Origin of the sequence: Kitasatospora sp. NPDC127111, from assembly GCF_042677465.1 — a bacterium.
Classification (GTDB): Bacteria; Actinomycetota; Actinomycetes; order Streptomycetales; family Streptomycetaceae; genus Kitasatospora.
Genome location: NZ_JBHXTG010000013.1, coordinates 1 through 57,301, shown reverse-complemented (window position 1 = coordinate 57,301; position 57,301 = coordinate 1). Strand labels below are relative to the sequence as shown.

The 57,301-nt window shown below is 73.9% G+C and carries 50 protein-coding genes and 1 riboswitch (1 of these 51 cut by a window edge); of the genes, 17 read left to right on the top strand and 33 right to left on the bottom strand.

Going from position 1 to position 57,301, the window contains the following annotated elements; all coding sequences use genetic code 11:
- Positions 1-200, bottom strand: the 5' portion of a protein-coding gene (gene lspA, locus ACFVHB_RS11415; protein WP_380318760.1) for a signal peptidase II. The gene continues 388 nt to the left of window position 1, outside the view; 200 of the gene's 588 nt are visible here — the first part of the coding sequence; it begins with the start codon at positions 198-200; its stop codon lies off the left edge, out of view.
- Between the two features lie 185 nt (positions 201-385).
- Positions 386-892 (bottom strand): TraR/DksA family transcriptional regulator, encoded by a 507-nt coding sequence (locus tag ACFVHB_RS11410; RefSeq protein ID WP_380318757.1) that lies wholly within the window; start codon positions 890-892, stop codon positions 386-388.
- 610 nt (positions 893-1,502) lie between these two features.
- Here ACFVHB_RS11410 and ileS point away from each other — a divergent pair.
- Entirely contained in the window at positions 1,503-4,631 is a 3,129-nt protein-coding gene (ileS, locus tag ACFVHB_RS11405) for an isoleucine--tRNA ligase (RefSeq protein ID WP_380318754.1), read from the top strand.
- 150 nt (positions 4,632-4,781) lie between these two features.
- On the opposite strand, the gene ACFVHB_RS11400 is transcribed toward ileS, so the two are convergent.
- The 16 genes from ACFVHB_RS11400 to rsmH all read right to left on the bottom strand — a co-directional run bounded on the left by ACFVHB_RS11400 (position 4,782) and on the right by rsmH (position 23,288).
- Positions 4,782-6,110, bottom strand: a complete 1,329-nt coding sequence (locus ACFVHB_RS11400; RefSeq protein ID WP_380318751.1) for a DivIVA domain-containing protein — start codon at positions 6,108-6,110, stop codon at positions 4,782-4,784.
- A 59-nt stretch (positions 6,111-6,169) separates the two neighbouring features.
- The gene (locus ACFVHB_RS11395; RefSeq protein WP_360185738.1) at positions 6,170-6,451 is read right to left on the bottom strand and encodes a YggT family protein; all 282 of its coding nucleotides are present in this window, start codon (positions 6,449-6,451) and stop codon (positions 6,170-6,172) included.
- 93 nt (positions 6,452-6,544) lie between these two features.
- Positions 6,545-7,147 carry a cell division protein SepF gene (locus ACFVHB_RS11390; RefSeq protein ID WP_350544118.1) on the bottom strand — a complete coding sequence of 201 codons (603 nt, stop codon included), beginning with the start codon at positions 7,145-7,147 and terminating at the stop codon, positions 6,545-6,547.
- Between the two features lie 229 nt (positions 7,148-7,376).
- On the bottom strand, positions 7,377-8,165 hold the full coding sequence (locus tag ACFVHB_RS11385; RefSeq protein ID WP_380318747.1) for a YggS family pyridoxal phosphate-dependent enzyme: 789 nt from the start codon (positions 8,163-8,165) through the stop codon (positions 7,377-7,379).
- Positions 8,162-8,896, bottom strand: a complete 735-nt coding sequence (gene pgeF / locus ACFVHB_RS11380) for a peptidoglycan editing factor PgeF (protein WP_380318744.1) — start codon at positions 8,894-8,896, stop codon at positions 8,162-8,164. The genes ACFVHB_RS11385 and pgeF overlap by 4 nt, the downstream gene beginning before the upstream one ends.
- Positions 8,893-10,122, bottom strand: coding sequence for a cell division protein FtsZ (gene ftsZ / locus ACFVHB_RS11375; protein ID WP_380318741.1), 1,230 nt, complete (start codon positions 10,120-10,122; stop codon positions 8,893-8,895). The genes pgeF and ftsZ overlap by 4 nt, the downstream gene beginning before the upstream one ends.
- Positions 10,123-10,486: 364 nt before the next feature.
- On the bottom strand, positions 10,487-11,293 hold the full coding sequence (locus ACFVHB_RS11370; RefSeq protein ID WP_380318738.1) for a cell division protein FtsQ/DivIB: 807 nt from the start codon (positions 11,291-11,293) through the stop codon (positions 10,487-10,489).
- On the bottom strand, positions 11,286-12,392 hold the full coding sequence (gene murG / locus ACFVHB_RS11365) for an undecaprenyldiphospho-muramoylpentapeptide beta-N-acetylglucosaminyltransferase (RefSeq protein ID WP_380318735.1): 1,107 nt from the start codon (positions 12,390-12,392) through the stop codon (positions 11,286-11,288). The genes ACFVHB_RS11370 and murG overlap by 8 nt, the downstream gene beginning before the upstream one ends.
- Before the next feature lie 6 nt (positions 12,393-12,398).
- A complete protein-coding gene (ftsW, locus tag ACFVHB_RS11360; RefSeq protein ID WP_380318732.1) occupies positions 12,399-13,772 on the bottom strand; it encodes a putative lipid II flippase FtsW in 1,374 nt (457 codons plus the stop codon).
- Between the two features lie 68 nt (positions 13,773-13,840).
- Positions 13,841-15,274 (bottom strand): UDP-N-acetylmuramoyl-L-alanine--D-glutamate ligase, encoded by a 1,434-nt coding sequence (murD, locus tag ACFVHB_RS11355; RefSeq protein WP_380318980.1) that lies wholly within the window; start codon positions 15,272-15,274, stop codon positions 13,841-13,843.
- Positions 15,271-16,332, bottom strand: coding sequence for a phospho-N-acetylmuramoyl-pentapeptide-transferase (gene mraY, locus ACFVHB_RS11350; RefSeq protein WP_380318725.1), 1,062 nt, complete (start codon positions 16,330-16,332; stop codon positions 15,271-15,273). The genes murD and mraY overlap by 4 nt, the downstream gene beginning before the upstream one ends.
- Entirely contained in the window at positions 16,332-17,735 is a 1,404-nt protein-coding gene (murF, locus tag ACFVHB_RS11345; RefSeq protein WP_380318722.1) for a UDP-N-acetylmuramoyl-tripeptide--D-alanyl-D-alanine ligase, read from the bottom strand. Before murF ends, mraY begins: the two co-directional genes overlap by 1 nt.
- Positions 17,732-19,297: a UDP-N-acetylmuramoyl-L-alanyl-D-glutamate--2,6-diaminopimelate ligase gene (locus ACFVHB_RS11340; protein ID WP_380318719.1), complete on the bottom strand. Its 1,566-nt coding sequence runs from the start codon at positions 19,295-19,297 to the stop codon at positions 17,732-17,734. Before ACFVHB_RS11340 ends, murF begins: the two co-directional genes overlap by 4 nt.
- Before the next feature lie 93 nt (positions 19,298-19,390).
- Positions 19,391-21,727: a penicillin-binding transpeptidase domain-containing protein gene (locus ACFVHB_RS11335; RefSeq protein ID WP_380318716.1), complete on the bottom strand. Its 2,337-nt coding sequence runs from the start codon at positions 21,725-21,727 to the stop codon at positions 19,391-19,393.
- On the bottom strand, positions 21,724-22,278 hold the full coding sequence (locus tag ACFVHB_RS11330; RefSeq protein WP_380318713.1) for a cell division protein FtsL: 555 nt from the start codon (positions 22,276-22,278) through the stop codon (positions 21,724-21,726). The genes ACFVHB_RS11335 and ACFVHB_RS11330 overlap by 4 nt, the downstream gene beginning before the upstream one ends.
- A 35-nt stretch (positions 22,279-22,313) precedes the next feature.
- Positions 22,314-23,288, bottom strand: a complete 975-nt coding sequence (gene rsmH / locus ACFVHB_RS11325) for a 16S rRNA (cytosine(1402)-N(4))-methyltransferase RsmH (RefSeq protein WP_380318710.1) — start codon at positions 23,286-23,288, stop codon at positions 22,314-22,316.
- Positions 23,289-23,857: 569 nt separating this feature from the next.
- On the opposite strand from rsmH, the gene ACFVHB_RS11320 reads away from it, so the two are divergent.
- The 4 genes from ACFVHB_RS11320 to ACFVHB_RS11305 all read left to right on the top strand — a co-directional run bounded on the left by ACFVHB_RS11320 (position 23,858) and on the right by ACFVHB_RS11305 (position 29,552).
- Positions 23,858-24,400, top strand: coding sequence for a beta-class carbonic anhydrase (locus ACFVHB_RS11320; protein ID WP_380318707.1), 543 nt, complete (start codon positions 23,858-23,860; stop codon positions 24,398-24,400).
- A 415-nt stretch (positions 24,401-24,815) separates the two neighbouring features.
- Positions 24,816-25,781 (top strand): AAA family ATPase, encoded by a 966-nt coding sequence (locus ACFVHB_RS11315; RefSeq protein ID WP_380318977.1) that lies wholly within the window; start codon positions 24,816-24,818, stop codon positions 25,779-25,781.
- Between the two features lies 1 nt (position 25,782).
- Entirely contained in the window at positions 25,783-27,105 is a 1,323-nt protein-coding gene (locus ACFVHB_RS11310; RefSeq protein WP_380318704.1) for a DUF58 domain-containing protein, read from the top strand.
- A complete protein-coding gene (locus tag ACFVHB_RS11305; RefSeq protein ID WP_380318702.1) occupies positions 27,102-29,552 on the top strand; it encodes a transglutaminaseTgpA domain-containing protein in 2,451 nt (816 codons plus the stop codon). Before ACFVHB_RS11310 ends, ACFVHB_RS11305 begins: the two co-directional genes overlap by 4 nt.
- Before the next feature lie 87 nt (positions 29,553-29,639).
- Here ACFVHB_RS11305 and ACFVHB_RS11300 read toward each other — a convergent pair whose 3' ends face one another.
- The 3 genes from ACFVHB_RS11300 to ACFVHB_RS11290 form a co-directional block, all read right to left on the bottom strand.
- Positions 29,640-30,029, bottom strand: coding sequence for a DUF3040 domain-containing protein (locus tag ACFVHB_RS11300; protein WP_380318700.1), 390 nt, complete (start codon positions 30,027-30,029; stop codon positions 29,640-29,642).
- A gap of 363 nt (positions 30,030-30,392) precedes the next feature.
- On the bottom strand, positions 30,393-31,145 hold the full coding sequence (locus ACFVHB_RS11295; protein WP_380318697.1) for a methyltransferase domain-containing protein: 753 nt from the start codon (positions 31,143-31,145) through the stop codon (positions 30,393-30,395).
- Positions 31,146-31,233: 88 nt separating this feature from the next.
- Complete coding sequence (locus ACFVHB_RS11290; protein WP_380318694.1) at positions 31,234-31,824, bottom strand: SAV_6107 family HEPN domain-containing protein; 591 nt, start codon at positions 31,822-31,824, stop codon at positions 31,234-31,236.
- Between the two features lie 568 nt (positions 31,825-32,392).
- On the opposite strand from ACFVHB_RS11290, the gene ACFVHB_RS11285 reads away from it, so the two are divergent.
- Positions 32,393-33,025, top strand: coding sequence for a DUF4126 domain-containing protein (locus ACFVHB_RS11285; RefSeq protein ID WP_380318691.1), 633 nt, complete (start codon positions 32,393-32,395; stop codon positions 33,023-33,025).
- A gap of 9 nt (positions 33,026-33,034) precedes the next feature.
- The gene (locus ACFVHB_RS11280) at positions 33,035-34,537 is read left to right on the top strand and encodes a phytoene desaturase family protein (RefSeq protein ID WP_380318689.1); all 1,503 of its coding nucleotides are present in this window, start codon (positions 33,035-33,037) and stop codon (positions 34,535-34,537) included.
- A 54-nt stretch (positions 34,538-34,591) separates the two neighbouring features.
- On the opposite strand, the gene ACFVHB_RS11275 is transcribed toward ACFVHB_RS11280, so the two are convergent.
- Positions 34,592-35,485, bottom strand: a complete 894-nt coding sequence (locus tag ACFVHB_RS11275; RefSeq protein WP_380318686.1) for a hypothetical protein — start codon at positions 35,483-35,485, stop codon at positions 34,592-34,594.
- 141 nt (positions 35,486-35,626) lie between these two features.
- Positions 35,627-36,541: a methylenetetrahydrofolate reductase [NAD(P)H] gene (metF, locus tag ACFVHB_RS11270; RefSeq protein ID WP_380318683.1), complete on the bottom strand. Its 915-nt coding sequence runs from the start codon at positions 36,539-36,541 to the stop codon at positions 35,627-35,629.
- A 221-nt stretch (positions 36,542-36,762) separates the two neighbouring features.
- On the opposite strand from metF, the gene ACFVHB_RS11265 reads away from it, so the two are divergent.
- Positions 36,763-37,869: a polyprenyl synthetase family protein gene (locus ACFVHB_RS11265; protein ID WP_380318680.1), complete on the top strand. Its 1,107-nt coding sequence runs from the start codon at positions 36,763-36,765 to the stop codon at positions 37,867-37,869.
- Between the two features lie 31 nt (positions 37,870-37,900).
- Here ACFVHB_RS11265 and thiE read toward each other — a convergent pair whose 3' ends face one another.
- The 3 genes from thiE to ACFVHB_RS11250 form a co-directional block, all read right to left on the bottom strand.
- Entirely contained in the window at positions 37,901-38,569 is a 669-nt protein-coding gene (gene thiE, locus ACFVHB_RS11260; RefSeq protein ID WP_380318678.1) for a thiamine phosphate synthase, read from the bottom strand.
- A gap of 20 nt (positions 38,570-38,589) precedes the next feature.
- On the bottom strand, positions 38,590-38,955 hold the full coding sequence (locus ACFVHB_RS11255) for an Rv2175c family DNA-binding protein (protein WP_380318674.1): 366 nt from the start codon (positions 38,953-38,955) through the stop codon (positions 38,590-38,592).
- A 61-nt stretch (positions 38,956-39,016) separates the two neighbouring features.
- Positions 39,017-40,213 (bottom strand): NAD(P)/FAD-dependent oxidoreductase, encoded by a 1,197-nt coding sequence (locus tag ACFVHB_RS11250; protein WP_380318671.1) that lies wholly within the window; start codon positions 40,211-40,213, stop codon positions 39,017-39,019.
- 273 nt (positions 40,214-40,486) lie between these two features.
- Positions 40,487-40,599, top strand: a riboswitch (TPP riboswitch).
- Between ACFVHB_RS11250 and thiO the strand changes: the two genes are divergently transcribed.
- The 5 genes from thiO to ACFVHB_RS11225 all read left to right on the top strand — a co-directional run bounded on the left by thiO (position 40,592) and on the right by ACFVHB_RS11225 (position 46,313).
- Positions 40,592-41,761 (top strand): glycine oxidase ThiO, encoded by a 1,170-nt coding sequence (gene thiO / locus ACFVHB_RS11245; RefSeq protein ID WP_380318668.1) that lies wholly within the window; start codon positions 40,592-40,594, stop codon positions 41,759-41,761. (Overlaps the previous riboswitch by 8 nt.)
- Complete coding sequence (thiS, locus tag ACFVHB_RS11240) at positions 41,758-41,967, top strand: sulfur carrier protein ThiS (protein WP_380318665.1); 210 nt, start codon at positions 41,758-41,760, stop codon at positions 41,965-41,967. Before thiO ends, thiS begins: the two co-directional genes overlap by 4 nt.
- Positions 41,968-41,969: 2 nt before the next feature.
- A complete protein-coding gene (locus tag ACFVHB_RS11235) occupies positions 41,970-42,767 on the top strand; it encodes a thiazole synthase (RefSeq protein ID WP_380318662.1) in 798 nt (265 codons plus the stop codon).
- A gap of 180 nt (positions 42,768-42,947) precedes the next feature.
- Entirely contained in the window at positions 42,948-44,753 is a 1,806-nt protein-coding gene (pknB, locus tag ACFVHB_RS11230) for a Stk1 family PASTA domain-containing Ser/Thr kinase (protein ID WP_380318974.1), read from the top strand.
- Between the two features lie 189 nt (positions 44,754-44,942).
- Positions 44,943-46,313 (top strand): FAD-binding oxidoreductase, encoded by a 1,371-nt coding sequence (locus tag ACFVHB_RS11225; RefSeq protein ID WP_380318660.1) that lies wholly within the window; start codon positions 44,943-44,945, stop codon positions 46,311-46,313.
- Between the two features lie 15 nt (positions 46,314-46,328).
- Here ACFVHB_RS11225 and ACFVHB_RS11220 read toward each other — a convergent pair whose 3' ends face one another.
- Positions 46,329-46,958: a sulfite oxidase-like oxidoreductase gene (locus ACFVHB_RS11220; protein ID WP_380318657.1), complete on the bottom strand. Its 630-nt coding sequence runs from the start codon at positions 46,956-46,958 to the stop codon at positions 46,329-46,331.
- Positions 46,959-47,210: 252 nt separating this feature from the next.
- On the opposite strand from ACFVHB_RS11220, the gene bfr reads away from it, so the two are divergent.
- Positions 47,211-47,690 (top strand): bacterioferritin, encoded by a 480-nt coding sequence (bfr, locus tag ACFVHB_RS11215; RefSeq protein WP_380318654.1) that lies wholly within the window; start codon positions 47,211-47,213, stop codon positions 47,688-47,690.
- 43 nt (positions 47,691-47,733) lie between these two features.
- Here the strand turns inward: bfr and ACFVHB_RS11210 are convergent, their stop codons facing one another.
- Positions 47,734-47,997 (bottom strand): bacterioferritin-associated ferredoxin, encoded by a 264-nt coding sequence (locus ACFVHB_RS11210; RefSeq protein WP_380318651.1) that lies wholly within the window; start codon positions 47,995-47,997, stop codon positions 47,734-47,736.
- 165 nt (positions 47,998-48,162) lie between these two features.
- Complete coding sequence (locus tag ACFVHB_RS11205) at positions 48,163-49,500, bottom strand: class II 3-deoxy-7-phosphoheptulonate synthase (RefSeq protein ID WP_380318648.1); 1,338 nt, start codon at positions 49,498-49,500, stop codon at positions 48,163-48,165.
- Between the two features lie 301 nt (positions 49,501-49,801).
- Between ACFVHB_RS11205 and ACFVHB_RS11200 the strand changes: the two genes are divergently transcribed.
- On the top strand, positions 49,802-51,736 hold the full coding sequence (locus ACFVHB_RS11200) for an anthranilate synthase family protein (RefSeq protein WP_380318645.1): 1,935 nt from the start codon (positions 49,802-49,804) through the stop codon (positions 51,734-51,736).
- A gap of 45 nt (positions 51,737-51,781) precedes the next feature.
- On the opposite strand, the gene ACFVHB_RS11195 is transcribed toward ACFVHB_RS11200, so the two are convergent.
- The 3 genes from ACFVHB_RS11195 to ACFVHB_RS11185 are packed head-to-tail and all read right to left on the bottom strand — an operon-like array spanning position 51,782 to position 54,535.
- Positions 51,782-52,492, bottom strand: coding sequence for a response regulator (locus ACFVHB_RS11195; RefSeq protein ID WP_380318642.1), 711 nt, complete (start codon positions 52,490-52,492; stop codon positions 51,782-51,784).
- Complete coding sequence (gene macS, locus ACFVHB_RS11190; protein WP_380318639.1) at positions 52,489-53,676, bottom strand: MacS family sensor histidine kinase; 1,188 nt, start codon at positions 53,674-53,676, stop codon at positions 52,489-52,491. The genes ACFVHB_RS11195 and macS overlap by 4 nt, the downstream gene beginning before the upstream one ends.
- Positions 53,677-53,719: 43 nt before the next feature.
- Positions 53,720-54,535 (bottom strand): lysophospholipid acyltransferase family protein, encoded by an 816-nt coding sequence (locus ACFVHB_RS11185; protein WP_380318971.1) that lies wholly within the window; start codon positions 54,533-54,535, stop codon positions 53,720-53,722.
- A 233-nt stretch (positions 54,536-54,768) separates the two neighbouring features.
- Here ACFVHB_RS11185 and ACFVHB_RS11180 point away from each other — a divergent pair, with 233 nt between their 5' ends.
- Both ACFVHB_RS11180 and ACFVHB_RS11175 read left to right on the top strand, forming a co-directional pair.
- Positions 54,769-55,563: an alpha/beta hydrolase gene (locus tag ACFVHB_RS11180; protein ID WP_380318636.1), complete on the top strand. Its 795-nt coding sequence runs from the start codon at positions 54,769-54,771 to the stop codon at positions 55,561-55,563.
- Positions 55,564-55,573: 10 nt separating this feature from the next.
- Complete coding sequence (locus ACFVHB_RS11175) at positions 55,574-56,290, top strand: hypothetical protein (RefSeq protein ID WP_380318633.1); 717 nt, start codon at positions 55,574-55,576, stop codon at positions 56,288-56,290.
- Positions 56,291-56,381: 91 nt separating this feature from the next.
- On the opposite strand, the gene ACFVHB_RS11170 is transcribed toward ACFVHB_RS11175, so the two are convergent.
- Positions 56,382-57,140: an endonuclease/exonuclease/phosphatase family protein gene (locus tag ACFVHB_RS11170; RefSeq protein WP_380318630.1), complete on the bottom strand. Its 759-nt coding sequence runs from the start codon at positions 57,138-57,140 to the stop codon at positions 56,382-56,384.
- Positions 57,141-57,301: the final 161 nt, after the last annotated feature.

Genomic DNA, 57,301 nt, shown 5'->3' with positions numbered 1-57,301 from the left:
CGGATCACCTGGAAGGTCACCACGTCGCCGATCACCTTGATCGCCGCGTGGTTCTCCAGCCGCGCCACGACCAGCAGCTTGGTGCCCAGGTCGATCATGAAGGCGACGAGCGCGACGGCCATCAGCACGCCGATCCGCCGCCGGCCCTTCGGCGCCTCCTGCGCCACCGGGGCGGCGGTCACCTCACCGGGCTCGGCCACGACCTCCTCCACGGCTTCGGCGGGGGTGGGGACGACGTCGTCCCGCGTCTGGGGGGAACCTTGCGTACTGATGATCCGCTCCGCTGCCGTGACGTGGGTGGGCCGGTGGACTGCCCGATCGAGACGGATCAGGCGACGTTACGGGGTCGAGCGTACGGCAAGCCCGACCCCCGCGTCCGTCCCGGTCAGCGGCGTTCCTGCTTGGCCTTGCACTGGACGCAGAGCGTCGCCCGCGGGAACGCCTGCATCCGGGCCTTGCCGATGGCCTGGCCGCAGGACTCGCAGGTGCCGAAGCCGACGCCCTCCAGCCGGGCCAGCGCGTGCTCGGTCTGGGCGAGGCTGTCCCGGGCGTTGTTGGCCAGCGCCAGCTCGCTCTCCCGCGAGATGTTCTTCGTGCCGGCGTCCACCTGGTCGTCGCCGGCTCCGTCGTTGGAGTCCCGCATCAGCCCGGTGATGGCCGCCTCGGCCGCGTCGATCTCGTTCTGCAGCCGGTCCAGGTCGCTGATCAGCTCGGCGTGCAGTTCGTGCACCTCCTCCGAGGTCCACGGGTCCTCACCCGGACGGACGGGCAGCTCGGCCGGGTCCACCGATTCGGCGCCGCCGCGGGCCGCGGCGGCGGCCGGGGTGCGGGTGCGGCCGGGGGCCACGATCGTGGTGTCGTTGCTGGTCTTGTGCCGTGCGGTAGTGGTCACGGTCCCCTCCCCTGGTTCGCCTGCCACGGCCTTGCGTGCCCGCTTGGTGGCGGTACCCGCGCCGGTTGCCTTCTCAGCCATGGCTTCGACCCCATCTACGAACGAATCGAGCCGCCGGTTCCCGGCGGCTTCCAGTGCCGGAACGATAATCCCCATCAAAACCGGTCACAACATGACATACCGACGCCTCACAATGATCCCACCCGGGCAGCCGTCACAGCCGCCCCGCCCGCGCGCTGACCAGAGTTGTGCCCAGATCACCCCCTCCTAACCGCCCCCCGCGTGCCGCACCGGTGACGGACAAAACCGACTTGCGGCGGCCGATACACTGGGCCTGCAAGGCGCAGATGGGACGAGTACCGACGTACGCAGCCACCAGCGACCCGGGGACGGTGCGAGCCCGGGGGTGTGCACGGCGGGAAGATCACCCCGGAGCCGCCGGAAGAACGGCCGCCAGGCATCGCGCGGCGGCCCACTAGAACCGGCAGCAAGCCCAAACAAGAGGGCCGCAGGCAGCACCGCGGCCAAGGAGGGTGGTACCGCGGGGCGGCATGCCGTCTCGTCCCTCCGTCGGATCCAGTCCACGTCCGCCGGAGGTTTGACAGCCGCGATGAGTACCTACAACTCCGTCCCCGCGCAGGTGGATCTGCCTGCCCTGGAGCACCAGATCCTCTCCTTCTGGCAGGACAACAAGGTCTTCCAGCGCAGCCTGGAGCAGTCCGAGGGCCGCCCCGAGTGGGTGTTCTACGAGGGCCCGCCGACCGCCAACGGGATGCCCGGCGCCCACCACATCGAGGCCCGCGTCTTCAAGGACGTCTTCCCCCGCTACCGGACGATGAAGGGCTACCACGTCGCCCGCAAGGCCGGCTGGGACTGTCACGGCCTCCCGGTCGAGCTGGCCGTCGAGAAGGAGCTCGGCTTCTCCGGCAAGCAGGACATCGAGGCGTACGGCATCGCCGAGTTCAACGCCAAGTGCCGCGAGTCGGTGACCCGCCACACTGACGCCTTCGCCGAGCTGACCACCCGCATGGGGTACTGGGTCGACCTCGACGAGGCCTACCGGACGATGGACCCGTCCTACGTCCAGTCCGTCTGGTGGTCGCTCCAGCAGATCTTCGACAAGGGCCTGCTGGTGCAGGACCACCGCGTCGCCCCCTGGTGCCCGCGCTGCGGCACCGGCCTGTCCGACCACGAGCTGGCCCAGGGCTACGAGACCGTGGTCGACCCCTCGGTGTTCGTGCGCTTCCCGCTGACCTCCGGCCCGCTGGCCGGCGAGGCCGCGCTGCTGGTCTGGACGACCACGCCGTGGACGCTGGTCTCCAACACCGCCGCCGCCGTCCACCCCGAGGTCACCTACGTGGAGGCCACCGACGGCAAGGAGCGGCTCGTCGTCGCCGAGCCGCTGGTCGCCAAGGCGCTCGGCGAGGGCTGGGAGACCACCGGCCGGTCCTTCACCGGTGCCGAGATGGAGCGCTGGGCCTACCGCCGCCCGTTCGACCTGGTCGAGATCGAGGACGCGCACTTCGTCCTCAACGCCGACTACGTCACCACCGAGGACGGCACCGGCATCGTCCACCAGGCCCCGGCCTTCGGCGCCGACGACCTGGCGACCTGCCGCAAGTACGGCCTGCCGGTGGTCAACCCGGTCCTCGCGGACGGCACCTTCGCCCCCGACGTCCCGCTGGTCGGCGGCCAGTTCTTCAAGAAGGCGGACGAGGCCCTGGTCAAGGACCTCCAGGCCCGCGACCTGCTCTTCCGCCACGTGCCCTACGAGCACAGCTACCCGCACTGCTGGCGCTGCCACACCGCGCTGCTCTACTACGCGCAGCCGTCCTGGTACATCCGGACCACCGCCGTCAAGGACGCGCTGATCCGCGAGAACGAGGCCACCAACTGGTACCCGGAGACGGTCAAGCACGGCCGCTTCGGCGACTGGCTGAACAACAACATCGACTGGGCGCTCAGCCGCAACCGCTACTGGGGCACCCCGCTGCCGATCTGGCGTTGCGAGGAGGGTCACCTCACCTGCGTCGGCTCCCTGGCCGAGCTCTCCGAGCTGACCGGCACCGACCAGAGCGACCTCGACCCGCACCGCCCGTTCATCGACGAGGTCGTCTTCGCCTGCCGCGAGTGCGGCGGCACCTCGACCCGGGTGCCCGAGGTGATCGACGCCTGGTACGACTCGGGCTCGATGCCCTTCGCCCAGTACGGCTACCCGTACAAGAACAAGGAGCTGTTCGAGAAGCGCTACCCGGCGCAGTTCATCTCCGAGGCGATCGACCAGACCCGCGGCTGGTTCTACACGCTGATGGCCGTCGGCACCCTGGTGTTCGACAAGAACAGCTACGAGAACGTCGTGTGCCTGGGCCACATCCTGGCCGAGGACGGCCGCAAGATGTCCAAGCACCTGGGCAACATCCTGCAGCCGATCCCGCTGATGGACCAGCACGGCGCCGACGCGGTCCGCTGGTTCATGGCGGCCGGCGGCTCGCCCTGGTCGGCCCGCCGGGTCGGCCACGGCACGATCCAGGAGGTGGTCCGCAAGACCCTCCTCACCTACTGGAACACCGTCGCCTTCCAGGCCCTCTACGCCCGCACCTCCGGCTGGGCCCCTTCCGCGGGCGACCCGGCCCCGGCCGACCGCCCGCAGCTGGACCGCTGGGTGCTCTCCGAGCTGAACTCCCTGGTCCGCGACGTCGACGCGGCCTTCGAGGCGTACGACACCCAGCGCGCCGGCAAGCTGCTCTCCGGCTTCGTCGACGACCTCTCCAACTGGTACGTCCGCCGCGGCCGCCGCCGCTTCTGGCAGGGCGACGCCGCCGCGCTCGCCACCCTGCACGAGGCGCTGGAGACGGTGACCCGCCTGATGGCCCCGCTCACCCCGTTCATCACCGAGCGGGTCTGGCAGGACCTGGTCGTCCCGGTCGTCCCGGACGCCCCGGCCTCGGTCCACCTGGCCGCCTGGCCGGAGGCCGACGAGACGCTGATCGACGCCGACCTCTCCCGGCACATGGCGCTGGTCCGCCGCCTGGTCGAGCTGGGCCGGGCCACCCGGGCCGAGTCCGGCGTGAAGACCCGCCAGCCGCTGTCCCGGGCGCTGATCGCCGCCCAGGGCTGGGAAGAGCTGCCCGCCGACCTGCGCGCGCAGATCGCCGAGGAGCTCAACGTCTCCACCCTGGAGTCCCTGGCGGAGGTCGGCGGCTCGCTGGTCGACACCACCGCCAAGGCCAACTTCCGCGCGCTGGGCAAGCGTTTCGGCAAGGGCGTGCAGGACGTCGCCAAGGCGGTCGCCGCCGCCGACGCCGCCGCGCTCGCCGCCGAGCTGCGGGCCGGCGGCACCACCGGCGTCGAGCTGAACGGCGAGCGGATCGAGCTGAGCCCGGACGAGGTGGTCATCACCGAGACCCCGCGCGAGGGCTGGGCCGTCGCCAACGAGTCCGGCGCCACCGTCGCCCTCGACCTGGCGATCACCCCGGAGCTCAAGCGCCTGGGCATCGCCCGCGACGCGATCCGCCAGATCCAGGAGGCCCGCAAGAACTCCGGCCTGGACGTCGCCGACCGGATCGTCCTGCGCTGGCGCGCCACCGCCGAGGAGACCGCCGAGGCCATCGCCGAGCACGGCCCGCTGGTCGCCGAGGAGGTCCTGGCCACCGACTTCGCCGCCGGTGCCGCCGACTGGGAGTCCGAGACCTTCTCCGACGAGAACCTCGGCCTCGCCTTCCAGCTCCGCAAGGCCTGACCCGCCCCGAAGCCGCCGACGGTCACCGACCGTCGGCGGCTTCGTCGTTCCCCGGCCTCCCCCAAGACAGGCCCTGGGCGGGTGCGACAACGGAAGCGCCCCCTCCCCGACCCCGGAGGGTCGAGAAGGGGGCGCTCCGGCGAACCGCGCTTAGTTGTCGCCGTCCTCGTCGATCAGGAACCCGCGCATCGGCGCCGGCGCCTGCTGCATCGGCTGCGGAGGCTGCGGCCGGACGGCCGCCATCGGCTGCGTCATCCCGGCCGGCTGCATCTGCGGCGCACCGGAGTTGCCGCCCGAGGACTGCCCGCCGAAGCTCGGCGCACCCGAGTTCCCGCCGAAGGAGCTCTGCCCGCCGAAGGACGGCTGGTTCCCGCCGAAGGACGGCTGGTTGCCACCGAAGCTCGGCGCACCGCTGCTCATCGTGGACGCACCGGCCGGAGCCATCGACGACGCGGCCGGCGGCAGCGAAGCGGTGGCCGGGATGCGCGGCGGGGCGAGCGAGTCGTCCGCCTGCGACTCCAGCTGGCGCAGCTGGGTCTCCAGGTAGGACTTCAGGCGCGTGCGGTACTCGCGCTCGAACGCCCGCAGGTCCTCGACCTTGCGCTCCAGCGTGGCGCGCGCGGACTCCAGCGAGCCCATCGCGACGCGGTGCTTCTCCTGCGCGTCCCGCTCCAGGGCGTCGGCCTTGGCACGGGCGTCGCGCTCCAGGCCCTCGGCGCGGCTGCGGGCCTCGCCGACGATCTTGTTGGCCTCGGAGCGGGCCTCGGAGATCGCCTGGTCGGCGGTCTGCTGGGCGAGCGCCAGCACGCGGGCCGCGCTGTCGCCGCCGGGGCCCTGCTGCTGCATCGGGCCGCCGAGCGGACCGCCCATCTGCTGCTGCGGGCCGCCCATCGGGCCACCCATCTGCTGCATCTGCTGCTGGCCCATGCCCTGGCCCATCGGGTTGCCCATGCCCTGCGGGCCGCCGGGGCCGCCCATCGGCTGGAGCATCTGACCACCCATCGGCTGGACCAGCTGCTGCTGGCCGCCCATGGTCTGGTTCATCTGCTGCTGCGGGCCGCCCATCGGGCCGCCCTGGCCGGCGGGGAGCTGCGGGGCACCGGACGGCAGGCCGAGCGGCTGGTTGCCCATCTGCTGCTGCGGGCCGCCCATCTGCTGCGGGCCACCGGGGCCGCCCATCTGCTGCGGACCGGGGCCCTGCTGCTGGCCGGGGACCGGCGGGCCGGATATGGCGGCCGGCACGGGGGCGCCGGGACGCGCGTCCTGCGGCGGCTCCTTGCGCATGTTGGCCTGGTTCTGCGCGGCGGCACGGGTCGCGGCGGCCAGCTTGGCACGCAGGTCCTCGTTCTCGCGGAGAAGGCGGGTCAGCTCCGCCTCGACCTCGTCGAGGAAGGCATCGACCTCGTCCTCGTCATAGCCTTCGCGCAGGCGGACGGTCGTGAACTGCTTGTTCCGAACGTCCTCGGGGGTCAATGGCATCTCTTCACCTCAACGTGATCGTCGGCACACCGGCATCCTGTCGCATCGCTCACCTACGACTAGGGCCGCACAAGCGAGATCAGGACATACACAATGATCATCAGTACGAAGAAGGACAGGTCGAGCGCCACGCCCCCGAGACGCAACGGCGGAATGAACCGCCGAAGAAGCTTGAGCGGCGGATCCGTGACAGTGTACGTGGCCTCCAGGACCAGGACCATGGCCTTGCCGGGCCGCCACGAACGCGCGAACTGGAACACCCAGTCCATCACCAGCCGCGCAAGCAGGAACACCAGGAAGACGGTCAGCGCGTAATAGAGCACCGCCCACACGATCTCCATCGCGCTTCCCTCTCCCCGGTCCGCGGCCCTCGGGCCGTGCCGCCTGTCGCTAACTCGCTGTCGATCAGATCCACACGTAAAGTCGTGGCCGGGTCAGCTCTGGTTGAAGAACCCACCCTCGGCGATCCGAGCCTTGTCCTCCGCCGTGACATCGACGTTAGCAGGCGACAGCAGGAACACCTTCTGCGTCACGCGCTCGATACTGCCGTGCAGACCGAAGACGAGTCCAGCGGCGAAGTCTACGAGGCGCTTGGCATCGGTGTCGTCCATCTCGGTCAGATTCATGATCACCGGCGTCCCGCCGCGGAACTGTTCCCCGATGGTACGGGCCTCGTTGTAGGTCCGGGGGTGCAGAGTGGTGATGCGGTAGGGCTCTCGTTCGTTCACTACCTTGGGCATGATCACCGGGGCGCTCTTCTCCAGGTTGTGGCGGCGTTCGGGTGTGATGGACGACACTGGGGCCATCCTCGGGGTCTCCTGCCGGATCGGCACCGCGGCCGGCACCGGCTGCGGGGTGATCGAGGAGACCGGGGCGGGCGCCGGCGCGGCCGGCCGGGGGATGTCCTCGGTCCGCCCGGTACGGATCGGCTCCGGGTCCGCGTCGTAGTCGTCGTCGGGGTCGTACCCCTGGCCGTCGTACGTCTCGTCCTCCACGAGGCCGAGGTAGACCGCCATCTTGCGCATCGCGCCGGCCATGCTCCTGTCTCCTCCGCTAGTGGTGGACCGGCTCCTTCACCGGCGGCCGGGCCGCTGGGGCCCCGCCTGCGGATTCCGCGGTCCGCCCATGACGATCCGCCAGGCCGACGGCCGGTCAGAAGTTCGGGTGGGGACCCGCGGAGCTGCGATCCACGGTTGGCTAGCGCCCGGTACAGCTGCTAGCTTCTGTCCTATTTTGTCCTGCAGTCTGATCTACTACCCGGTGACGTTACCCGAGGGGTGACCGCACTCCGAGTACCGCCGTTCCGACGCGCACATGTGTCGCCCCGGCGGCAACGGCCTGTTCGAGGTCACCACTCATCCCTGCGGAAACCATGGTGGCAGCAGGATGGGCCGCCCGTACGGCGGTTGCGATTTCCGCCAGCCGCCCGAACGCACGGGCCGGGTCGCCGGCGAGCGGTCCGGCCAGCGGGGCGACGGTCATCACGCCGTCCAGCCGGAGGCCGGGCGCACCGGCGATCGCGTCGGCCAGCGCCTCGACGTCGTCCGGGGCGACCCCGGCCCGTCCCTCGCCCTCGCCGTGCGCCTTGTCCAGCGCGACCTGCACCAGGCAGCCCAGCTCGGGGCGCCCGGCCTTCAGCACGGCCGCGGAGAGCGACTCGACCAGCCGCAGCCGGTCCACCGAGTGCACGTGGTTCGCGTACCGGACGACCGAGCGGACCTTGTTGGTCTGCAGCTGGCCGACGAAGTGCCAGTCCAGCGGAAGGTTTCTGCACTGCTCCGCCTTGGGGGCGGCGTCCTGGTCCCGGTTCTCCGCGACGTCGGTGACGCCGAGTCCGGCCAGCAGCGCGGTGTCCTCGGCCGGGTAGGTCTTGGTGACGACGACCAGCTTCACCTCTTCGCGCGCCCGCCCGGCGGCCGCACAGGCGTCGGCGATCCGCCGCTCGACGACCTCGAGGTTGGTCCCGAGTTCCTCGTACCGGGCCCGCTGGCCCTCCGTCAGGGCGGCGAGGAATTCCCGCCCGCCCGGGAACGGTCCGTAGATGTCGTTCGTCATGACAGTTCAGAGCCCAACCAGACGTAGCTCGCGAGCCGGCCCGTGCGCTGCTCGCGGCGGTAGGAGTAGTGATCGGAAGATTCGAGGGTGCAGACCGATGATCGCACCAACTCGGTGACTCCCGCAGCGGCCAGTTGCGCCGCCACTCCCTCCGGCAGGTCCAGCGCCGGGGTCCCCCAGGAGGTCTCGGCGCGGGTGGCCGGCACCAGCCCGGCGACCTCGTCGCGCAGTCCGGCCGGCACCTCGTAGCAGCGGCCGCAGACGGCCGGCCCGATCGCGGCGGTGATCCGCCCGGGCTCGGCGCCCAGCTCCACCATCGCCCGGACCACCGCCGGCACCACGCCGGCCGCGAGCCCGGGCCGGCCCGCGTGGGCCGCCCCGGCCACGCCCGCCACCGGGTCGGCCAGCAGGACCGGGGTGCAGTCGGCGGTCAGCACCGCCAGCGCCAGCGGCCGGTCGGTGACCAGCGCGTCGACCGTCGGGGCCTCCCCCGCCGGCTGGCGCTCCGTCACCACCGCGACGTCGGCCCCGTGCACCTGGTTCATCCAGACCACGTCCGCCGGGTCCAGCCCGAGCTCACGGGCGGCGAGCGCCCGGTTCTCCCGGACGGCGGCCGGATCGTCCCCCACCGCGCCGCCGAGGTTCAGCTCCCCGTACGGCGAAGTGCTCACCCCGCCCCACCGGGTGGTGAAGGCGAAGTGAGCACCGTTGCGTTCGACGCGATCGATCACTTAAGGAAGTCCGGGACGTCGAGCTCCTCGGCGGGGCTCTCCACGAACGGCTGGCGGGCCGGCTGCACCTGCGGCGGCACCGGGGCGGCGGTCGCGGTGGCCGGGGTCTCGGCCGGACGCGCCGGGGCCGGGGTCTCGGCCTCCGGGCGGGCGGTCACCGAGCCGATGCTCCCGTAGGACGGCCGGGTCGCCGGGCGCTCGGGGGCCGCGGCCGGGGTGCCGGCCGCCGGGGTCTGCTGCGAGGCCTTGACCACCGGGTCGCGGACGATGGCGGGCGGCTGGCCGCCGTCGAAGCCGGCCGCGATCACGGTGACCCGGACCTCGTCGCCGAGCGCGTCGTCGATGACCGCACCGAAGATGATGTTGGCCTCGGGGTGCGCGGCCTCGCTGACCAGCTGGGCCGACTCGTTGATCTCGAACAGGCCGAGGTCGGAGCCGCCGGAGATGGAGAGCAGGACGCCGCGGGCGCCGTCGATCGAGGCCTCCAGCAGCGGCGAGGAGATCGCCATCACGGCGGCCGCCTTCGCGCGGTCCTCGCCGCGGGCGGAGCCGATGCCCATGAGCGCCGAGCCGGCGTCCGACATGACCGACTTGACGTCGGCGAAGTCGAGGTTGATCAGACCCGGGGTGGTGATCAGGTCGGTGATGCCCTGGACACCGGAGAGCAGCACCTGGTCGGCGGAGCGGAACGCGTCCAGCACACTGACCTGGCGGTCCGAGATGGACAGCAGCCGGTCGTTCGGGATGACGATGAGGGTGTCGACCTCTTCGCGCAGGCCGGCGATGCCGTCCTCGGCCTGGTTGGCCCGGCGACGGCCCTCGAAGGTGAAGGGCCGGGTGACCACGCCGATGGTCAGCGCGCCGAGCGAGCGGGCGATGTTGGCCACCACGGGCGCGCCGCCCGTGCCCGTGCCACCACCCTCGCCCGCGGTCACGAAGACCATGTCGGCCCCCTTGAGGACCTCCTCGATCTCCTCGCGGTGGTCCTCGGCGGCCTTCCGGCCGACCTCGGGGTTGGCGCCGGCGCCGAGGCCCCGGGTGAGTTCACGGCCCACATCGAGCTTGACGTCGGCGTCGCTCATCAGGAGGGCCTGCGCATCGGTGTTGATCGCGATGAACTCGACGCCCTTGAGACCGACCTCGATCATCCGGTTGATGGCGTTGACACCACCGCCGCCGATACCGACGACCTTGATGACTGCGAGGTAGTTCTGCGGTGCTGCCACGTCGAAGGCCTCTCGCCTCGAATTTCCGGGTCGGCCGGCTCCCGGTGAGGTGCCGTACCGACGGATGTCGATGGGTAGGGAGCCTGGTTTCTGACTGAATGTCCGAAATGCCGACCGCCGACCCCAACCCTAAACTTGACCTTTAGGGTTAGTCCTGTGCCCCCGTCACATCACCAGGGGACACAGTCTGGTGACACAGGACACTAGGTGGCCCCGGGCACGTGTTTCAACGAACACGCCGAGCTTCCCTTTTTCTTTTGAGCCTATGTGATCATCAACCGGCCGGTGAAACCGGGGTGACCACCAAGGTTCGGGCCGCCGCCGATAGGCGTCAACCCCTTCCCCACACAAAGAACCTACCGGATCATCCGGACACCGCCGGCGCCTCCGGCGCACTCACGTCGAAGTTCGTACCCTTCTGATGCAGCAGCGCCACCAGGACCCGGGCCTTTCGATCGATCTGCTCCGGACTCCCCCAGCGGACCGTCGCACCCCCGCCGAGCTGCAGCTGGATGTCGTCGTAGGAGTGCACCAGCACCGCCCCGGCCCGCTGCCGGACTTCCGCGGGCAGCCCGGCGGCCACCGCCACCGCCCCCTGCACCAACTGCGCCCGGGTGATCACCGAGTCCGCGTCCCGGGCCGGCTGGCCGAGCCGCAGCTCCACCACCGGCACCCCCTCGGGGGCGGCCGCCTCGGTGGCGAAGCTCACGCCGCCCGCGTCGACCTGGGTGAACCGGCCGTCCTCCCCCTTGACCGCGGCCACCGCCTGCCGCTGGGTGATCTTCACCTGCAGCGTGTGCGGCCAGCCGCGCCAGACCTCGGCCCCGGCCACCCGCGGGATCGCCTCGACCCGGCGGGTGACGTCGGCCAGGTCCACCCGCGCCAGCGGGCCGTCACCGAGCTCGCCGATCGCCGTGCGGACCTGGTCGGCCGTCACCTTGTCGTCCGCGACCCCCTGCACCGCGACGCTGCGCACGTCCAGCACGGAGGAGTAGAAAACCAGCCAGGCCAGCGCGCCGAGCACCGTGGCGCCGAGCGCGCCCAGCACCACGATGCCCCGCCGGGAGAGCCGGAGCCGGGGAGCGTGCTCCTCGTCCCCGAACTCCAGCTCTTCCCGCGGGTACCCCCGGCCGGAGGCCGGGGGAGGGTCGGCGAGCCGGCCGTCAGCCACGGCGGCGACCACCCCGGGCGGCCTCGATCGCCTCGTACACCATGCCGACCAGCAGTTCGTCGGCGTCCCGGCGGCCGAACTCGGCGGCCGCGCGGCTCATGTCCCAGAGCCTCTGCGGGTCGGTGAGCACCGGCAGCACGTTCTGCAGCACCCAGTCCGGGGTCAGCTCGGCGTCGTCGACCAGCAGGCCGCCGCCGGCCTTGACCATCGGCTGGGCGTTCAGCCGCTGCTCGCCGTTGCCGATCGGCAGCGGGACGAAGGCGGCGGGCAGGCCGACGGCGGCCAGCTCGGCCACCGTCATGGCACCGGCCCGGCAGAGCATCAGGTCCGCGGCGGCGTACGCGAGGTCCATCCGGTCCACGTACGGCACCGGGCGGTACGGCGGCATCCCGGGGACGTCGTCCACCTGCGGCAGCTCGTTCTTCGGGCCGACCGCGTGCAGGATCTGCACGCCGTACTGCTGCAGCCGCGGCGCGATCGCGGTGATGGTCTCGTTGAGGCGGCGGGCGCCCTGCGAGCCGCCGGAGACCAGCAGGGTGGGCAGCCGCTGGTCGAGGCCGAAGTACTGCCGGGCCTCCGGGCGGGCCGCGTTGCGGTCCAGGGTGGCGATGGTCCGGCGCAGCGGGATGCCGATGTACCGGGAGTCGCGCAGCTTGCTGTCCGGCGTGGAGACGGCGACGAAGTCGCTGTACCGGGCGCCGATCTTGTTGGCCAGGCCGGGGCGCGCGTTGGCCTCGTGCACCACGATCGGCACGCCGGCCCGCTTGGCGGCCAGGTAGGCCGGCATCGCGACGTAGCCGCCGAAGCCGACCACGACGTCGGCGTTGACCCGCTCGATGATCTCCTGGGCGGCCCGGACGGTGCCGCGCAGCCGGCCCGGGACGGTGATCAGCTCGGGCGTGGGCTTGCGGGGCAGCGGGACGGCCGGGATCAGCTCCAGCTGGTAGCCGCGCTCGGGTACCAGCCGGGTCTCCAGGCCGCGCTCGGTGCCCAGGGCGGTGATCCCGATGGACGGGTCGTGCCTGCGGAGGGCGTCCGCGAGGGCGAGGGCCGGCTCGATGTGACCGGCGGTCCCCCCGCCGGCGAGTACGACATGCACCGAAATTCACCGCTCCCTGCGCGTCGGCACCGGGGCCGGGCGCGCTGTGGTTCGTCGTCGTGGCAGCACCCGGGCCAGTCGTCTCCTGATCCGGGAGTTCTTGCTCCGGGCGGCCAGGGCCGCCTTCGCGCCGGAGGAGCTGCGTGCCAGGCAGAGCAGCACCCCGATCGCGGACATGGCCGACAGCATGGCGGAACCGCCGTAGGAGAACAGCGGGAGCGGGACGCCCGCGATGGGCAGCAGTCCCAGCGCCGACCCCAGGTTGATCACGGCCTGCGCCATGATCCAGGTGGTGGCGGCTCCCGCGGCGTACCTGACGAAGGGATCCTTCGTACCGATGGCCACACGGATACCCGCGTAGCCTAGTGCCGCGAAGAGACCGATCACCGACAGCGTCCCCACCAGGCCCAGTTCCTCGCCGGTCGCGGCGAAGATGAAGTCGGTGTGCGCCTCCGGGAGCTGGCCCCATTTCTCGACGCCCGCGCCGAGGCCGGAACCGAACAGACCGCCGAGTCCGAACGAGTAGACGCCGTGCAGGGCCTGGAAGCAGGCGCCGGCCGGGTCGAGCTTGGTGACGCCGATGCAGGAGAGCCGTTCGGCCCGGTGCGGGACGGTCACCACCAGCGCGGTGCAGACCACGACGGCGACGCCGACGGTGGCCACGAACAGCCGCAGCGGCGCGCCGACCATCCAGAGCAGGCCGAACAGCATGGCCACCAGGATCATCGAGGTGCCCATGTCACCGCCGAGCATGATCATCGCCAGCAGCAGCAGCGCCCCGGGCACCAGCGGGACCAGCAGGTGTTTCCACTGGTCCAGGGTGCCGTTCCGCTGTTTCCGGGCGAGCAGGTCGGCGCCCCAGAGCACCAGGGCGAGCTTGGCGAACTCCGACGGCTGGAACTGGAAGAAGCCCAGATCCAGCCAATTCCGGTTGCCGTTGACCTCCACCCCGACGCCCGGGATCGCGACCAGCGCGAGCGCGCCGATCACCCCGAACATCACCGGGTAGACGATCACCCGCAGCACCGCGACCGGGACGGCCGCGAAGCAGATCAGCAGGACGAGGCCGAGCATCGCCGCGACCAGCTGTTTGAGGAAGTAGAACTGCGCCGAGCGGTGCTGGCCCAGGGCGAGGATCTGCGAGGCGGAGAAGACCATCAGCAGGCCGAGCACCACCAGCAGCAGCGTCGCGCCGATGATCAGCAGGTAGGGCGTGAGCGGCCGGTCCAGGGTGTACCGCAGGCGGGCCCGGAAGGCCTGTACGCGGGCCACCGGGCCGGCCGACTTGTAGGCGGTCGTGGTGGCCGAGATCACCCGCCACGGATCGGCGGGCGCCTTCTCCGGCGCACCGGAACCGCCCGCCCTGCCCTGCCCCGCCACCCTCTGTTCTCCCTCGTTTGCCAGGGCCCGCTCGCCCGGGTCGGGGCTCGCTCGCCGTCAGCGGGCCGTCAGCGGTCTGCCAGCTCCCGGACCGCCGCCGCGAAGAGGTCGCCGCGCTCGCCGTAGTTGGTGAACATGTCCATCGAGGCGCAGGCCGGGGCCAGCAGCACGGTGTCACCCGATTGGGCGAGTGACGCGGCCGTGCGGACCACCTCGGTCATCGCCACCGCGCCAGTCTGGCCCTCGGCCGCCTCGATCACCGGGACATCCGGCGCGTGTCGCGCCAGCGCCTCCCGGATCAGCCCGCGGTCCTCGCCGATCAGCACCGCGGCGCGCAGCCGCTCGGCCGCGCCCTGGACCAGGTCGTCGAAGGTGGCGCCCTTGGCCAGGCCGCCGGCGATCCAGACGATCGGCCGGTAGGCGGCCAGCGAGGCCGCCGCGGCGTGGGTGTTGGTGGCCTTCGAGTCGTCGATGTACGTGACGCCGTCGACCACCCCGACCTCGGCGATCCGGTGGGCGTCCGGACGGAAGGCCCGCAGGCCCTCGCGGACGGCCTTGGCGTCGACCCCGTAGGCCCGGGCGAGGGCGGCGGCGGCGAGCGCGTTGGCGATGTTGTGCGGCGCCGGCGGGTTCACGTCCTCCACCGAGCCCAGCTCGGCGGCGTTCTCGGTCCGGTCCGGGACGAAGGCGCGGTCCACCAGCAGGCCGTCGACCACGCCGAAGTTCGACGGGCCGGGCGAGCCGAGGCCGAAACCGATCGCCCGGCAGCCCTCCTCGACGTCGGCCTCGCGGACCAGCGCCTCGGTGGCCGGGTCGGCCAGGTTGTACACGCAGGCGACGACGTTGCCCTCGTAGATCCGGCCCTTGTCGGCGGCGTACGCCTCCATCGAGCCGTGCCAGTCCAGGTGGTCCGGCGCCAGGTTGAGCACGGCCGCCGAGTACGGGCGCAGCGAGGGCGCCCAGTGCAGCTGGTAGCTGGAGAGCTCGACGGCGAGCACGTCGTACGGCTCCTCGGCGAGCACGGCGTCCAGCACCGAGACCCCGACGTTGCCGACGGCGGCGGTGCGCTTGCCGGCGGCGGTGAGGATCGAGGCGAGCATCTGGACGGTGGTGGTCTTGCCGTTGGTGCCGGTGACGGCCAGCCAGGGGGCGGGCTCGCCGGTGGCGGGGTGCGGCCGGCGCAGGCGCCAGGCGAGTTCGACGTCGCCCCAGACCTCGACGCCGGCCGCGTCGGCGGCGGCGAACAGCGGGCTGCTGGGCGGCCAGCCGGGCGAGGTGACGATCAGCCGGGTGCCCTCGGGCAGGCTGTCGCCGTCGCCGAGGCGGACGGTGACGCCCTGGGCCTCCAGCTCGGCGGCGCGGGCCTTCAGTCCCTCGCCGGCGCCGCCGTCCACGACGGTGACGCGGGCGCCGAGGCCGTGCAGGACGCGGGCGGCGCTGATGCCGGAGACGCCGAGGCCGGCGACGACGACGGGCAGGTCCGCGAAGTCGGGGGCGGTCATCCGGTCACCCATCCCGCGTAGAAGAGGCCGAGGCCGACGGCGACGCAGAGGCCCTGGATGATCCAGAACCGGACCACGATCAGGACCTCGGTCCAGCCCTTGAGTTCGAAGTGGTGCTGCAGCGGGGCCATCTTGAAGACGCGCTTGCCGGTCATCCGGAAGGAGCCGACCTGGATGATCACCGAGAGGGTGATGATCACGAAGAGGCCGCCGAGCACCGCGACCAGCAGCTCGGTGCGGGAGCAGATCGCCAGGCCGGCCAGGGCGCCGCCGAGGGCGAGCGAGCCGGTGTCCCCCATGAAGATCTTGGCGGGCGAGGTGTTCCACCACAGGAAGCCGAAGCAGGAGCCCATCAGGGCCGAGGCGACCACGGCGAGGTCCAGCGGGTCGCGGACGTCGTAGCACTGGGCGGTGGCGGTGATGGCGTACGCGCAGCTCTGGGTGTACTCCCAGAGGCCGATGAAGGTGTAGGCGCCGAAGACCATCACCGAGGCACCGGTGGCGAGGCCGTCCAGGCCGTCGGTCAGGTTCACGCCGTTCGACATCGCGGCGATCATGAAGTACGCGAAGATGACGAACAGGACCGGGCCGATGGACCAGCCGAAGTCCCGGACGAAGGAGAGGTGCTGGGAGGCCGGGGTGAGTCCGCGGTCGTCGCTGAACTGCATCGCCAGGGCCGCGAAGGCGAGGGCGACGAAGGACTGGCCGAGCAGCTTCGCCTTGGCCCGCAGGCCGAGCGAGCGGCGCTTGACGACCTTGATGTAGTCGTCCAGGAAGCCGACCAGGCCCAGACCGGCCGTCAGGAAGAGCACGAGCAGCCCCGAGACGGTCGGGGACTCGCCCGTTATCGCCTTGGTGGCGAAGTAGGCGATCAGCGTCGCCAGGATGAAGGCGATGCCGCCCATGGTGGGCGTGCCCTTCTTGCTGTGGTGCGCCTTCGGGCCGTCGTCGCGGATGTACTGGCCGTAGCCGTGCCGTGCGAGCAGCTTGATCAGGGCCGGCGTGCCGAGCAGCGACAGGACCAGACCGATCATGCCGGAGAAGAGGATCTGCTTCATCAGGCGGCCGCACCGTCCGCGAGCAGCGCCTCGGCAACCTTCTCCAGCCCCACCGAGCGGGAGGCCTTCACCAGGACCACATCCCCCGGCCGAAGCTGACTGCGCAGCAGTTCGACCGCCGCGTCCGCGTCGGACACCAGCACCGACTCCTCACCCCACGAACCTTCGTTCCTCGCGCCCAGTTCCATGCAGGCCGCCTCGCGTCCGCCGACCGCCACCAGCTTGGTGACGTCCAGCCGGACGGCGAGCCGCCCGATGGCGTCGTGCTCGGCCAGGCTGTCCTCGCCGAGCTCCCGCATCTCGCCGAGCACCGCCCAGGTCCGGCGGCGCTCCGGGCCGCGGCCCCCCATCGAGACCAGCGCCCGCAGCGCGGCCCGCATCGAATCGGGGTTCGCGTTGTAGGCGTCGTTGACGACGGTGACACCATCGGCCCGGTCGACGACCTCCATGCGCCAGCGGGACAGCGCACCCGCCTCGCTGAGTGCTTCGGCGGTGTCGTCGACGGACATCCCGAGCTCCACCGCCACCGCGGCGGCGGCGAGGGCGTTCGAGACGTGGTGCTCACCGTACAGGCGCAGGTGCACGGGTGCGGAACCGGCTGGGGTGGTCAGCGTGAACGATGGCCGTCCGGTGGAGTCGAGGCGAACATCCCGTGCCCGGACGTGGGCGTCCGGGGACTCCCCGAACAGGACGACCTTCGCCCTGGTCCGGGCGGCCATGGCGCGCACCAGCCGGTCGTCGGCGTTGAGGATCGCGGCGCCGTCCGCGGGCAGCGCCTCGACCAGCTCGCCCTTGGCCTCGGCGATCGCCTCCTGGGAGCCGAACTCGCCGACGTGCGCGGTGCCGACGTTCAGCACCAGGCCGATCCGGGGCGGGGTGATCGAGGTGAGGTACTCGATGTCGCCCTTGTGCCGGGCGCCCATCTCCATCACCAGGTGCCGGGTGCCGGCCTCGACCCGCAGCGCGGTCATCGGGTGGCCGATCTCGTTGTTGAGCGAGCCGGGCGGGTAGACCGTCTCGCCGCGGCGCTGGAGCAGCTGGGCGATCAGGTCCTTGGTGCTGGTCTTGCCGGCCGAGCCGGTCAGCGCGACCACGGTGGTGGCCTCGGCGCGGGCGACCACGGCGCGGGCCAGCTTGCCGAGCGCGTCCACCACGCTGTCGACCAGGACGGCGGGCACGCCGACCGGGCGGGAGGCCAGCACCGCGACGGCGCCGGCCGCGACCGCCTGACCGGCGTAGTCGTGGCCGTCCACGTGCTCGCCGACGAAGGCCGCGAAGAGGCAGCCGGGGCGCACCTTGCGGGAGTCGACCTCGACCGGGCCGGTCACCCTGGTCCCGGGGTCGGCGCCGTCCAGGGTGCCTCCGACTGCTGCGGCCACCTCGGCGAGGGTCAGTGCGATCACGGCTGCTCCACTACTCCGGTGCCCCGGGCGGCCGTGGTCCGCGCGATGGCTTCGCGCAGGACCTCCCGGTCGTCGAAGGGGCGGATCTCGTCTCGTACGTACTGGCCAAGTTCGTGGCCCTTGCCGGCCACCAGCACGGTGTCCCCGGCCTGGGCGCGGGCCACCGCGAGGTGGATCGCCTCCGCCCGGTCGGGGACGACCAGGACGGCGCCGCGCTCGGCCTCGGGCACCGAGGCGGCGCCGGTCAGCATGGTGGCGAGGATCGCCAGCGGGTCCTCGCTGCGCGGGTTGTCGCTGGTCAGCAGGGCGGTGTCGGCGAGCCGGGCGGCGATGGCGCCCATCGGGCCGCGCTTGTGCGGGTCGCGGTCGCCGCCGCAGCCGACCACCACGTGCAGCCGGCCCTTGGTGACCTCGCGCAGCGAGCCGAGCACGGCCTCCAGCGCGTCCGGCTTGTGCGCGTAGTCGACCACCGCGACGTACGGCTGGCCGGCGTCCACCCGCTCCAGGCGGCCGGGCACGCCGGGCACCGCGGCGACCCCGGCGACGGCCCGCTCCAGCGGCAGACCGGCGGTGACCAGCACGGTGATCGCGGCCAGCGCGTTGGCCACGTTGAAGGGGCCGGGCAGCGGGACGGCCGCGTCGGCCTCGGCGCCGTCGGGGCCGAGGACGCGGAAGGTCGAGCCCACCGGGCCGAGCTGGACGTCGACGGCCCGCCAGTCCGCCCCGGGCGCGCCGGTGGCGGAGAAGGAGGTGACCGGGATCTTCGCCTCGGCGACCAGCCGGCGGCCGTAGGCGTCGTCCAGGTTGGCCACGCCCGCGCGCGACTTGCCGGGCTGGAAGAGCCGGGCCTTGGCCTGGAAGTAGTCCTCCATGTCCGGGTGGAAGTCGAGGTGCTCGGGGGTGAGGTTGTTGAACAGCGCGACGTCGTAGACCACGCCGTCGGTGCGGCCGTAGACCAGCGCGTGGCTGGAGACCTCCATGGTCACCGCGTCCGCGCCGTGCTCGGCCATCACGGCCAGGATCGCGTGCAGGTCGGTGGCCTCGGGGGTGGTGCGCTCGCTCTTGATCCGCTCCTCGCCGACCCGCATCTCGACGGTGCCGATCACGCCGGGGCTGCGCCCGGCGCCGCGCAGGCCGCCCTCGACCAGGTAGGAGGTGGTGGTCTTGCCGTTGGTGCCGGTCAGCCCGAGCATCAGCAGCCGCTCGGAGGGCGCGCCGTAGACCGCGGCGGCCAGCTCGCCCATCCGGGCCCGGGGGCGGTCGACCACCAGCACCGGCAGGCCGGTGCCGGCCGCGAGCTCGGCTCCGGCCCGGTCGGTGAGCAGGGCCACCGCGCCCGCCGCCGCGGCCTGGCCGGCGAAGGACGCGCCGTGGTGGTTGGCGCCCGGGAACGCCACGTACAGGTCGCCGGGGCGGACCTCGCGGGCGTTGTGGGTGACGCCGGTGACCTGGGGCCCCTCGACGGGGTCGAGGCCCAGCAGGCGGGCGATCTCGGCGAGCGGCCGGGCACCCGTCCGGGCGGGGCGGGGCGGACTCACGGTGGTTTGATCGGGTTTCGGCACGGCGGAGAGGCTATCCGCCGAAGGGCGTCCAGAGCCAAACCGGCCCGTTCCGGTTCCGGCGGCCGCACCCGCCCGGTCGTTGCTCATGCTCGATCACGGCTTCCACTCGACGGGCAGATTGGGCGCCTCGCTGCCGCTCGGCGGGACCTGGAGGGTCTTGAGGGTGAACTCCATCACCTGCTTGAACACCGGACCGCACAGCTGGCCGCCGAAGTGGCCGTTGACCGGGTCCTGGATCACGCAGGAGACGGTGACCCGGGGCTGGTCGGCGGGGGCGAAGCCGATGAACGACGCGGTGTACCCGCGGTAGCCGCCGGTCCTCGGGTCCACCCGGTTGGCGGTGCCGGTCTTGCCGGCCACCCGGTAGCCCGGGATGGCCGCCTTGCCGCCGGTGCCCTGCTCGTCGGTGACCACCGACTCCAGCATCTCGGTGAGCGTCTTCGCGGTCTGCTCGCTGACCACGCGGGACGCCGCGCCGGGCGCGGCCGGGGTGTACCGGCCGTCGGGCGCGGTGGTGCCCTGGACGACGCTGGGCGCCACCCGCACCCCGCCGTTGGCGATGGTGGAGAACACCGAGGTGGCCTGCAGCGCGTTCACCGACAGGCCCTGGCCGAACGGGATGGTGTACTGCTTGGACGCCTTCCAGTCCTCCGGCTTGTCCAGCAGGCCCGCGGTCTCGCCGGGGAAGCCCAGGCCGGTCTGCTGGCCGATGCCGAACTTCCGCAGGTAGTCGTAGAGCACCTGGTTGGCCTCGGGCTGGGTCGCGCCGAGCGTCTGGGCGGCCTCGATGGTGCCGATGTTCGAGGACTTGGCGAGCACCCCGGCCAGCGTCAGGTACCAGGTCGGGTGCTCGACGTCGTCCTTGAACGCGGTGTCGCCGCGGACCAGCGGGTAGGGGACGGTGACCTTGGTGTCCCAGGACGCCTTGCCGGTGTCCAGCACCGCGGCCATGGTCATCAGCTTGGCGGTGGAGCCGGGCTCGTAGGCGTCCTGGACGGCCGCGTTGCCGAGCTGGGAGGACTTGGCGGTGCTCAGGTCGTTCGGGTTGAACCCGGGCGAGGTGGCCATCGCCAGGACCTGGCCGTTCCGCACGTCCTGGACGATGACGTAGCCCTTCTCCGCCCCGGCGTTGGCGACCTGGTCGGTGATGGCCCGCTGGGCGGCCCACTGGATGTCCCGGTTGATGGTCAGCCGCAGGTCGGTGCCGGGCACCGCCGGGTCCAGCGAGCCGCCGGCGGTGGGCACCAGCCGGCCGCCGGCCTGGGCGTAGCTGGTGTGGCCCTCCCGGCCGGCCAGCACGTTCTGGTACTGCTGCTCCAGACCGCCCGCGCCCTCGCCCTCGGCGTTGACGAAGCCGACCAGGTTGGCGGCCAGCCCGTCCGAGGGGTAGACCCGCTTCTGGGTCTCCCGGTTGAACACCCCGGCCAGCGGGTTGACGCACTCGTTGTCCAGCCTGGTCCGCCCGCCCTGGTCCGCGGGCTTGTTCAGCAGGCGCTTCTGGGCCGCGCAGGACCGGGAGCCGGCCTGCTTCTCCAGGGTGGACTTGAGGTCGCCGATCTGGTTCTTGACGTCCGGGGTCTGCCGGGCGGCGAGCCGCTTGTAGCGGGTCCTGGGGGTGCGCAGGTCGGCGGCGATCCGCTCCTTGGGCAGGCCGAGGATCGGCGCCAGCAGCGCGGCCGCCTGCTCCGGGGCGTCCGGGACGCCGGACGACTCCGGGGTGAACATGGCCGGGTCGGCGGTGATGTCGTACGCGTCGACGGTGGTGGCCAGCGCCACCCCGTCGGCGGACGTTATCGAGCCGCGCTCGGCGGTGATCGGGACGTCCAGGTAGCGGTTGGTGTTGGCGTCGGCGGCCAGCGCGTCGGAGTCCAGCAGCTGGAGCTGGACCAGCCGGCCGGCGAAGACCGAGAACACCAGCGAGAGCGCCACGGTGACGACCCGCAGGCGGCGGCGCGGGTCGGCCAGCCGGAGCGCCTTGGGCTGCGGGCGCTGCGGCGGGCGGGACTTCGGGCGCGGCCGGGCGGAGCCCTGCGCCTGGCCGCGGACCGGCGGGCGGCCGTCCGGGCGGCGCTGCTGCGGCGTCCGGGGGGCGGCCTTGGCCTGCGGGTGCCGGGCCGGCTGGGCCTTGGCGGGCGCCGGCTTCGGAGGCTGCTTCGACCGGGCGGGCTGTGCCTTGGCCGGCTGCGGCTTGGCGGGCTGCGCCTTGGCGGGTTGCGCCTTCGCCGGCTGGGAGGAGCGGGCCGGCTGCGGCCTCGGCTGCTGGGCCCTGGCGGGCTTGGCGGGCTGCGCCCCGCCGCCCGCCGGCTGGGCCTTGCCGCCGGCGGACTGGGCGCGCGGGGTCTGCCGCGGCGCGGCGCCCTTGGCCGTCGGCCGCGGACGGCCGCTGCCCCCGGAGCCGCCGGTGCCTCCGGGCTGTCGGGGCGTACTCATCGGGCCGCACCCCCGGTCGGGGCCGGCGCGGGCACGGCGGGGTTGATCTGGACGGTGGTGTCGCCGCCCGGCGCGGGGACGCTCGGCTGGGCGCTCGGCGAGGGCTGCGGCCTGCCCGGCCACGGCTCGGCGGTGGACCGTTTCACCGGCTGGCCGTCCTGGGCCGGGCCGGGCGTCCCGAGCACCTTGCCGCCGTTCGGGACGTCCAGGAAGGCCATCCCGCCGGCCGGCACCATGCCCAGCTCGGCGGCCCGGCGCGCCAGCGCGTCCGGCGCGGAGTTCTGGCCGATCTGGTGCTGCAGGCCCTGCTGCTCGTCGGTGAGCGCGGTGGTCTGCCGCCGCAGCCTGGACAGCTCGAAGGAGCCCTCGTTGAGGGCGGTGTTCAGCGCCAGCAGGCCGAGCAGCCCGGCCGCGAGCAGGACCACGACCAGGACCGCGAACGGCGTCCGCCCCCGTACCTGGCGCCGCCCGGGGCGGACCGTGATCCGCGCCCTGCCGCCCTGCCCGGGGAGCACCGCGCCCCCCGCCCCGCCTCCGGCCACCGGCCCCACGCTGTCTCCTCCGCCCTTCGCCCGCCCCGGCCCGCTCAGCCCCGGGTGCCTCGGTCCCTGATCCTCTCCGCCACCCGCAGCCGCACGGGCGCGGCGCGCCGGTTCTCCTCGATCTCCTCGTCGGTGGCCAGCTCGGCACCGCGGGTGATCAGCTTCAGCCAGGGCTGGTGCTCCTCGGGGACGAACGGCAGCCCCGGCGGGGCGGTGCTGGTCGCCCCGGCGGCGAAGTACTGCTTGACCAGGCGGTCCTCCAGCGACTGGTAGGACATCACCACGATCCGCCCGCCCAGCGCCAGCACGTCCAGGGCCCCCGGGATCGCCCGGTCCAGCACCTCCAGCTCGCCGTTGACCTCGATCCGCAGCGCCTGGAAGGTGCGCTTGGCCGGGTTGCCGCCGGTGCGGCGGGTGGCGGCCGGGATGGCGTTGCGGACCAACTCGACCAGACGCGCGCTGGTGGTGAACGGTTCCTTCTCGCGCTCGCGCACGATCACCGAGGCGATCTTCCCGGCGAACCGCTCCTCGCCGTAGACCTTGAGGATGCGGGCCAGCTGGCCGTGGCTGTAGGTGTTCAGCACCTCGGCGGCGCTGATCCCCCGGCTCTGGTCCATCCGCATGTCCAGCGGGGCGTCCTGCGCGTACGCGAAGCCGCGGTCGGCCTCGTCCAGCTGCATCGAGGAGACGCCGAGGTCGAACAGAACGCCCTGCACCTCGGGGATGTCCAGGCGCTCCAGCACCTCGGGGATCTCGTCGTAGACGGCGTGCACCAGGGTGGCCCGGTCGCCGAACGGGGCCAGCCGCTCGGCGGAGAGCTTCAGGGCGGCCGGGTCGCGGTCCACCGCGACCAGCCGGACGTCCGGGAACTGGGTCAGCAGCGCCTCGCTGTGCCCGCCGAGGCCGAGGGTGGCGTCCACCACCACGGCACCGGGCCGCGAGATCGCGGGGGCGAGCGCGTCCATGCACCGCTGCAGCATCACGGGGACGTGCTTGGGGGCCGGATCGTTGGTGGTCATGCGCGATGGCGCCCTTCCTCGGTGCGGAGCAGCCCGGGATACGGGAGCTCCGACCATTTTGGCCCACCGCGCGCCGGAGGCGGCGCCTGGGGGAGCTCCCCGGTGGCCGGGACGCGGCCCGTGGTCCCCGCCCGCTCCTGGGGAAGGTCGTGACCGCCCGGCGCCGGGGAAGGTGCGCCAGGTGGCACGGAGCGGGTGGAGGCCACCGGCCGCGTCGGCCGCCGCACCGGCCGGAAAGGCCCGGTTGACGGGCCTCGGCGGGTGTGCTCCACTGCGCCGCAACTCTATCGCCCACGCCTCGCCAGTCAATGGCCCGCTCCGGCGCACCACCCGGGCGGCGGTACGGATCACCGCAGGTCGCGGCCGTCCCGGCGGCCCGGCGGCGGCGCCGCGCGGGGTGGTGCGGCGGGGCCTCGCGCCCCGGCCGGACCGGCCTCCGGACCGCCGGACATACCCGGCCGAAGCGGTCATCCGGGCCGTCGCGTTGTGCATATGCACTCGGTCACAGCCACGCACTCTGTAGCCCCCGACCCCACCACGGAGCGGCGAATCGCACTAACGTCTCCGATATGACAGTGACCCCCGACCGGCCCACGCCGACCGCCGCTGCCGACCCCACCGCCCCGAGCATCATCGACCGCTTCGTGGCCTCCAACCGCGACTACGCGGTGACCTTCCGCGACGGCGGCATGGACGCCCGCCCCGTCCAGAAGGTCGCCGTGGTGGCCTGCATGGACGCCCGGCTCGACCTGTTCGCCGCCCTCGGGCTCGAACTCGGCGACGCCCACGTGCTCCGCAACGCCGGCGGTGTCGTCACCGACGACACCATCCGCTCGCTGACCATCAGCCAGCGCGCCCTCGGCACCCGCTCGATCGTGCTGATCCACCACACCGGCTGCGGCCTGCTCGGCCTCACCGAGGACTTCCGGCGCGAGCTGGAGCTGGAGGTCGGCCAGCGCCCGCAGTGGGCGGTCGAGGCCTTCGTCGACCTGGACGGCGACGTCCGGCAGTCCATGCAGCGGGTGCGCACCTCGCCGTTCCTGCTGCACACCGACGACGTGCGCGGCTTCGTGTTCGACGTCCACACCGGGCTGCTCCGCGAGATCGTCTGACCCCGTCCCGCTCCCCGGCGACGCCTCCGGCCCGGCCAGCGCCGCCCGGGCCCCGCGCCGTCCTCACCCCGCACGGCCACGCACCGGTCCCGCCGTCCCCTCCACGCCGCCCAGGCGCCCTCCCCCGCTTCCCGGCCGGATGGTGACTTCTGACCGCCACCCGGGGGAGAATGCGGCTGCCGGTCAGACCCCGAACCACCTGGGGCGGCCAGGCCGCAGGCCCCACTCCCGGCACCGGATCCCGCGCGGAACCGTGCCCGGAGGGGCCGCGTCAAGCATGGGGTGGGGGCCGGCCTCGGGGTGAGGCGGGCGCGGCGTGCCAGGGAGCGTACGGGTGACGAGCTACAACGATCAGGCCGGTCTCGAAGGTCGTGCGGGGGGCGATCAGCGGACGGAGGGCTACCGCCCGGTCGGCCTGCCGGAGCTCGCCGCCGTCGTGGACCGGGTCCGGGCCAACGTCGAGAGCGTGATCGAGGGCAAGCCGGAGGCCGTCCGGATCGCCCTGACCGTCCTGCTCGCCGAGGGCCACCTGCTGCTGGAGGACGTGCCCGGCGTCGGCAAGACCATGCTGGCCAAGGCGCTGGCCCGGTCCGTCGACTGCACCGTGCGGCGCATCCAGTTCACCCCGGACCTGCTGCCCTCGGACGTCACCGGCACCAACATCTTCGACCAGCACCAGCGCGACTTCGAGTTCCGCCCGGGCGCGATCTTCGCCCAGATCGTGGTCGGCGACGAGATCAACCGCGCCTCGCCGAAGACCCAGTCCGCGCTGCTGGAGTCGATGGAGGAGCGCCAGGTCACCATCGACGGCACCAGCTACGAGCTGCCCTCGCCGTTCATGGTGGTGGCCACCCAGAACCCGGTCGAGATGGAGGGCACCTACGCCCTCCCCGAGGCCCAGCGGGACCGCTTCATGGCCCGGATCTCGATGGGCTACCCGAGCCCCGAGGCCGAGCTGGCCATGCTCGACGTGCACGGCGGGGCCAGCCCGCTGGACGACCTGCAGCCTGTCGCGCACGCCGCGGACATCCTGAAGCTGATCGACCTGGTGCGCACCGTGCACATCGCCGACCCGGTCCGCCGCTACGCCGTCGACCTGGTCGGCGCCACCCGGACCAGCCACGAGCTGCGGCTCGGCGCCTCGCCGCGCGCCACCCTGCACCTGGTGCGCGCCGCCCGCGCCGCCGCCGCCCTGGACGGCCGCGACTACGTCACCCCGGACGACGTCCAGCGCCTGGCCGTCCCGGTGCTCGCCCACCGCCTGATGCCGACCGCCGAGACCCAGCTCAGCCGCCGCACCGCCGAGCAGATCGTGGCCGACCTGGTGGCCCGTCTTCCGCTGCCGCGCCCGCAGGGCGGCCCGGCCGTCCGGAGGGGCTGAGGTGGGGCCGTCCGACGCACCGTCGGGCCTGCGCGCCGGCCTGCGCGGCCTCACCACCCGGGGCCGCTCCTTCCTCGCCGCCGGGGCCACCGCGGTGGTCTGCTCCTACCTGCTCGACCAGGACGCGCTGCTGCGCGTCGGCGTGCTGCTCGCGGCACTGCCGCTGGCCGCCGCGCTGCTGCTGGCCAACACCCGCTACCGGGTGGCCAGCGGCCGCCGGCTCTCCCCGAGCCGGGCGGTGGCCGGCCAGGAGGCGAGGGTCCACCTGCGGGTGGACAACGTCTCCCGGGTGCCCACCGGCCTGCTGCTGCTGGAGGACAAGGTCCCGTACGTGCTCGGGCCGCGCCCGCGGTTCGTCCTGGACCGGGTCGAGCCGCGCGGCAACCGCGAGGTGTCCTACCGGGTCCGCTCCGACCTGCGCGGCCGCTACCCGCTCGGCCCGCTCCAGCTGCGGCTCTCCGACCCGTTCGGGATGTGCGAGCTGAACCGTTCCTTCGCCGCCTCCGACGTCCTCACCGTGGTGCCGCAGGTGCAGGCCCTGTCGCACGTCCGGCTCAGCGGCGAATGGGCCGGCCAGGGCGACAGCCACACCCGCGCCCTGGCACTGGCCGGCGACGACGACGTCATCCTGCGCGAGTACCGGCCCGGCGACGACCTGCGCCGGGTGCACTGGAAGTCCACCGCCCGGTACGGCGAGCTGATGGTCCGCCGCGAGGAGCAGCCGCAGAAGGCCCGGGCCACCGTCCTGCTGGACACCCGGGAGATCGGCCACCGCGGCAGCGGCCCCGCCTCCTCCTTCGAGTGGGCGGTCGGCTGCGCCGCCTCGGTCGCCGTCCACCTGCTCCAGCGCGGCTACCAGACCCGGCTGCTCACCGACACCGGCCACTGCGTCCCCGGCGCGGACGCCGGCGGCGGCAACACCGCGGCCGACGCCTCCGGCCTGATCCTGGACGCGCTCGCGGTGGTCGACCTCTCCGACGGCGGCGGCCTCTCCCGCGCCGAGGAGCCGCTGCGGGTCTCCGGCGAGGGCCTGCTGGTCGCCGTCCTCGGCGAACTGGACGAGCCGCAGACCGCCCGGCTGGCCCGGCTGCGCAACCGCACCGGCGGCGCGGTGGTCTTCCTGCTCGACACCGGCACCTGGGCCGGCCTGCGGATGCTCGCCCCGGACACCGGCGGGGAGGCGTTCCAGGCCCGCGTCCGCCAGCTGCGCGAGGCCGGCTGGACCGTCCTGCCGGTCCGCGCGGGGGACTCCGCCCCCGACCTGTGGCAGGCCGCCGACCGGGCCGAGTCGCCCTCCCCCTACCGAGAAGAGGCCGGCGCGTGACCACCCGGGCCAAACTGACCGTGTACTCGGCGCTGGCCACCGCCCTGGCCGCGCTCTGCCTGACCCCGCTGCTCACCACCAAGGGCTGGATCACCCACGCCCTCCTGGTGGTCGCGCTGATCGCGGCGGCCGGCGCGGGCCTGCGCCGCACCCCCTTCTACCGCTGGACCGTCCCGCTCGGGCAGCTGATCGTCCTGTTCCTGCTGCTGCTGATCGGCTTCGCGGGCGCCACCAACACCTTCGGCGGCCTGGTGCCCGGCACCGAATCGGTGCACACCCTCGGCCGGATCCTCGGCCGCGGGTTGGACGACATCCAGGAGTACGCCATCCCGGCCCCGCCCAACCCGGGCCTGCGGCTGATCCTGGTCGGCTCGGTCGGGCTGATCGCCATCGCGGTGGACACCATCGCCGTGACCTACCGGCGCTCCGCCCTCGCCGGGCTGCCGCTGCTCGCGCTCTACTCGGTCGGCAACGGGCTGGCCGGCGAGCGGGGCAGCTGGATCTGGTTCGGGCTGGCCGCCGTCGGCTACCTGGTGCTGCTGTTCGCCGAGGGCCAGGACCGGGTCTCCCGCTGGGGCCGGGTCTTCCGCGGCACCTCGCGCGGCACCGAGGGCAGCGGCTCGCTCAGTGTGGGCGGCCAGCGGGTCGGCGTCCTGGCCCTGGCCATGGCCATGCTGCTGCCGGTCTTCCTCCCGCACTGGGAGGGCGGCCTGCTCCACACCAGCCCCAAGGGCGGCAACGGCCCCGGCGTCGGGGGCGTCACCAGCCTCGACCCGCTGGTCACCCTGGAATCCGCGATCACCACGCCCCGCGACATCGAGCTGCTCACCTACCGGATGGACAGCAGCCTCGCCGACACCACCTACATCCGCACCGGCTCGCTGGACGCCTTCGACGGCACCGCGTGGAAGCTCACCAACCCCGCCACCGTCGACCTCAAGTCCACCCTCAACGCCCCCGAGGGCCTGCGCGAACTGAACGTCCCGGCGATCGACGGCGACTTCCAGATCACCGACAGGCTGGAGTCCACCTGGCTGCCGATGCCGTACCCGGCGAGGAGCGTCAAGGTCCCGAACCAGGCCGACTGGCGGGTGGACACCGTCACCGGCACCGTCATCCCGGCGAAGGGCAAGGAGAAGGCGGTCAAGGGCCTGCACTACCAGGTCACCGCGTACGACGTCCGGCCCACCGACAGGGAGCTGCAGCAGGCACCGCCGGCCCCGAACCAGATCACCCAGCGCTACACCGACCTGCCCAGGGACCTCCCGCCGGTCGTCAGGAAGCAGGCCGAGGAGATCACCAGGAACGCCCACAACGCCTACGACAAGGCGCGCGCGCTCCAGAACTTCTTCACCGGCCCCGACTTCACCTACGACACCAGCATCAAGGCCGGGACGGGCAGTTCGGCCATCGAGGTCTTCCTGCGCGACCGCCGGGGCTTCTGCGTGCACTTCGCCTCCACCATGGCGGCGATGTCCCGCGCCCTCGGCATCCCGGCCCGGGTCGCGGTCGGCTTCACCCCCGGCAACACCAAGGGCGGCGACGTGTACTCGGTGACCGGCCTGATGTACCACGCCTGGCCCGAGCTGTACTTCGAGGGCTACGGCTGGATGCGCTTCGAGCCCACCAAGAGCCGCGGCGTCCAGCCCCGCTACACCGCGCCGGTCACCGCGCCCACCACCGCGCCGACCGCCTCGCCCACCGTCACCGCGCAGAGCTCGGCGCCGGTCGCGCTGCCCTCCAGCAGCAGCGACTGCGACGCGAAGCTGCGCCGCACCGGCGACTGCGGGGACCAGAAGAAGACCGCCGGCACCGCCCAGGACGACTCCTGGCTGCTCTCCTGGCAGGCACTGGCCACCCTGGCCGGGGTCCTGGTGCTGATCGCGCTGCTGCTCGTTCCGGCCTGCTGGCGAACGCTGCTGCGCCGCCGCCGGCTCGGCGCGGGCGGGCGGCGCCGGCCCGGCGGGGACGGCCCGGCGGAGCTGACCGACGAGCAGGTGCTGGCCGCCTGGGCCGAGCTGGTCGACTCCGCCTGGGACGTCGGCATCCCGCCGGACGAGTCGCGCACTCCGCGCGCCGCCGCCCGCCGGATCGCCGAGAGCGCCGAGCTGGACGCGGCCTCGGCGGCCGCCGCCGGCCGGGTCGCACTGGCCACCGAGCGGGTGCTCTACGCCCGGTCCGCCGAGGTGGCGGCGCCGGTGCTGGCGGACGTCCGGACCGCCCGGGACGGCCTGCGGGCCGGCGTCGGCCGGGTCGGCCGGACCAGGGCGCTGCTGCTGCCGCCGTCCTCGGCCCAGCTCTGGTGGCGCATCTCCGACGCGGTGCTGTCCGCGCGACTCGCGGGGCGCCGCCGGGTGGCCCGGGCGACCGGCGCGGTCACCGGACCGGTCCGCCGGGCCGCGGGCCGGCTGCGCCGCGGGGGCGGCTCCGGGCAGGAGCGGGACTGAGCGGGAAACGCCGAGGGCGGGTGGTCGGTCCGACCACCCGCCCTCGTGGCGTTCCACCCGCGCTCGGCGCTGCTGGGTGCTCCCGGCTCAGAACCCGCCGGTCTGCTCGTCCCGGCGCCGCTGCCAGCGCTGCTCGACCCGGTCCATCATCCCCGCCTTGCGGCGCGGAGTGGCGGCCGGACGCGGACCGGACACCTGGCCCGCCGGACCACGGCGCCAGCCCGTCACGGCGAAGACCGCGCACCCGAGCATCACCAGGAACCCGACGACGCTGACCCAGATCTGGTCGGGGACGACCATGCCACCCATCAGCAGGCCGATACCCACCACGAAGCCGCCGACGGCCAGGTAGACCCGTCGACGGGTGTGGGTGCGCAGCCCGGTTCCCTCGAGCGCCGACGCGAATTTGGGATCTTCGGCATACAGCGCTCGCTCCATCTGGTCGAGCAGTCGCTGCTCGTGCTCCGAGAGCGGCACGGAGTCCTCCTACTCGTCGGTCGCGGGTGCGACCGGTCCGCCGCCCCGGTCGGGGAGGCAAGTCCAATCAGCCTTGAGAACACGCGGTCGGACGCCTGTGCGGGGCCCGGTCCGTGTGGTCCATATGCCCCCTGCATCCGGCTGTCATGCTTTCCGGCTTTACCCAGATCATACGGTCCGCGGGCCCGTTCCGGAGTGGTCGGCCACGCGTGGGACGGGCCACTTCGGGCGGCCCGCCGCCGCACTCGGCACAACGCGGCACGGGCCGGACAAGTGCCCGACCGGGTGGAATCGGCCGGGACCTGGGGGGCTTCGGAGGGAGGGGGCGGCGTTCGGACGGAGGACGGGCCGTGGCCGCCCCGGTCAGACCAGGGTGGCCAGCAGGTGCAGCTGGGTCGCGACGGCGTGGAAGGCGGGCTGCCCGGCGGCGGCCTCCTCCAGCTTGAGCAGCGCCTCCATCGCGCCCGGCTCGGTGTCCACCAGGACGCCGGGGACCAGGTCGGCGAAGACCCGGACGCCGTGCACCGACTCCACCCGCAGGCCGGCGCCGACCGCCAGCCGGTCCAGTTCCTCGCCGGTGAAGCGGCGCGGCATCGGGTCGTTCTCGCCCCAGCGGCCGTCGGCGGCCGTCAGCACCGCCCGCGCGTCGTTGAAGTGGCCGCCCAGCGCCCGGGCCAGCACCGCGCCGTTGCGGTTGGCGGCCAGCAGGCTGACGAAGCCGCCGCGGCGCAGGGTGCCCGCCAGGCTGCCGAGCGCCTCGGCCGGGTCGTCGACGACCTCCAGCACGCCGTGGCAGAGCACCGCGTCGACCGTGCCGGGCGCGACCAGCTCGGGCAGCGTCTGGGTATCGCCCTGGACGGCGCGGACCAGGTCGGTCACGCCGGCCTCGGCGGCCCGCCGCTCCAGCGCGAACAGCGCGTCCGGGCTCGGGTCGACCACGGTGACCCGGTGGCCGAGCCGGGCGACCGGCACGGCGAAGTTGCCGGTGCCGCCGCCGGTGTCGACCACGTCGAGCACCGGCTGGTCCAGCTCGGCCGCCCGCTTCTCCAGGGCTGCCCGCACCACCTCCCACACCACGGCGGTACGCAGGGCGCTGCGGGGACGCGTCGGGTACAAGGCGGGGCTCCTCGGCACGTGCAGATCGATCAGGATGCCTCCACCTTAGGGCCTGCCCGGGGGAACGGACCGGCGGGCCGTCGCCGGGTCAGGCGCTCGGGCCGCTCGACCCCCCGGGTTGCCGCCGGGCGTCCCCGTCGTCCAGTGGCAGCCGGGGGGCGGGCGGCACCGGGTGAAGGCCGAGCAGCCGCTCGGCCAGGCGCAGGAAGAGCGCGCAGTTGCGGATCAGGTCGTCCGCGTCGCGGGCCGAGGCGGCGCCCCTGATCCCGGCCTCGGCGGCCGCCCGGCGGCGCGCACCGGCCGCGAAGTACACCGCCCACTCGGCGAGTTCGGGCGCGACCTCGGGCAGCACCTCCCAGGCGCTGCGGATCGCCCGGCGCCGCCGGGGGCTCTTCTCCGGCCGGCCCCGGACGGCCAGCACCGCCGCGACGGTGCGCAGCGCGGCGAGGTGGGCGGCGGCGTACCGCTCCAGCGGGTCCTCCAGTGCGCGGGAGCGGGCGAGGGTGCGGTGGGCGTCGGCGAGCAGGTCCAGCGCGGCGGGCGGGGCGGCGACCCGCCGCAGCACCGGGTGGACGTCCCCGCCGGCCGGAACGTGGGCGGCGCCCGGCCGGTGGCCGTCCGGACGGTGGGCGGCGGAGTGGAGGCGGGCGGTGACGGGCTCAGGACGGCTGATGGTCATGGTCTCCCCCGTTCCGAGGCAGCGCACGGACCGGGTGGTCCGTGCTCCCCCATCCTGAACGGCACCACTGACAATGCCGCCCCGGGCGGTCGCGCGGCCGTTCGTGCTCCGGGCATGCGTGCGGGCGGCAGTCGCCGGCCGCTCCCCCGTCGGCCCGCGCCCCGCCGCCCCGCACCTGCCGGAGCGCCGTCCCCCCGTCGGCGGCGCCCCGCAGTCCCCCCGGGATCGCCGGTTCCCCCCTGACCCCGCTCCGCCGCCCCGTGCCGGCGGTGCGCGGTCCGTGACCGGCTCCGGTGCGGACCCGCCGGTGCCGTCCGCCGGCCCCTCGCGGCCGGTGGACGGCACCTGTCCGCCGTACCGGGGCCGCGGCGCCCGACGCGCCGCCGTCCCGGTGCCCACCACTCTTCCGTCTCCGCAGGTCGGAGACCATCCGCTCGGGTACTCAACCGGGGTTCTGAGTATCCGTACTCAGACCCGCCCCCGGGGGAACCGGAGAGCACGCGACCGGCGTCCCGGTACGGTACGGCGAACCGGGCGGATCCCGGGGGGGCGACCGGAGGAGGAACGGATGACGATCCTTCCGCTGATCTTCACCAGCGGACTGGCGAGCGGGATCAACGCGTACGCGGTGGTGCTGCTGCTCGGGCTACTGGGCCGGTTCGCCGGGGCCGACTCGGTGCCCTCCGCCCTGGAGCGCACCGACGTGCTGATCGCCGCGGCCGTGCTGTTCCTGCTGGAGGCGGTGGCCGACAAGATCCCGTACGTGGACAGCGTCTGGGACGCCGCCCACACCGTGATCCGCCCGATCGCCGGTGCCACCGTGGGCGCGCTGCTGGCCAGCGCCGCCCCGGGCTCGCTGCCCGAGGTCGCGGCCGGTGCGATGGGCGGGACGACCGCGCTGGTCAGCCACCTGGTGAAGGCCTCGCTGCGGATGGCGGTCAACACCTCGCCCGAGCCGGCCAGCAACATCGTGGTCAGCCTGGCCGAGGACCTCGCCGTCGCCGGCCTGGTCACGCTGGCGATCTTCCACCCGTGGCTGGCCGCCTCGGTCGCCGCCGTCCTGCTGGTCGCGGGCCTGCTGCTGGTCTGGTTCGCGATCAACCGGATCCGCCGGTTCCGGGCCCGCCGACGCGAGCGCAAGGCGGCCCGCGCCGCCGGCCGGGCACAGCCGGCGGAAAGGGCGTACAGCACGCAGCCATAGGATTCGCCCATGGCACGGATCGTCATCATCGGCGCAGGAATGAGCGGGCTCGCGGCGGCCTCCCGGCTGGCGACCCTCGGACACCGGGTGACGGTCTGCGAGGCGGGCGGGACGTACGGCGGCATGGTCGGCCGGTACGAGCGCGACGGCTTCGCCTTCGACACCGGTCCCGGGCTGCTCACCCTCCCGGCCGTCTACCGCGACCTGGCGCTGAAGACCGGCAAGGAGCCGCTGGAGGAGCTGGTCGGGCTGGCCCCGGTCGACCCGGAGAGCCGGCACCTGCTGCCCGACGGCACCGACCTGGTGCTGCCGAACGCCTCCCGCGGCGGCGTCGTCCAGGCCCTGGACGGCGCGTTCGGCCCCGGCGCGGGCGCCCGCTGGGCCGAGGTGACGAACCGCGGCCGCACGGTCTGGGAGGCCACCCGCCGCCCGCTGCTGGAGGAGCCGCTGCCGGCCGACACCCGGCCGCTGGGCACCGACCCGTACCCGGCGCCGCCCCGCAGGGGTCTGCTGGCCCGGCTCTCGCGGCCCCGGCCGTGGACGCTCACCAGCGTGGCCACCCACGAACTCGGCGGCCACCCCGGTCTGACCGCCCTGCTGAACGAGTACGCCCTGCGCTTCGGCCTGCACCCGGACACGGCCCCGGCGAGCGCGACGGTGCTGCCGTACATGGAGCAGTCCTTCGGCGTCTGGTACGTCAGGGGCGGCATCCGCGCGCTGGCCGACGCGGTGTACCGGCGCTGCGAGCAGCGCAAGGTGGAGTTCCGCTTCGACACCGCCGTCACCGCGGTGATCACCGAGGCCGGACGGGCCGTGGGGGTGGACACCGCGACCGGCCGGATCGACGCCGACGTGGTGATCTCCTCGATGGACGCCTTCGAACTGTTCTCCCGCCGGATCGCCGAATGGCCCGGCGGCGGCGATCCGGCCGACCGGGGACGGTACGACCGGCCCACCGGACGGTTCTGCGTGCTGCTCGCGCTGCGCGGGGGCCGGCCGGCCGGCACCGTCCACCGCACCGTGGTCCACTCCCCCGAACCGGCGGCCGAGTGGGACGCGCTCTCCCGCGGCGACGAGCTCTGCGACCGCCCGACCGTTCAGGTCCTGCGCCCGGACGACCCCTCGCTGCGGCCGGACGACGACCACGAGAGCGTGGTCCTCACCGCGACCGTGCCGCCGGCGGGCGGGATCGACTGGACCGCCCCCGGCCTGGCCGACCGCTACGCGGACCGTCTGCTGGACCAGGCCGACACGGCCGGCCTCGGCCTGCGCGAGCGCGTCGTGTGGCGGGTGGTCCGCACCCCGGAGGACACCCGTCGGGAGACCGGTTCCTTCCGGGGAGCCGTCCCCCGTCCCGCCCTCGCGGGGGACGGCGGGAACTGGCTGCAGCTCGCCAACGAGTCGCCCGTCCCCGGCCTCTACCTGATCGGCGGCGCCGCCCACCCCGGCGGCGGGCTGGCCCGGGTCGGCATGTCGGCCTGCATCGCGGCCAACCTCATCGGGCCCGCGTAGCGCCGACGGCCGCGCCGCGCCGCGCGGGAAGCCGGCCCTACGGGCCTCCCGCGCTCAGCCCTGCTGCTGCCAGGTGTTCTGCTGCTGGTAGCCGTAGTCGTACTGCGGCTGGTGCGGGACGCCCTGCTGGAGCGGGTCGTGCTGCAGCGGGTCCGGCTGGGGCTGCCACTGCTGCTGCGGCTGGTGCTGCTCGTAGCCGTACTGCTGCTGGTAGCCGTAGGCGTCCACCGGCTGCTGCTGGTAGCCCGCGTACGGATCCGCCTGCTGCTGGTAGCCGCCGTACCCCTGGTCGTAGGCGAAGGCCGGCTGCTGCTGGGCCTGCCACTGCTGCTGCGCGTGCTGGTCGTAGGCCCGCTGCTGCGCGGGGTCGTAGCCGCCCTGGTAGGCCTCGGCGTACGGGTCGGACTGGACGGCGGCCTGGGCGACGGGCTGGAGCAGCTCGGTCTGCTGCTGCTCGTAGTAGGCGGACGCGTAGACGCCGTCCGCGGCGAGCTCCTGCATCGCGAAGGCCGCGGTCTGCTCGACGGCCGCGACGTCGTCCTCGGCCGGTGCCGGTTCGGGGGTCTCCTCCTCGACCGCGCTGACCGAGCCGATCCGGTCCACCGCCACCGCGGTGGCCACGGCCGCGCCGCCGGTCAGCGCGCCGAGCAGCGGCACCTTGGCGAGCGGGCCGGGCAGGCTGCCGTCGGCCTTGCGCAGCGACCAGCCGGCCGCGTAGCCGCGCTTCACCGAGAGGGTGACGAGGGTCTGGCCGACCGCGAACAGCGCGGCACCCGCGCCGATCAGCACCACCGAGCCCGTCGCCATGCCGGCGGGCACCCCGAGGAAGCCCGCCAGGGCGAGGGCCCGCCAGTGCACCGGGGCACGGTTCTGCAGCAGCAGCTCGGCCACCAGCCAGAGCGCCACCACCGCCAACGCGGCGTACAGCAGCAGGTATCCGATGCCCATCCGCCCGCTACCTCCAGTCGCGTGCCCGCGCGCGCCGCGCGTGTGCGGCGACTGTACCCGTTCAACGGCCGGGGCACCGCATCGCGTTCCCGGCCGTCACGGCCGCCGCGGCCGCCGGCCCGGGTGGGCCGGCGGCGCGCGTCAGCGCCGGTGCAGACCGAGGTTCTGGTAGATCTCCAGCGTCGCGGTCGAGTGGTTGAGCGTGATGAAGTGCAGGCCGGGGGCGCCCTCCGCGAGCAGCCGCTCGGACATCGCGGTGGCGTGCTCCATGCCGACCTCGCGCAGCACCGCCGGGTCGTCGATCGCGGCGCGCAGCCGGGCCTCCAGCTCGGCGGGGAACGCCGAGCCGCTCAGCTGCGGGAACCGCTCCAGCTGCTTGGCGTTGGTGACCGGCATGATCTCCGGGATGATCGGCGTCTCGCAGCCGGCGGCGGTCACCCGGTCGCGCAGCCGCAGGTAGTCGTCGACCTCGAAGAACATCTGGGTGATCGCGTAGTCGGCCCCGGCGCGGATCTTCGCCACGAAGTGCCGGATGTCGTCGTCCCAGTTGGTCGAGCGCGGGTGCATGTTCGGCGAGGCGGCCACGCCCACGCAGAAGTCGCCGATGCCCTTGATCAGCTCCACCAGCTCGTACGCGTAGGTGACGCCCTGCGGGTGCTTCACCCACTCGCCCATCGGGTCGCCGGGCGGGTCGCCCCGCACCGCCAGGACGTTGCGCACCCCCTGGTCGGCGTACTGGCCGATGATGTTGCGCAGCTCGGCGACCGAGTGGTCGACGGCCGTCAGGTGGGCGACGGGGGTCAACGTGGTCTCCGTGGCGATCCGGCCGACCATGTTGACGGTGCGCTCGCGCGAGGAGCCGCCGGCCCCGTACGTCATGCAGACGAAGTTGGGGTCGAGCGGTTCGAGGCGGCGGATGGCGTCCCAGAGACGCTGCTCACCGACCTCGCTGCGCGGGGGCATGAACTCGAAGGAGAAGGATCGCTTGCCGGCCGCCAGAAGCTCGCGGACCGTCAGCGCGCGGTCTGTTCTGGTGGAAGCGACGCCGAGTGCCATGCTGGCAGGTTAACCGTCGCCCGAAGGGCCCGGACAACTCGGTTCCAGCAATTGAGACAATGGATGGACACGGTTCCGCTTCCGTTCACCACCGCCCGGGAAGGCGTCGGAACCCCCCGCGGGACGGCCCCGGCGGCAGGGCCGCGGAGTCGTCCGTACAGCTGTTCCCGGCCGCCCGGCTACGCTTGCTGCACCCCCAGCCAAACCTCCGGAGCCTCATCGTGACCTCGTCCACCAACCGGCCGGCCAACCCCATTGACGTGGAGGACGTGCGCGGGCGCGTCAACGCGGCCCTCGCCGGCTTCATGGACGGTCAGACGGCCCTGCTCGGCAAGATCTCGCCGCAGCTCGCGCCCGCCGCCGACGCGCTCCGCGACTTCCTGCTGGACGGCGGAAAACGACTGCGCCCGGCCTTCTGCTACTGGGGCTGGCGCGGCGCCGGCGGGCCCGCCGGGGGCGAGGGCATCGCCAACGCGGCCGCCGCCCTGGAGCTGCTCCAGGCCAGCGCGCTCGTCCACGACGACCTGATGGACCGCAGCGACACCCGGCGCGGCCTGCCCTCGGTGCACCGCCGCTTCGAGGCGCTGCACCGCGACAGCGGCTGGCGCGGCGACCGCGAGCAGTACGGCACCTCGGCCGCGGTGCTGCTCGGCGACCTGCTGCTGATCTGGTGCGACGAGCTGTTCCTGCGCTCCGGCCTGGACCCGGCCGCGGTGCTGGCCGCCAAGCCGATGTTCGACCTGATGCGCACCGAGGTCATGGTCGGCCAGTACCTGGACGTGCTGGAGCCGGTCGCCGGCGACTCCACCGACGGCGGCGCGCTGGACCGGGCGCAGACCGTGCTGCACTACAAGTCGGCCAAGTACACGATCGAGCGTCCGCTGCAGGTCGGCGCGCTGCTGGCGGGCGCCCCGCCGGAGCTGGTCGAGGCGTACGGGGCGTTCGGCCTGCCGCTGGGCGAGGCGTTCCAGCTCCGGGACGACCTGCTCGGCGTCTTCGGCGACCCGGCGGTCACCGGAAAGCCGGCCGGGGACGACCTGCGCGAGGGCAAGCGGACCCTGCTGGTCGCGCACGCGATGCGCGGGCTCTCCGCCGCCGACGCCCGCCACCTGGACGAGCGGCTCGGCGCCCCGGACCTCGCGCCCGAGGAGGTCTCCCGGCTGCGCGCGCTGGTGGAGCGCAGCGGCGCGCCCGAGCGCGTGGAGCAGCGGATCGAGGAGCTGATGCGGCAGTCGCTGGCAGCGCTGGCGGCGGCGCCGCTCGCCGACGAGCGGGCCCGCACGGTCCTGCTGGCGCTGGCCGAGGCCGCCACCGTCCGCAAGTACTGAGTACCCGGGCCGGCGGCGGCCCCGTGCCGGGTCAGGCCCGCCGCAGCCGTGCGGCGAGCGCGGCGGCGGCCGCCCGCGGGTCCTCCGCCGCGGTGATGGCCCGGACCACCACGACGCGCCGGGCGCCGGCCGCCAGCACCTCGTCCAGGTTGCCCAGGTCGATGCCGCCGATGGCGAACCACGGGCGGTCGGTGGCCTGCTTCGCCGCGTACTCGACCAGGCCGAGGCCGGGCGCGTGGCGGCCCGGCTTGGTCGGGGTGGGCCAGACCGGGCCGGTGCAGAAGTAGTCCACGCCGGGCTCGGCGACCGCCGCGTCCACCTCGGACTCGGCGTGGCAGGAACGGCCGATCAGCACGTCCTCGCCGAGGATCGCCCGGGCGGCCGGCACCGGCAGGTCGTCCTGCCCGAGGTGCAGCACGTCGGGGCGGGCGGCGTGCGCGACGTCGGCGCGGTCGTTGACCGACAGCAGCTTGCCGTGCCGGCGGCAGGCGTCGGCGAAGACCTCCAGCGCCGCGAGCTCCTGCTTGGCCTCCAGGCCCTTGTCGCGCAGCTGGACGATGTCCACCCCGCCGGACAGGGCCGCGTCGAGGAACTCGGCGAGGTCGCCCCGCTCGCGGCGGGCGTCGGTGCAGAGGTAGAGCCGGGCGTCGGCGAGCCGGGCCCGCGGGCCCGCCCCGCCGGCAGCGGCGGCGCCGGTCACCGGGCCGGTCCCAGGGCCAGTCACAGGGCCATCGCCTGGGCGCGGCGCTTGACCTCGGTCGCGCGGTTCTCCCAGAGCGCCTGGACGGGGGTGCCGGGCAGCGACGGGTCCTCGGTGAACATCCACTCGAGGATCTCCTCGTCGCTGAAACCGCTGTCGCGCAGCACGGTCAGCAGGCCGACCAGGTGCTTGACCGGGCCGGTCTCGTCGATGAACGCCGCCGGGACCTGCAGCGACTTGTTGGGGCCGCGGCGGACGGCGATCAGGTCGCCCTTCTTGACCAGGTTGCGGACCTCGGTGACCACCAGACCCCACCGCTCCGAGATGTCGGGCAGGTACATCCACTCGGGGACCAGGGCTTCAATCTTGCTTTCGATCTCACTCACGCCACCAGACTGCCACCTCCGCGGCCCGCCGCGCACCAACCGGCCGCCGGGGCGGCTCCGGCTACCCCGCGACGGCCGCCTTCAGCGGCACCGCAGGGTCCGCCGCCCGGGCCCGGTCCAGCGGCGTCCCGCGCTCGATCAGCCGGCGGCCCTGGGTGAGGTCGCGCGGGCGGTCCACCGTGAGCAGGGCGCGCAGCACCCCGTCGCGCAGCCAGAGCACCGCCCAGGACGGGTCCGCCGGCGAGCCGCGCCACACCGACTCGTCACCCTCGCCGTGCCGCCCGGCGTACTGGACCATCCGGCCGAACTGCTCCGACCAGAAGTACGGCACCGGGTCGTACGGCACGTCCGCGCCGAGCACCGCGGCCGCCGCCGCGCCGCCGGACTGCAGCGCGTGGTCCCAGTGCTGGACGGTCAGCCGGGTGCCGGTTCGGGCGGACGGGTAGCTCGCGCAGTCCCCGGCCGCCCAGACGCCCGGCAGGCTGGTGCGCAGCCGCTCATCCACCAGGACGGCGCCGGCCGCGTCCAGCTCGACGCCGGAGCCGGCCAGCCAGTCGGTCGCCGGGCGGGCGCCGATGCCGACCACCACCTCGTCGGCCGGCAGGTGCGAGCCGTCCGCGAGCAGCACCGCGCCGGGCTCGACGGCCGCGACCGCGGCGTCGCAGCGCAGCTCGACCCCGGCCTCGGCGTACCAGGCGGCCATCGCCCGGCCGACCTCGGTCGGCAGCGCACCGGGGACGGGCGCCGGGCCGGCCTCGACGACGGTCACCTCGCACCCGGCCGCGCGGGCCGCGGTGGCCACCTCGGCGCCGATCCAGCCCGCGCCGACCAGCACCAGGCGCAGACCCGGGCGGAGCAGCGGGCGCAGGGCCAGCGCGTCGTCCAGGGTGTGCAGCAGGTGCGCGCGCTCGGCACCGGGCAGGACGCGCGGGGCGGCACCGGTGGCGATCACCAGGGCGCCGTACGGGAGGTCGCCGCCGTCGGTGTGCAGCACGCCCGGGGTGAGGCCGGTGGCGCGGCGGCCGGTGAGCAGCTCGACGCCCAGGTGGGGGAAGTCGATGTCCAGGGTGGTGGTGTCGGTCTTGCCGAGCAGCACCTCCTTGGAGAGCGGCGGCCGGTCGTACGGCGCGTGGGGCTCCTCGCCCACCAGCACGATCCGCCCCCGCCAGCCGCCCCGGCGCAGCCCCGACGCGCACTGCGCCCCGGCCAGCCCGGCCCCGACCACGACCACCTGATCCGTCCCGCTCAGCTCTGCCACGCGGTCACTGTACTGGCGCCCCCACCGGGCCCGGCCCCGGCGTCCACCGGCTGAGCGCCCGCTCGGCCCCGACCCGCCCGCCGCCCACAAGCCCCACCGCGCACCACCCCACCGGGCACCCCCGCCCCCTCCCGTCCCACCCCTCGTACGTGCCCTCATCGGCGCGAACGCCCCACCCACCCCCCACCCAGCCCACCACCGGACACGCCCGCCCCCTCCCGTCCCACCCCTCGTACGCGCCTTCAGCGGGGACGAGGCCCGGAGTTAAGGTGGGGGCACCATCACGGGAGCCCGGCGTACCGGGCTGAGAGGCGGGCTGACACGGCCTGCGACCGTCCGAACCTGATCCGGGTCATACCGGCGAAGGGAGAAGCAGCTTTGACACGCTTGGCACCAGGTGGCCACGCGGACGTGCTGGTGATCGGCGGAGGCGTGATCGGCCTCGCCGTCGCCTGGCGCGCGGCGCAGCGCGGGCTGGGGGACGTCGTCGTGGTCGACCCCACCCCCGGTGGCGGCGCCGCCCGGGTCGCGGCCGGCATGCTCGCCCCGGTCACCGAACTCCAGTACGGCGAAGAGCCGTTGCTCCGCCTCGGGATGGCCTCCAACGAGCGCTACGCCGCCTTCGCCGCCGAGCTCACCGAGGCCAGCGGCGGCCAGGACACCGGTTACCGCCGGTGCGGCACGCTCGCCGTCGCGCTCGACTCCGACGACCGGGCGGAGCTGCGCGAGTTGCACGCCTTCCACCTGCGGCTCGGCCTCGACTCGACCTGGCTGACCGGCCGCGAGGCCCGCAAGCTGGAGCCGATGCTCGCCCCCGGCGTCCGCGGCGGCCTGCACGTGGCGGACGACCACCAGGTGGACGGTCGCCGGCTGCTGACGGCGCTGCTGCTGGCCGGCCAGGCCGCCGGCGTGGTCGTCCGGCGGACCGAGGCGGTCGAGCTGCTGGTCGAGGACGGCCGCGCGGTCGGCGTCCGGCTCGGCACCGGCGAGAGCGTGACCGCCGGCCGGGTCGTGCTCGCGGCCGGCCCGGAGAGCCACCGGCTGCCCGGCCTGCCCGACGGCGTGCTGCCGGCGATCCGCCCGGTGAAGGGCCAGATCCTGCGGCTGCGGATCCCCGAGGCGTACCGGCCGTTCCTGTCCCGCAACGTCCGGGCGGTGGTCCGCGGCCAGCACCTCTACCTGGTGCCGCGCGAGGACGGCGAGCTGGTGATCGGCGCGACCAGCGAGGAGCAGGGCTACGACACCACGGTCACCGCCGGCGGGGTGTACGAGCTGCTGCGCGACGCCCACGAGCTGGTCCCCGGCATCACCGAGCTGCCGCTGGTGGAGACCTCCGCCGGGCTGCGCCCGGGCTCGCCGGACAACGCGCCGCTGCTCGGGCCGACGGCCCTGCCCGGCCTGGTCGCCGCCACCGGGCACTACCGCAACGGCGTGCTGCTCACCCCGGTGACCGCCGACCTGATCGCCGAACACCTGGCCACCGGCACCACGCCGGAGCTGGCCGCACCGTTCTCCCCCACTCGCTTCGCCACGAAGGTCCCCGCATGAGCGACATCCCCCTCACCGTCAACGGCGAGCCCCGCCTGGTGCCCGCCGCCACCACCCTCGCCGAGGTGGTGGCCACTCTGAGCCGGGCCAACACGGGCGTCGCCGCCGCGCTCAACGAGGCCGTGGTGCCGAGGAGTTCGTGGCCGGTCACGCAGCTCTCGGCGGGCGACCGGGTCGAGATCCTCACCGCCGTGCAGGGGGGCTGACCATGGCCGACGACGTCCTCTCCATCGCCGGCACCACCTTCGGCTCGCGGCTGATCATGGGCACCGGGGGTGCCCCCAGCCTGGAGGTCCTGGAGCAGGCGCTGCGGGTCTCCGGCACCGAGCTGACCACGGTGGCGATGCGCCGGGTGAACGCCACCACCCAGGGCTCCGTCCTGGACGTGCTGACCCGCAACGGGATCCGCGTCCTGCCCAACACGGCCGGCTGCTTCACCGCCGGCGAAGCGGTGCTGACCGCCCGGCTGGCCCGCGAGGCGCTCGGCACCGACTGGGTGAAGCTGGAGGTCATCGCGGACGAGCGGACCCTGCTGCCGGACCCGATCGAGCTGCTGGACGCCGCCGAGACGCTGGTCGACGACGGCTTCACCGTGCTCCCGTACACCAACGACGACCCGGTCCTGGCCCGGAAGCTCGAGGACGTCGGCTGCGCGGCGATCATGCCGCTGGGCTCGCCGATCGGCTCCGGCCTGGGCATCCGCAACCCGCACAACTTCCAGCTGATCGTGGAGAGCGCGAACGTCCCGGTGATCCTGGACGCGGGCGCCGGCACCGCCTCGGACGTCGCGCTGGCGATGGAGCTGGGCTGCGCCGCCGTCATGCTCGCCTCCGCGGTGACCCGCGCCCAGGACCCGGTGCTGATGGCCGAGGCGATGCGGCACGCCGCCGAGGCCGGCCGGCTCGCCCACCGGGCCGGCCGGATCCCGCGCCGCTTCCACGCCGAGGCCTCCTCGGCGATGGCCGGCCTGGCCGACCTCGACACCCGCGAGCACCCGGCGTTCTGACGGGGCGCCACCGCCGCCCGGGGCCCCCACTGCCGCTTCCGCCGCGGGGCACCGGGCGGCCCGGCCGACCCCCACGACCGACGACCGGGCCCCTTGTCACAGCCCGGCCACGAAGCCCCCGGCGCGCCACCCGGGGGCGGGACCGCACGCCGCCCCGCCACTAGAATCCCCCGGGTGGACATGGCATTGCACGACCCGCTGATCGGAACCCTGCTCGACGGCCGGTACCGGGTCGAGCAGCGCATCGCGGCCGGCGGCATGTCCACCGTCTACCGCGGCACCGACACCCGGCTCGACCGGGTCGTCGCGCTGAAGGTGATGCACCCCGACCTCGCCGGCGACGAAGGCTTCACCGCCCGCTTCATCCGCGAGGCCAAGGCGGTCGCCCGGCTCACCCACCCCAACGTGGTCAACGTCTTCGACCAGGGCGCGGACGGCGGAAACGTTTTCCTCGCCATGGAGTACGTGCCCGGCCGCACCCTGCGCGACCTGCTGCGCGACCGCGGCGCGCTGTCCGTCCGCGCCGCGCTGGACGTCCTGGAGCCGGTGCTCGCCGCGCTCGGCGCCGCCCACCGGGCCGGCCTCGTCCACCGGGACGTCAAGCCGGAGAACGTGCTGATCACCGAGGGCGGCCTGGTCAAGGTCGCCGACTTCGGGCTGGTCCGGCTGCTGAACGCCGCCGACGGTGCCCCCACCACCACGACCACCGCCACCGGCGGCACCGTGATGGGCACCGTCTCCTACCTGGCCCCCGAGCAGATCCTCCCCGACGCCCCCACCGACCAGCGCGTCGACGTCTACGCGGCCGGCATCCTGCTGTACGAGATGCTGACCGGCCGCCGCCCGCACACCGGCGACAACCCCGTCCAGGTCATGTACAAGCACCTGCACGAGAACGTCCCCGCCCCCTCGCTCGTCGCCCCCGCCGTCGCCCCCGAGCTGGACGCGATAGTGGCCGGCGCCTGCGCGCGCGACCCGCGGGGCCGCCCGTACGACGCGGTCGAGCTGCTGGCCGCCCTCCAGCGGGTGCGCCGCGAGCTCACCCCGGCCCAGTTGGACGCCGAGCCGCCCGCCTCCACCCGGCCCAGCCCGCAGTACCCGACCAGTGAGCCGACCTCGGTCATCCGGCCCGCGGTCGTCGCCGAGGCGGCCGACCGGCCGGGCCCCGCGCCCGCCGCGCCGCCGGTCGAGCGGACCAGCGTGCTGGACGTCCCGCCGGAGGTGATGGAGCAGCTGCTCGCCGAGCCGCGCCCGTACGACGAGCCGACGCCGGTGCGCACCCGGCAGCCCGGCCGGCTGGCCCGCGTCCCCCGCAAGCCGCTGATCTGGGCCTCCGTCCTGGCGGCCCTGGTGCTGCTGGTCGGCGGCGCCACGTACGCGCTCTCCGGCGCGCTGTACACGAACGTGCCGAGCGTGCTCGGCAAGGACCGCGCCGAGGCGCAGCGGATCCTGGACGGCGCGGGCATGCACGGGAAGTTCACCGAGGTGTACAGCGAGACCGTCCCGGCCGGCCAGGTGATCTCGACCGACCCGGGGGTCGGCGCCCGCGCCCGCAAGAGCGACGCGGTCGGCGTCACCGTCTCCCGGGGCCCGAAGCGGATCCCCGTGCCGGAGCTGGCCGGGAAGCCGGCCGACCAGGCCGCCGCGGCGCTGACCGGCGCCCAGCTGGCGCGCGGCGGCGTCACCGAGACGTACAGCGACACCGTCCCGGAGGGCGCGGTGATCAGCAGCTCGCCGGCGGCCGGCCAGCAGCTGCCCGAGAACACGCCGGTCTCGCTGGTGGTCAGCAAGGGCATGGTGCCGGTGCCGGACGTGACCGGGATGTCCAAGGAGGAGGCGGCGAGGACGCTGCAGGCGGCCGGCTTCGCGATGCAGAGCAGCGGCGTGAACCTGTTCGGCAACGGCAAGGCCACCGGCCAGTCGCCCGCCGCCGGGGAGCGCCGCCCGCAGCGCACCGTGGTGACGGTCACCTTCCCCTTCCTCTAGCCCCTAGCCGCCCCGCCCCCGCCCCGCCCCGCCCCGGCGGTCAACTTCCGCTCCCCCTGCGGGTTCTGGGCGCCCGGCGTAGCGTGGAAGCAGGCCTGCCCGGCCCCGCCGGCCGCTGCCGGAAGGGCTGCGGCGCCGGGACCTCCGGACGGGGCTGCGCGGCGGCCGGTACCCGAGGATGTGGTCGCCATGGGCGGACCGACCGTCGACGATCTGCGGGAGCGCGTGCGGGGCACGGTGATCACCCCCGCGGACGAGGGGTACGAGGAGGCCCGCCGGGTCTACAACGCCATGGTGGACCGCCGCCCGGCCGTGGTCGTCAGGGTGGCCAACGCCGGGGACGTGATGGCCTCGGTCGACTACGCGCGGGAGAACGGGCTGGAGCTCGCCGTCCGCGGCGGTGCCCACAGCGCGCCCGGCTTCGGCACCTGCGACGGCGGCCTGGTGATCGACTTCGCCGGCCTGCACGGGGTCCGGATCGATCCCGAGCGACGGACCGCCCGCTGCGACGGCGGCGTGACGTGGGGCGACCTCAACGCCGCCGGGTACGCCTTCGGGCTCGGGGTGACCGGGGGGATCATCTCGACCACCGGCATCGCCGGGCTGACCCTGGGCGGCGGCTTCGGCCACCTGGCCCGCGGCCTGGGTCTGAGCTGCGACAACCTGCTGTCGCTGGACGTGGTCACCGCCGACGGCCGGTTCCGCACGGTGAGCGAGGAGCGGGAGCCGGACCTCTTCTGGGCGCTGCGCGGCGGTGGCGGCAACTTCGGCGCGGTGACGTCCTTCGAGTACCGGCTCAGCCCGGTGCGGGACGTGGTGGCCGGCCCGGTCGTCTACGAGCTGGAGCACGCCCCGGCGGTGCTGCGGTTCTACCGCGAGTTCATCCGGGACGCCCCGGAGGAACTGGGTCTCTTCCCGGGATTCCACGTCGCGCCGCCGCTGCCGTTCATCCCCGAGGACCGGGTCGGTGACCGGTTCGTCATCCTGTTCCCCTGCTGGAACGGGCCTGCCGGCGAGGCCGACAAGGTGCTCGCACCGCTGCGGGACGCGGCGCCGGTGTTCGCCGAGGGTGTCGCCACGATGCCGCACCCGGCGTTCGCGGGCGCGTTCGACGCGCTGCTGCCGCCCGGTCTCCAGCAGTACTGGAAGGGCCTCTTCGCGGCCGAGCTGACCGACGACGCGATCGCGGTCCACCTGGAGCAGGGGCCGCGGATCCCGACGGTTAACTCGGCGCTGCACGTCTACCCGATCAACGGCGCCTGCCATCGGGTCGCCCCGGGCGACACCGCCTTCGCCTACCGGGACGCGACCTTCGCGACGGTGATCGCCGGTGCCTGGCCGGACCCGGCCGACAACGCGGCGAACGTCTCCTGGGTGCGCGACTACTACGCCGCCCTCGCCCCGCACTCCTTCGAGGCCGGGTACATCGGCTTCATGGACCACGACGACCAGCACCGCGTCGAGGTCAACTACAAGGGCAACTACGCCCGGCTGGTGCAGCTGAAGCGGCGCTACGACCCGGGGAACCTCTTCCACCTGAACCAGAACATCAAGCCCTGAGGCGCGCCCGGACCCTCAGCGCAGCGGCCCGTCGCCCGGCTCCTCCTGGTAGGAGTAACGCTGTTCCTTCCAGGGGTCGCCGAGGTTGTGGTAGCCGCGTTCCTCCCAGAAGCCGCGCCGGTCGGCCCGCATGTACTCCACCGCCCGGACCCACTTGGGCCCCTTCCAGGCGTACAGCTGCGGGACGACCAGCCGGACCGGGAAGCCGTGCTCGGCGGTGAGCGGTTCGCCGTTGCGGTGGGTGGCGAAGACCGTCCGCGGGTCGGCGAAGTCGGCCAGCCGCAGGTTGGCGCTGTAGCCGTACTCGGCCCAGACCATGACGTGGGTGACGCCCGGCGCCGGGGGCACCCGGGTCAGCACCTCGGCGGCCGGCACGCCCGTCCACTCGTTGCCGAGCATCGAGAAGCGGGTGACGCAGTGCAGGTCGGCCCGGACGGTGGTGCGCGGCAGGGCGGTGAAGCCGGTGAAGTCCCAGCTGTGCTTCTCGGCCGAGGCGGTGGCGCCGAACACCTGGAAGTCCCAGGTCAACGGTTTGAAGCGGGGCACCGGACCGTAGTGCAGGGCGGGCCAGCCGCGTTGTGGGCGCTGCCCCGGCGGGAGCGTCGGGTCAGACGGCGGAATCGGTTCTTGTTCGGACTGACCCATGGCTCCATGGTGACAGACGGCGGACGGCGCCCGTCGCGCGCCCCTTTCCTGCGCAGTGCGCCCGCCCGTACGGGCCAATGGGCGCCAAATCGGATATTCCGACACATGTCCTACTGAGTGTGAACTTACTGGAATTTCGTCCCATCGCGGTGCCAGGATGCGTGCAGCCGGAGGGCACGGCCGCGATTCCCGGGCACGCAGGTCGCACAGGTCGCACAGGACCCACAGGACGCACAGCAGGAAGGCAGCGCCATGAAGGGCGACGCAGAGGTCATCGAGTTCCTCAACGAGCAGCTCACCGCCGAGCTGACCGCCATCAACCAGTACTTCCTGCACGCCAAGATGCAGGAGAACTTCGGCTGGACGAAGCTCGCCAAGTACACCCGGCACGAGTCCTTCGACGAGATGAAGCACGCCGAGACGCTCACCGACCGGATCCTCTTCCTGGACGGGCTGCCCAACTACCAGCGGCTGTTCCACGTCCGGATCGGCCAGACCGTCAAGGAGATGTTCGAGGCGGACCGCCAGATCGAGGTGGAGGCGATCGACCGGCTCAAGCGCGGGATCGTGGTGATGCGGGCCAAGAACGACGTCACCTCGGCGAACATCTTCGAGGACATCCTGGCCGACGAGGAGCACCACATCGACTACCTCGACACCCAGCTGGAACTGCTGGAGAAGCTCGGTGAGGCGCTCTACCTCGCCCAGCTGATCGAGCAGCCGGAGTCCTGAGCCCCCGGGCCGCGATCCCCCGGGCCGACCGGACCGCGGGCCCTCAGGCCGCGCGCAGCGGCGCGGGGCGGGCGGGTTCCGACGGCGCGGCCTCCGGATCGGCGAGCCCGAGCCTGCCGGCGAGCCGGGCGGTCGGGCAGGGCCGCGCGCCGTGCTCGCCCAGCAGGGCCTGGATCCGGCGGACGCAGGAGCCGCAGTCGGTGCCGGCCTTGCAGCCCTTGGCGATCTGGCGCGGGGTGTTGGCACCCGCGTCGATCTCCTTCTTGACCTGGTCCTCGGTGACCGCATGACACATGCACACGTACATCGCGGTCTCTCCCGGGGTGGTGCGGCCGAACGGCGTGAAACGATCTTGACTAAGGCTTGCCTTAGCTCACTAAGCCTCACCTTACCCGGTGGAACGGGCGCGAAAAAGCCTCTCCGGCCCCGGAAAATCCGGGACCGGAGAGGCTTATCTCACACGGGGTGCCGCTCAGTGGCCGCCGCGGTACATTTCGGCCACCAGGAACGCCAGGTCCAGCGACTGGCTGCGGTTGAGCCGCGGGTCGCAGGCCGTCTCGTAGCGCTGGTGCAGGTCGTCGACCAGCACCTCGTCGCCGCCGCCGACGCACTCGGTGACGTCGTCACCGGTCAGCTCCACGTGGATGCCGCCCGGGTGGGTGCCGAGCGCGCGGTGCACCTCGAAGAAGCCCTTGACCTCGTCCAGGACGTCGTCGAAGCGGCGGGTCTTGTGGCCGCTCGACGCCTCGAAGGTGTTGCCGTGCATCGGGTCGCAGATCCAGACCGGCTGCGCACCGGAGGCGGTGACCTTCTCCACCAGGGTGGGCAGGTGGTCGCGGATCTTGCCCGCGCCCATCCGGGTGATGAAGGTGAGCCGGCCGGGCTCCCGCTCCGGGTCCAGCTTCTCGATCAGGGTGAGCGCCTCGTCCACCGTGGTGGTCGGGCCGAGCTTCACGCCGATCGGGTTGCGGATCCGGGAGGCGAACTCGATGTGCGCGTGGTCCAGCTGCCGGGTGCGCTCGCCGATCCACACCATGTGGCCGGAGACGTCGTACAGGTCGCCGGTGCGCGAGTCCACGCGGGTCAGCGCGGTCTCGTAGTCGAGGATCAGCGCCTCGTGCGAGGAGTAGAACTCGACCGTCCTGAACTCCTCCGGCGCCACGCCACAGGCGTTCATGAACGCCAGCGCGTTGTCGATCTCGCGGGCGAGCTGCTCGTAGCGCTGGCCGGCCGGCGAGTTGCGCACGAAGTCCTGGTTCCAGGCGTGCACCTGGCGCAGGTCCGCGTAACCACCGGTGGTGAACGCGCGCACCAGGTTCAGCGTCGCGGCGGACGCGTTGTACATCCGCTTCAGGCGCTCCGGGTCCGGGATGCGGGACTCGGGGGTGAAGTCGAAGCCGTTCACCGAGTCGCCCCGGTAGACCGGAAGGGTGACGCCGTCCCTGGTCTCGGTCGACTTGGAGCGCGGCTTGGAGTACTGACCGGCGATCCGGCCGACCTTGACCACCGGGACGGAGGCCGCGTACGTCAGCACGGCCGCCATCTGCAGCAGGGTCTTCAGCTTGTTGCGGATGTGCTCGGCCGAGACGCCGTCGAAGGCCTCGGCACAGTCACCGCCCTGCAGCAGGAACGCCTCACCACGCGCCACGGCACCGAGCCGGGCGCGCAGCTGGTCGCACTCGCCGGCGAAGACGAGCGGCGGATAGGAGGCGAGCTCCGCAAGGGTCTTGCGCAGAGCCTCGTGGTCCGGCCATTCAGGCTGCTGCGCCGCGGGCAGGGACTGCCAGGGGTGGGGATTTGTCACGGTCACACGGCCAAGGCTACGGGGTGCGACAACCGATTTGTGACCACTGCCCGATGGGTGAGACACGACTCGGACAATCGCGTGACCGGCCTCACCCGGTCCGCCGCATCCGCTACGCTCGTCGCATGAACGCGCCGCACACCCACTCCTGGTGGTGGGCCGACCCCTCGGGTGGCCCACGGATAGCGCGTTCCTAGACGAACACGACGGCCGCCCCTCGGGGCGGCCGTCGGCGTATCGGCAGACGGCCCTCCCGGGAGCGGAACCCCAGTACCGCCCCCGCATCCACCGGAAGGAAGCCGCCACCGTGACCACCGCCACCGACCTGCTCGCCCGCCTGACCGACCCGGACGCCCCGGCCTTCGCCCTGCTGCACCGGCGCACCCCCCGGCTCGCCCCGGACACCGTCGAGGTGCTGCTGGGAACGGTCGGCAGCTACGAGCGGCTGGCCGACCTGCCGGTCCGCGCGGGCGTCCCGGCCGACGGCCCGGTGCACGACCTGCTCGCCCTGGTGCCGTTCCGGCAGATCCGCGAGCGCGGCTTCGAGGCGCACGACGACGCCACCCCGCTGCAGGCCCTCTCGGTGACCGAGCAGTACGCCCTGCCGCTGGCCGAACTCTCCGCCGCCCTGCCGGAGTCGCCGGTCTCGCTGACCGGCGGCTCGTTCGACATCGACGACGCCGAGTACGCCGGCATCGTCCGCCGGGTGATCGAGGACGAGATCGGGCGCGGCGAGGGCGCCAACTTCGTGATCCGGCGCGACTTCACCGCGACCCTCGACGACTTCTCCCCCGCGCTCGCGCTCTCGCTCTTCCGCCGGCTGCTGGAGCAGGAGCGCGGCGCCTACTGGACCTTCCTGGTGCACACCGGCGACCGCGTCCTGGTCGGCGCCTCCCCCGAGGTGCACGTCCGGCAGAGCGGCGGGACGGTCGTGATGAACCCGATCTCCGGCACCTACCGCTACCCGGCCGCCGGCGCCGACCTCGACTCGCTGCTCGCGTTCCTGCGCGACCCCAAGGAGCTGGAGGAGCTCACCATGGTGGTCGACGAGGAGCTCAAGATGATGTGCACCGTCGGCGACCTCGGCGGCCAGGTGCTCGGCCCGCGCCTCAAGGAGATGTCGCACCTCGCCCACACCGAGTACGAGCTGCGCGGGCGCACCTCGCTGGACGTCCGCGAGGTGCTGAAGGAGACGATGTTCGCCGCCACCGTCACCGGCAGCCCCGTCCAGAACGCCACCCGGGTGATCAAGCGGTACGAGCGCGGCGGGCGCGGCTACTACGCCGGCGCGCTCGCCCTGATCGGCCGCTCGGCCAGCGGCGGCCAGCTGCTGGACTCCCCGATCTGCATCCGCACCGCCGACATCGACCCGGCCACCGGCCGGCTGGTCGTGCGGGTCGGCGCCACGCTGGTCCGGCACTCCGACCCGGAGTCCGAGGTCGCCGAGACCCACGCCAAGGCCGCCGGGGTGCTCACCGCGATCGGCGCCCGCCCGGCCCCGGTCCGGGCGGCGCACCGGTCCGGCCCGCGGCTCGCCGACGACCACCGGGTGCAGGCGGCCCTGGACGCCCGGCGCGCCAACCTCGCGCCGTTCTGGCTGCGGATGCAGGAGCCGGCCAGGGTCACCGAGACCGAGCCGACCCTGGTGGTGGACGGCGAGGACACCTTCACCTCGATGCTCGCCCACCTGCTGACCTCGCTGGGCCACCGGGTCACCGTGGCGGGCTTCGACGAGCCCGGGCTGCGCGAGCGGGTCGCCGGCCACCGCGGGCCGCTGGTGCTCGGCCCCGGCCCGGGCGACCCGGCCGCGGCCGACGACGCCAAGATGGCGGTGCTCCGCCCGATCGTCGCCGACGCGCTGGCCGCCGTCCGCTCCGGCGCCCGCACCGCGCCGCTGCTCGCCGTCTGCCTCAGCCACCAGCTGCTCTCGGGCGTGCTCGGGCTGCCGCTGGCCCGCAAGGCCGTCCCGTTCCAGGGAGCGCAGGAGACCGTCGACCTGTTCGGCACCCGCCGCACGGTCGGCTTCTACAACACGTTCACCGCGCGCTGCTCGGACGACGACGCCGCCCGGCTGGCCGTTGAGGGGGTCGAGCTCTCCCGCGACCCGCTCACCGGCGACGTCCACGCGCTGCGCGGTCCGGGCTTCGCCGGGCTGCAGTTCCACCCGGAGTCGGTCCTCACCCGGGACGGCGTGGACATCGTCGCCGGGCTGCTCCGGGAGGCCGCCGCGCTGCGCGGCTGAGCCGTCCGGCGCGGGGCGGGGGCGGGCCGGGCGGCCCGCCCCCGCTCAGATCTCGTCGTCCAGGCCCTGCTCGATCGCGTACCGGACCAGCTCGACCCGGTTGTGCAGCTGGAGCTTGCCGAGGGTGTTCTGGACGTGGTTCTGCACCGTGCGGTGGGAGAGCACCAGCCGGTCGGCGATCTGCCGGTAGGACAGGCCCTTGGCGACCAGCCGCAGCACCTCGGTCTCCCGGGCGGTCAGCTGCGGGACGGCGGGGGCGGTCGGCGCGGCCGGCTCGGCGGCCAGCCGGCGGAACTCGCCGAGCACCAGGCCGGCCAGGCCCGGGGTGAAGACGGCGTCGCCGACGGCGGTGCGGCGCACCGCGTCCAGCAGCTCGTCCCGCCCCGCCGACTTCACCAGGTAGCCGGTCGCGCCGGACTTCACCGCCTCCAGCACGTCCTGGTGCTCGCCGCTCGCGGAGAGCACCAGGACGCGCACCGACGGGTCCTGGGCGACCACCTGGCGGCAGACCTCGGCACCGGGCAGGCCGGGCAGGTTGAGGTCCAGCACCACCACCTGCGGGGAGCAGGCGCGGGCCCGGCGGACCGCCTCCTCGCCGTCGCCGGCGGTGGCCACCACGTCCAGTCCGGCCTCGGCGAGGTCGCGCGAGACGGCGTCGCGCCACATCGGGTGGTCGTCCACGACCATGACCCGCACCGGCTGCCCGGCGGTCGCCTGCCCGGTGGCCGGCTGCTCGGTGGTCGGCTGGTCGGTCATTCGAAGCCCTTCCTCGGGACGCGGAGTTCGACCTCGACGCCCTCCCCGGGCGCCGAGTACAGCTCGGCCGTGCCGCCGAGGTCCAGGAGCCGGCCCCGGATGGACTGGGAGACGCCGAGCCGGCCGGCCTGCTCCGCCTCGCCGAGCCGGCCGGGGGCGAAGCCCGGACCGTCGTCGCGGACGCTGACGGTGACGGCGTCCGGCTCGTCCTCGACCAGGATCCAGGCGCGGGCCGCGGGGCCGGCGTGCTTGCGGACGTTGTCCACCGCGGCGCCGACGGCGGCGGCCAGTTCGCCGGCGGCCGGAGCGGGGAGCAGCACCGGGGTGCCGGGGGCGGAGAGCGTGATCCGCTCGTCCGCGTACGGGCCGAGCAGGGTGCGGAGGTCCTGCGGCTCCTGCGGCGCGCGTTGGGCCGGCAGCGGGCCGCCGCTCATCAGGGCCCGCAGCGCGCGTTCCTGCTCGCCGGCCAGCCGGCCGAGCTCGGCGAAGTCGGCGTCCCGGCCGGCGGTCTGCTCGCCGCCCCGGCGCTGGACCAGCGCGAGCACCTGGAGCACGCCGTCGTGGATGTCCCGGGACAGCCGCTCGCGCTCCCGGGTGGCGGCCTCCACCTGCAGCGCCCGGGTGAGGGTCGCCTCGCTGGCCCGGGCCAGCTCGATCACGTAGCCGATCGCGCAGCCGGCCACCATCAGCAGCACGATGTTGTGGATGTTGTCGCCGGTCGGGCCGCCGTGGCCGAGGATGTTGGCCACCCCGATCACCGAGGCGGCCGCCGCCGCCCAGCGCCAGCCGCCCTTGCCGGCGAAGCCGAGCACGGTGCCGGCCGCCCAGATGGTGGGCAGGGTGGGCGCGCCGTGGCTGATCCGGGCCGGGTCGTCGATCCGGCCGCTCATCACGATGCCGGTGACGGCGAGCGTGAGGTCGGTGCCGAGCACGTACCAGGTGCAGCGCTGCGGCCCGGCGAAGGCGCGGGTGCTGGCCAGCGTCCAGAGCGTCAGCGCGCCGAGGTAGATCCACCCGGCGACGGGGTGCAGGAACGCCATGTACGAGTTGAAGTAACGCAGCCCCGCGTAGCCGAGCGCCAGGACGCGGAAGTAGGACATCGCGCGCCAGAGCGGCAGTTCGACGGACATCCCGCCGGCCGCGACGGCCCCGCCGACCACGCCGGTTCCGCTGCCGTCCGTCATCGCCCCTGCCCTCCCCCCGGCGGGCCCGGTCCGACCCGCTCTCCTACTGCTCGCCCAGGTTCTCGCCGGCCTGCTCGGCCGCCTTCTCCGCCGCCTTCTGGGCCTTCTCCGCCTCGGCCTTCTCGGCCTTGGCGGCCGCCTGTTCGGCCTTCTGCACCGCCTTGCGCTCGGCGTCGGCGCGCTTCTTGTCGTCGGCGATCTGCCGCTTGGCGGCGGTCGCGTAGATGTCCACGTACTCCTGGCCGGAGAGGCGCATGATCTCGTACATCACCTCGTCCGTCACCGAACGGAGGATGAAGCGGTCGTTCTCCATGCCGTGGTAGCGGGAGAAGTCCAGCGGCCGGCCGATCCGGATGCCCGGGCGGATGCCGAAGTTGGGGATCACCTGGCCGGGCGGCTGCACCTTCTCGGTGTCGATCATCGCGACCGGGATCACCGGCGCGCCGGTGGCCAGCGCGACGCGGGCCAGGCCGCCGACCTTGCCGCGGTACAGCTTGCCGTCGGGCGACCGGGTGCCCTCCGGGTAGACGCCGAACAGCTCGCCGCGTTCCAGCACCGCGATGGCGGAGCGGATCGCCGCCTCGCCGGCGCCGCGCACGCCCGAGCGGTCCACCGGGAGCTGGCCGACGCCCTTGAAGAAGGCGGCCGTCAGCTTGCCCTTCACGCCCGGCGTGTTGAAGTACTCGGCCTTGGCGATGAAGGTGACCCGGCGTTTGATCAGCGCGGGGAAGAAGAAGGAGTCCGAGAAGGAGAGGTGGTTGCTCGCGATGATCGCGGCACCCTCGGCGGGGATGTTCTCCTCACCCTCGATCCACGGCCGGAAGAAGATCCGAAGCAGTGGCGCGACGATCATCTTCATCAGTCGGTAGAACAACCCGGGCCTCCTGTTATGCGGACCGGACGATCCTAATGCCCCGCGACCCCCGCCCGCGCCCCGCCCCGCCCCGGCGGGGCGCCCCGGCGGGGGTGTACGGAGCGGGCGGGCCCGTGGGACGATGCGGTTTCCGCAGCCGTCGTTCCGCGCGCCCCGGTCGTCCCCGTCGGGGTCAGCGTCCTCTTCCTCCAGCGTCCCCGCCCGCGAAGGAGCCCGCCATGCCGCCGCTGCCCGGTGCCGAGCCGTACCACCACCAGGGCGGGCCGGTGGGCGTCCTGCTCTGTCACGGTTTCACCGGCTCGCCGCAGTCGCTGCGGCCGTGGGCCGAGGAGCTGGCGGCGGCCGGGTTCACCGTCTCGCTGCCGCTGCTGCCCGGGCACGGCACCCGCTGGCAGGACATGCAGCTGACCCGCTGGGAGGACTGGTACGCGGAGGTCGAGCGGGAGCTGCTGGCCCTCTCCGCCACGTGCGAGCAGGTCTTCGTCTGCGCGCTGTCGATGGGCTCCGCCCTGGCCCTGCGGCTGGCCGCGCTGCACGGGCCGGCGGTGTCCGGACTGGTGCTGGTCAACCCGTCGGTGCGTTCCGACAAACCCGCGAGTGTGCTGCTTCCGGTGCTGCGTCACCTGGTGCCGAGCCTGCCCGGGATCGCCAGCGACATCGCCAAGCCGGGCTCGGTCGAGCTCGGCTACGACCGGACGCCGCTGCACGCCGCCTGGTCGCTGGCCCGGCTGTGGAAGGAGGTCCAGGGCCGGCTGCCGCAGGTGACCCAGCCGGTGCTGCTCTTCCACAGCCCGCAGGACCACGTCGTCTCCCCGGCCAACTCGGAACTGGTGCTGGCCCGGATATCCTCGACCGACGTGACGGAGCGGCTTTGCCAGCGCAGCTACCACGTCGCGACGCTGGACCACGACGCGGCGGAAATATTCGCGGCCAGTCTGGACTTCATCCGACGGCTGGCTCCCGCCCACGCGGCGGGCGTCACCCGGGTCGAATCCGACGATCACCAGGGCTGAAGGGCCGGAAGTGCACGAGAGCAGCACGGCGGGCGGCGAGGACGAGGCGCCCCGCGAGGACGCGGAGAACACGAAGGCCGACTCCTCCGGGCCCGGGGGCACCACCGGGGGCCGGGGCGCCGCCGGGACGGACGGCACCGCCGGGGGCGGCGGCGCGGAGGCCGGCTCCGCCGCGGAGCCGCCGCGGGTGCGGCGCGCGCCCGAGCGCAGCCAGGCCGAGCAGGACGAGATCTTCGCCGCGCTGGTCGCCCAGTTCGACGACCCCGTCGACCTCAACAACCCGAACTGGCCGGAGATCGAGAACCTCCGGGCCCGCGGCGAGCTGAAGGGCGGTTTCAAGGACGGCACCGGGCACCGGGCCGACCCGGACGACCTCTCCGACCTGGCGCCGCAGCCCCGCCCCCGCTCCACCCGGCCGGTGATGCCGGCGGCCGGCTCCGGCCCGCGCGACTTCGAGCTGGAGGAGGAGACCGACGAGGGCCACTTCGTCCCGCCGGAGCCGCCGCCGCTGCCGGCCGCGGACGTCACCGCCAAGTTCGCCTGGCTGGCCGTGCTCGGCGGGCCGGCCCTGCTGCTCTTCGACGCGGTGGTCTGGCGCGAGGTCTCCGGCTGGCCGGCCTGGGTCGGGGTGACCGCCTTCCTGGGCGGCTTCGTCACCCTGGTGGTCCGGATGAAGGAGCGCGACGAGGACGAGCCCGAGGACCCGCACGGCGGCGCGGTCGTCTGACCGCGCGCGGGCCCGCCCGCTGTCCGGCCCGACGGCTGTCCGGCTGTCCGGTCCCACGGCTGTCCGGTCCCCCGGTCGTTCTGCCCGGCCGTCAGCCGGTCGGCAGCTCCAGGACGGCGAGCACCGGCAGGTGGTCGGTGGCGGCCCGCAGGTCGGCCTCGGTGACCCCGGGCAGGCCGTGCGGGACGCCGCAGGCGAGGACGCGCACGCCGGGGGTGGCGAACACGGCGTCGATCCGCTGGTAGGGGTTCTCCGGGACGGACGTGAACTCGCCGCCCCAGGGCGCCGTCAGGTGGCCGTCCTGCAGCCGGGCGGCCAGCAGCCGCCAGCCGGGGCCGTCCGGGTGCTCGTTGAAGTCGCCCGCGACGACGCCGAGTTCGGCGATCCGCAGCTGGTCGAGCAGCAGCTCGAACTGGCCGTACCGCTCCTGCGGGTCCAGGCTCAGGTGGCAGCTGGTGACGGAGAAGGGCACCGAGCCGGCCACCCTGACCAGCGCGCTGGCGAAGCCGCGGGCGTGCAGGCCGCGGGTCTTGGGCAGCAGCCGGTCGTGGACGGCGAGCACGTCCACCTCGGGCCGGCCGAGCAGCAGCGGGCCGGCGGCGGCCCGGCCGCCGCCGGCCAGGACCACGGTGCCGGTCCGCCGGGCGAGCCAGGCCGCCTGACCCCGGGGCCGCCAGTAGCGCGGCGACTCCTGGACGCAGACCAGGTCCGGGGCGCAGGCCCGGATCACCCGGACCAGCGCCTGCCGGTCGTCCCGCAGCGAGCGGACGTTGTAGCCGAGCAGCCGCAGCCGCCCCGGCCCGGGCGGCGGCAGTTCGGCCGGAGCCGCGGTCGTCGGGTCGCTCGTCATGGTGGTCCTCCCCTGGAACGTCCAGTGACGACGACCGTACGGCAGCGGTGCCGCCGGGCGGTGCGCCAACACGACGGCGGGAGCGGGCGACGGCGGGAGCGGACGACGGCGCACACGCCGACGGCGGCGGCGCGGCCGGGCCCGGGGGCTCCGGCCGCGCC

Excerpts from the sequence above, each read along its gene's own strand:
- ileS (WP_380318754.1), top strand. The coding sequence starts at position 1,503 with ATGAGTACCTACAACTCCGTCCCCGCGCAGGTGGATCTGCCTGCCCTG.
- ACFVHB_RS11400 (WP_380318751.1), bottom strand. The coding sequence starts at position 6,110 with ATGCCATTGACCCCCGAGGACGTTCGGAACAAGCAGTTCACGACCGTC.
- ACFVHB_RS11395 (WP_360185738.1), bottom strand. The coding sequence starts at position 6,451 with ATGGAGATCGTGTGGGCGGTGCTCTATTACGCGCTGACCGTCTTCCTG.
- ACFVHB_RS11390 (WP_350544118.1), bottom strand. The coding sequence starts at position 7,147 with ATGGCCGGCGCGATGCGCAAGATGGCGGTCTACCTCGGCCTCGTGGAG.
- ACFVHB_RS11385 (WP_380318747.1), bottom strand. The coding sequence starts at position 8,165 with ATGACGAACGACATCTACGGACCGTTCCCGGGCGGGCGGGAATTCCTC.
- murD (WP_380318980.1), bottom strand. The coding sequence starts at position 15,274 with ATGACCGCCCCCGACTTCGCGGACCTGCCCGTCGTCGTCGCCGGCCTC.
- mraY (WP_380318725.1), bottom strand. The coding sequence starts at position 16,332 with ATGAAGCAGATCCTCTTCTCCGGCATGATCGGTCTGGTCCTGTCGCTG.
- ACFVHB_RS11335 (WP_380318716.1), bottom strand. The coding sequence starts at position 21,727 with ATGAGTACGCCCCGACAGCCCGGAGGCACCGGCGGCTCCGGGGGCAGC.
- rsmH (WP_380318710.1), bottom strand. The coding sequence starts at position 23,288 with ATGACCACCAACGATCCGGCCCCCAAGCACGTCCCCGTGATGCTGCAG.
- ACFVHB_RS11320 (WP_380318707.1), top strand. The coding sequence starts at position 23,858 with ATGACAGTGACCCCCGACCGGCCCACGCCGACCGCCGCTGCCGACCCC.
- ACFVHB_RS11290 (WP_380318694.1), bottom strand. The coding sequence starts at position 31,824 with ATGACCATCAGCCGTCCTGAGCCCGTCACCGCCCGCCTCCACTCCGCC.
- ACFVHB_RS11285 (WP_380318691.1), top strand. The coding sequence starts at position 32,393 with ATGACGATCCTTCCGCTGATCTTCACCAGCGGACTGGCGAGCGGGATC.
- ACFVHB_RS11280 (WP_380318689.1), top strand. The coding sequence starts at position 33,035 with ATGGCACGGATCGTCATCATCGGCGCAGGAATGAGCGGGCTCGCGGCG.
- ACFVHB_RS11275 (WP_380318686.1), bottom strand. The coding sequence starts at position 35,485 with ATGGGCATCGGATACCTGCTGCTGTACGCCGCGTTGGCGGTGGTGGCG.
- metF (WP_380318683.1), bottom strand. The coding sequence starts at position 36,541 with ATGGCACTCGGCGTCGCTTCCACCAGAACAGACCGCGCGCTGACGGTC.
- thiS (WP_380318665.1), top strand. The coding sequence starts at position 41,758 with ATGAGCGACATCCCCCTCACCGTCAACGGCGAGCCCCGCCTGGTGCCC.
- ACFVHB_RS11235 (WP_380318662.1), top strand. The coding sequence starts at position 41,970 with ATGGCCGACGACGTCCTCTCCATCGCCGGCACCACCTTCGGCTCGCGG.
- pknB (WP_380318974.1), top strand. The coding sequence starts at position 42,948 with ATGGCATTGCACGACCCGCTGATCGGAACCCTGCTCGACGGCCGGTAC.
- ACFVHB_RS11225 (WP_380318660.1), top strand. The coding sequence starts at position 44,943 with ATGGGCGGACCGACCGTCGACGATCTGCGGGAGCGCGTGCGGGGCACG.
- ACFVHB_RS11220 (WP_380318657.1), bottom strand. The coding sequence starts at position 46,958 with ATGGGTCAGTCCGAACAAGAACCGATTCCGCCGTCTGACCCGACGCTC.
- bfr (WP_380318654.1), top strand. The coding sequence starts at position 47,211 with ATGAAGGGCGACGCAGAGGTCATCGAGTTCCTCAACGAGCAGCTCACC.
- ACFVHB_RS11210 (WP_380318651.1), bottom strand. The coding sequence starts at position 47,997 with ATGTACGTGTGCATGTGTCATGCGGTCACCGAGGACCAGGTCAAGAAG.
- ACFVHB_RS11195 (WP_380318642.1), bottom strand. The coding sequence starts at position 52,492 with ATGACCGACCAGCCGACCACCGAGCAGCCGGCCACCGGGCAGGCGACC.
- macS (WP_380318639.1), bottom strand. The coding sequence starts at position 53,676 with ATGACGGACGGCAGCGGAACCGGCGTGGTCGGCGGGGCCGTCGCGGCC.
- ACFVHB_RS11185 (WP_380318971.1), bottom strand. The coding sequence starts at position 54,535 with ATGAAGATGATCGTCGCGCCACTGCTTCGGATCTTCTTCCGGCCGTGG.
- ACFVHB_RS11180 (WP_380318636.1), top strand. The coding sequence starts at position 54,769 with ATGCCGCCGCTGCCCGGTGCCGAGCCGTACCACCACCAGGGCGGGCCG.
- ACFVHB_RS11170 (WP_380318630.1), bottom strand. The coding sequence starts at position 57,140 with ATGACGAGCGACCCGACGACCGCGGCTCCGGCCGAACTGCCGCCGCCC.